The sequence below is a fragment of the Plantactinospora siamensis genome (genome assembly GCF_042434095.1).
Classification (GTDB): Bacteria; Actinomycetota; Actinomycetes; order Mycobacteriales; family Micromonosporaceae; genus KBS50.
In genome coordinates this window covers 1-55,577 of record NZ_JBHLUE010000020.1, presented here as the reverse complement: position 1 = coordinate 55,577, position 55,577 = coordinate 1, and the positions used below count along the sequence as shown (strand labels likewise).

Genomic DNA, 55,577 nt, shown 5'->3' with positions numbered 1-55,577 from the left:
GCACCGGCAGGCCCGGAATCACGTGCAGGGCAGCCCCGGCGAGCACCACGGAAAGGCAGGCCACGCCGCCCACCATGGCCCGGTGCCAGCCGTTCCCGAGCCGCGTCCGGGACCGTCCCGGCGTCCCCTCGGCCCCGCGCGACAGCGCCGGCTCCGCCCGCGACAGCGCCGGCTCCGCGCCCGAGAGCGCCGGCTCCGCCCGCGACAGCGCCGGCTCCGCCCGCGACAGCGCCAGCTCCGCGCCCGACAGCGCGGGCTCCGCGGCGGCCCGGGCGCTCCGGCCCGGTCGGGGGAGCAGCGCCGCCCAACGGGCCACCGCCGTCCGGAGCGACCACCCGGGCACCGTCGCCGCCGGCCGGGTCCAGGGGAGGGCGCTCGGCGGCAGGATCGCCGGCCGCCGCCGGGCCGCCACGTCCTCGACCCATCCGAAGAGCCCCACCGGTACGGCGAGCAGCGCCCAGACGACGGTGATCCGGATCGCCACGTTGGCCCAGTAGTTGTGGGTGTCCACGGGGGTCAGCAGCAGCGCCGCCACCATCCCCACGGGCAGGTGCCAGAGGTACACGGTCACCGCGCGCGCGTTGAGCAGCTCGACCGCGCGGCTCAGCGGCCGGACCCGGGCCAACCAGGCCAGCGTGGGCCGGAACCGCAGGACCGTGGCCACGAAGGCCATCGACCACAGCGTGTTGCCGCCCTCGATGCGGTTGAGGTCGTACACGCCGGCGTGCACGCCGTCCAGGATGATCCAGGCGGCGCCGGCGACGGCCAGCCCGGCCACCGCGGCGGCGTACCGGCGGGCCGGGATCCGGCGCAGCAGGCCGTCGTGGTGCGCGAAGCCCAGCAGCCAGCAGGCCAGGTAGCTGGAGACGTTCGTGGCCTGCTCCGCGAAGTAGCCGTCCAGCCGGGCGATGTCGAACCGGGCCAGCACCGGCAGCAGCGCGGCCACCGCCACCGTGGGCCACGGCCACCGCCGGAACAGGGCCAGCAGCATGGGGGACAGCAGGACGAGCCAGAGGTACGTGACGATGTACCAGAGCACCACGTTGAACGCCCACGCCCAGGCCTGGTCGCCCACCGGCGGGGTCCGGACGGGCAGCACCCACCACAGCAGCTCGCCCCAGCCGAGCCCGCCGGCCGGCCGGGCCCGCCACCCGGTGAGCAGCAGCAGCGGTACGGCGATCGCCCCGAACGCCCACAGCGGCGGCAGCAGCCGGCGCATCCGGCGGCCCACCGCGGCCGGACCGGTGCGGTCCAGCGAGCTGGCCATGAGCGACCCGGCGAGCGCGAACATCAGCCCCATGGCGGGGAACAGGACGGTCAGCCAGAGCCAGCCGAAGACGTGGTAGATCACCACCCGGCCGAGCGCGGCGGCGCGCCACAGGTCGAGGTAGCGGTCCCGGCCCGCGGCACGGGCCGGCGCCGGACTGTCGCGGTCGGGCACCGGCGTGGCGGTGACCGCGTCCGGTGTCATGAGAGCCTCCCGTCCGAGCGTGAGAAGCATTGCCCGGCCGGACGAGCGGGAAAACCCACCCGGTCCGGCCGCCCGCCCGCGCCGCGCCCGGCGGCACCGGACGACCGGCCGACCGGCGCGGCGGCGCCGCGCCGGTCCCGGTGCTGGCGTGGCCCTTGTGGCGTAGTCGGCATGAGCGCTCCCGGTACGGGGTACATCCAGTCGCCCCATGTAAGCCGGCGAACCTGGAGAAACGATATGAAGATGCTGATGAAGCGGTTTGCGATCACCGCCGTCGCCCTGCCGCTGGCCGCGGCCGGGGCCCGGGGGCTCAGCCGGGCGATCGAGAAGCGCCGCGGCCCCTCGCGGACCAGCGGCCTGCTCAACCAGGCCGCCGACATGATCCGCCCGGCAAAGAAGTCCCGGTCGCGGCGCTGGCGCTGAGCCCCGGCCCGGACCGCCACCCCGGGGGTGGTCCGCCGGCGCTGATCGCATCCTCCGGTGCTGGTCGCCGGCCGAATCCCCGGCCGGCGATCAGCTGGTGTTGATCAACCGGCCGATGGCCCCTCCGGGGAACTTCCGGATCCGGTCGAGCGGCCGGCCGAGCCGGCCGGCTGTGCGGCGGACCCGCTCGGAGCGGCGGATCCGGTCGGCCCGGTGGCCGACTCGCCCGGGCGGGCCGCCGCGACCGGTACGGTTCCGGTCCCGTCGTGGCCCGTTCGGTCGTCCGGGGGCACAACATGCCCGGCCGGCCCGACATTCCCGGCATCACGGGCATCCTGGGCCGGCCGGTGGCCCGCCGGGCCGGCCCGACCGGCCCGGTGCCGAAGCCAGAGGGTGCTGCCCACGCCGGCCAGGATCGCCACCCCGAGCGCGACCCAGGACAGGTCCTTGAGCCACCGCTCGGCCACCCGGCCCACCGAATAGATCAGATAGGTGGTGCCGCCCGCCCAGATCACCCCGCCGGCCGCGTTGGCCAGCAGGAAGCGCCGGTACGGCACCCGCAGCGCGCCGGCCAGCGGCCCGGCGAGGATGCGCAGCAGCGCCACGAACCGGCCGAGGAACACCGCCCAGACGCCCCACCGGGCGAACAGCCGCTCGGCCCGGTCGATCTGCTCCGGCCCCAGGTGCCGGGGGAAGCGCCGGCCCAGCCGGTCGAGCAGTGGACGTCCGCCGCGCCGGCCCGCGGCGTACCCGACGGAATCCCCGACGATGGCGCCGGCCGCCGCGGCGATGGCCACCCCCTCCGGGCCGACCACCCCGGCCGCGGCCAGCAGCGCGGCGCTGACCAGGACGATCTCCCCGGGCAGCGGTACGCCCATGCTCTCGACGCCGATCACCAGCCCGACGAGCAGATAGACGCCGATTGCAGGCAGCGTCCCGAGCCAAGCCTCCACGTGGTGCACCGCGTCTCCCTCCGCTGAGGGCACCCTACCGAACCGCTTCCCGGGGTCGACCGGGCGCGGAGGCGCATATCACCCGTTCGCTGGGGTACCGCCCGCACATGCGCATCGCGATCACGGGAGCCACCGGCAACGTCGGGACCGCCCTGCTGCGGCGGCTGGCGGCAGAGACCGACCTGGAGGTGGTCGGCCTGGCCCGCCGTCCGCCGGTGCCCGGCGCGGGACAGCCGTACGACCTGGCCCGCTGGCATGCCGTGGACCTGGGCGATCCGGCGGCGCCGGACCGGCTCGCCGGCTGGCTGGCCGGGGTGGATGCCGTGGTGCACCTGGCCTGGCAGATCCAGCCGAGCCACGACCGGGAGCGGCTGCGGCGGACGAACGTGACCGGCACTGCCCACCTGCTGGCCGCCATGCGCGCGGCCGGCGTGCACCGGCTGGTGTACGCCTCGTCGGTCGGCACCTACGCCCCCGGCCCGAAGGACCGGCTCGTCGACGAGAGCTGGCCGCACACCGGCGTGCGGCGGTCCGGCTACAGCGTCGACAAGGCCGCCGTGGAGGACCTGCTCGACGGCGCCGAGCGGGACGATCCGGACCTGAAGGTGGCCCGGCTACGGATGGGCCTGGTCTTCCAGCGGGACGCGGGCGCGGAGATCGCCCGCTATTTCCTCGGCCCGCTGGTGCCGGTCTCGCTGCTGCGCCGTGGCCGGATCCCGGTGGTGCCGGCCAGCCGCCGGCTGCGGGCCCAGTGCGTGCATGCCGACGACGCCGCCGAGGCGTACCTGCGGGCGCTGCGGACCGGCGCCACCGGCGCGTTCAACATCGCCACCGAGCCGGTGCTGGACGGGCCGACGCTGGCCGACGAGTTCGGTGGCCGGCCGGTGCCGGTTCCCGTGTCGGCGCTGCGGCTGCTGGCCGGCGCCGCGTGGCGGGCCCGGCTGCAGCCCACCGAGCCGGGCTGGGTCGACCTGGCCGCCGCGGTTCCGCTGATGGACTGCGGCCGCGCCGCCGAGGTGCTGGGCTGGCGCCCGGCCCGGGACGCCCGGCAGGCCGTCCGGGAGGTCATCGCCGGCATGGCCACCGGGACCGGCACGGCCAGCGCGCCGATGCGGCCGGCCGGCGCGGTCCGCCGCCGCCTGCTCGGCGGGCTGCCCGGCCATCGCGACCCCGCCTGAGCGGACGATTGGGACGGTTCACCGGATATTGCTTGCCGTCGCTCAATTAGTTACGCCCGGTACGCATGGACCGCGCCGCGGTGGGCAGGGATAGGGACGTTGCGGCACGACCGGTGCCTCGCCCCCTTTGAAATTGACGCGGCAGTGGAGGAACCCTCGATGACTGATCCGACGACCCCCGTTTCCCGACAGGGCTACCCGCCGACCTCGGCGACCTACGGCCAGCCCGTGGACCCCGGCTACCCGGCGGACACCACAGTGGACACCGGCGCCGGTGTCGACGGTTCCACCCGTGAGCAGGTGACCGAGCAGGGCAAGCAGGTGGGCCAGCACGCGGCTCAGGCCGGTGGCGAGGTGGCGCAGACGGCCAAGCAGGAGGGCCGCGAGGTCGCGCACGAGGCCAAGGCCCAGGCGCGGGACCTGCTGGGCGAGGCGAAGGGCCAGCTGCACGGCCAGGCACGGCAGCAGCAGCAGCGGGCCGCCTCCGGCCTGCGCGGCATCGGCGCCGAGCTGCGCTCGATGACCGACCGGTCCGAGTCGGCCGGTCCCGCCACGGAGCTGGTCCGCCAGGCGAGCGGCCGGATCGACGGCGTGGCCGACTGGCTGGAGAACCGCGAGCCGGGCCACCTGGTGGAGGACGTCCGCGGCTATGCCCGGCAGCACCCGCTTGCCTTCCTGGCCGGCGCGGCCGTGCTGGGCGTGCTGGCCGGCCGGCTGACCAAGAACGTGGCAGCCGCCTCGAACGGTGGCTCCGGCTCGGCCGGCCAGGGCGGCGGCTACAACGCCGCGGGCGCCGGCTACAACGGCTCGGGCGCCGGCTACACCGCCGGTTCGGGCGCCGGCTACACCGCCGGTTCGGGCGCTGGCTACACCGCCGGTTCGGGCGCCGGCTACGGCGGCGCGGGCTACTCCGAGGCGGCCCGGCCGGCCGGCATGCCCACGCCCACCTTCGAGGAGCCGGTGCCGGGCGGCGGGGTCTACTCCTCGAACGCCGCGGGCGCCAGCTACGCGCCGGGGACCGCCGCGGGCTACGCCGGCGCTCCCGAGACCGGGGCCGGCTACGCCGACGCCGGCGGCACGGTGGGCGGCACCGGCTACGAGCCGACCGTCCCGACCGGCTACGAGAACCCGCCCGCCGGCGGGCAGGCCGGGTACGGCGCCGAGCCCACCGGCTACGGACCGGCCGACGAGGGCCGGTACGGCGACGGCACCGACGCACAGGGCCGGCGCGCATGACCGCCCCGGGCGCTCCGGGCGGCTACACCGAGCCCGCCGGCTACGCCGGGTCGACCGACCACGTGGCCGGCGCCGGCTTCGACTCCGGGCCGCCGGACGTGCACGGCCGGTCCTTCGGCGACCTGATGGGCGAGGTCACCCGGGACCTGTCCACGCTGGTCCGCCAGGAGGTCGAGCTGGCCAAGGCCGAGCTGCGCGAGGAGGGGAGCAAGGCCGGCAAGGCGGCCGGCATGTTCGGCGCGGCCGGCGTGGCCGGGTTCCTCGTCCTGCTGTTCCTGTCGCACGCGCTGTGGTGGGGCCTGTCCAACGTGATGGACCAGGGCTGGGCCGCGCTGATCGTCGCGATTATCTGGGCCGTCATCGGCGCGGTGCTGTACAGCCGGGCGCGTACTCAGATGAAGAACGTCCGCGGGCTGCCCCGGACCACCGAGACGGTGAAGCAGGTTCCCGACGCCCTCAAGCCCGACCGAGGAGGTATCTGATGACGGACCCGGAGCAGATCCGGCGGGAGATCGAGGCCACCCGCCAGAGCCTGAGCAACGACGTGGACGCGCTGGCCTACAAGGCGAGCCCGCAGCGGATCGTCGAGGACCGTAAGCAGCGGGCGCGCGGCGCCCTGTACAACGTGAAGGACAAGATCATGGGAAGCGCGCACCAGGTGGGCGACACCGGTCACTCCGCGGCCGGCACGCTGCAGGACAAGGCCTCCTCGGCGGCGTCGAGTGTGGGCGACGCCGCGTCCCAGGTCGGCGACGCCGCGCAGCGGGCGCCGCAGGCGGTACGCCGGCAGGCCCAGGGCAACCCGCTCGCGGCCGGGCTGATCGCCTTCGGCGTCGGCTGGCTGGTCTCCTCGCTGCTGCCGGCGAGCGAGCGGGAGCAGCAGGCCGCGCAGCGGCTCAAGGAGGGCGTGCAGGAGCACTCCGACACCCTCAAGGAGAAGGCGAGCGAGGTGGCGCACGAGCTCAAGGACAACCTGTCCCAGCCCGCGCAGCAGGCGGCGCAGTCGGTGAAGGACCGCGCCAGCGAGGCCGTCGACAACGTCAAGGACGAGGGCCGCAACCAGGCCGGCGAGGTCCGCGACCACGCCCAGGACGCCCGGGACGAGATCCGGTCCTGACCCAGGCGACACCCCGGATGGGCGGTACGGCCTCGGCCGTACCGCCCATCCGTGCCGGTGGCCGGGCGCTCAGCTGCCGGTCATGGCGTGCGGCGCGGTGACCGGCTTGGACTCCGGCGAGCCGTGCTGGCGCAGCACGATGCTCAGCAGCACGAGGACGCCGACGGCCAGGAACTCGCTCTGCCAGTTCTGCATCGACTGGAACCAGAAGTCGCTGGTGCCCAGGAACTGCCAGGCGCTGATGGGCGCGGCCCCCGACTCCAGCAGCTGCTGCTCGTTGTAGTCGGCCACGCCGCCCAACAGGTGGCCCAGGAACGAGCCGAGGAAAATCAGCAGCAGGGCGATGGAGAGGCTGTTGCGGTAGACCACCAGCGGCAGGCCACCGACCCGCACCGGCCAGGGCGCGTCGGGGCCGGCGTGCGAGCGCCGGTCGTCCGGGCGGTCGGTCTGGTCCAGCGGCTTCGACTCTCCCGAGCCGCGCTGCACCAGATGGGCGGTGAGCAGGACGTACCCGCCCATCTGCAGGAACTCCGACTCCCAGTTCTCGAAGATGGCCTCGGCGAAGTGGCCGGTGCCCAGGTATTGCAGCAGCGTCTGGGCGTGCCGCCCGTACTGCACCAACTCCTCGTTGTGCACCTGCCAGCCGAAGATGGCCTGCAGGGTGGCGAATATGACGAACGCGCCGAGCATCGCGATGGTCAGCCCGTGATCGCGCAGCCGTTCGGGCATGGCGTACCTCCTCTCGCCGGTCGTTCCGCACGCCGGCGCCGGACGAGTATGCCCCCGCCGGCCTTACCGCATTCTTGCCCCGGCGCGTCGCGGCGCCACCGACCGGCCACGGTCGGCGTGCCGCGGCGACCCGACGCCGGTCCAGGGACCGACGGATAACGACCTGGTCACGACTGGGTCAGATCTCCAGATAGGAGTTTGTTGGGGTGCAATCAGTGGTAGTTGCCCGAGTCGGTCCCCACGACATGGAGGTAACGGGTGAGAGGCACGAGGCGTTACGCGGCTTTGGCGCTGACGGTGGCCCTGGCCGGTACGGCCGCGGGGTGCGGCGGGGTCGGTGGCGGCGGGGACAGCGGCGGCGGCAAGAGCGGCTCGGGCGCGTTGACCACGATGGGCTTCGGTCTCTCCGACGAGATCGCCAAGACCCGGGTCGACACCTTCAAGCAGGCCAACCCCGACGTCAAGCTGACCATCACCGAGGGTAGCTTCGACGAGCAGCAGTTCCTCTCGGCCGTGGCCGGCGGCAACCCGCCGGACCTGGTCTACCTGGACCGCAAGCTGATCGGGACGTACGCGAAGCGAGGGTCGATCCAGCCGCTGACCGACTGCGTCGGCAAGCAGGGCATCGACATGAACCAGTACCGGCCGGACGCCAAGGCGCAGGTCACCATCGACGGAACGGTGTACGGCATCCCGGAGTTCTCCATCTCCCGGGTGTTCTACCTCAACGAGACGGCGCTCAAGTCCGCCGGTATCTCGGACGACCAGGTCAACCTGGCCGACTGGAACGCGCTGGCGCAGCTCAACACCAAGCTGGCCAAGAAGTCCGGCGCCAAGCTCAGCCGGATCGGCGTCGACCCGAAGATCCCCGAGTTCCTGCCCATGTGGGTGAAGGCCAACGGCGCCGAGATGCTGTCCGCGGACGGCAAGACGCCGAACCTCACCGACCCGAAGGTGGTCGAGGCGGTGCAGTACGGCGCCTCGCTGATCCAGGCGCAGGGCGGCTGGGGCGCGTTCAAGGGCTTCCGGGACACCTTCGACTTGTTCGGCGCCAAGAACCCGCTGGCGCTGGACCAGGTCGGCATCTGGCCGATGGAGGACTGGTTCCTCAACCAGATCGCCCAGAACACCCCGAAGGCCCAGTTCGCGGTCAAGCCGTTCGTCGACCGCCAGGGCAAGCCGCTGACCATGGCCAACGGCCAGGCGTGGGCCATCCCGAAGGGCGCGAAGAACGCCGACGCCGCCTGCGCCTTTGCCAAGACCATGACGGCCACCGACACCTGGCTGGCCGCCGCGAAGGCCCGGGTGGCCGCCCGGCAGGCCAAGAACCTGCCCTTCACCGGCCTGTACACGGCCAACGTCAACGCCGACAAGCGCATCTTCGACGAGCTGTACAAGCCCAGCGGTGACAAGCGGTTCGACGACGCCGTGGCCACCATCCGGTCCGCCCAGGAGAACGCGTTCACGATCCCGGCCTCCCCGGCCGGCGCCGAGTTCGACAAGGCCTGGACCGACGCGGTGAACCGGGTGCTGTCCGGGCAGGCCCAGCCGGCCGCCTCGCTCAACCGGGCCCAGCAGGAAGCCACCGCGGCGCTGAGCCGGGCGGCGAAGTAGCCGCGATGGCCACCGCCACCGCCACCAGCGCCGCCCCGGCGGCCGGCGGCGCCACCGTGCCGCGCCGTCGGCGTCGGATGACGCCGACGGCGCGCCGGGAGGCGCGCTGGGCGCTCGTGTTCCTGGCGCCCTGGATCATCGGCTTCCTGATCTTCTATGCCGGTCCCATGCTGGCCAGCCTGTGGCTGAGCTTCACCGACTACGACGTGATCAACGCGCCGCGGTACACCGGGCTGGACAACTACCGCCGGCTGGCCTCCGACCCGGCGGTGCTGCGCAGCCTCACCAACACCATTTACTACACCCTGCTGCACGTGCCGCTGGCCATGGCGATCTCGCTGGGCCTCGCCCTGCTGCTCAAGCGGGTGGGCCGGCTGCAGGGCTTCTTCCGTACCGTCTTCTACCTGCCGGTGATGACCCCCGCGGTGGCCGTCGGTGTGCTGTTCCTGCTGCTGCTCAACAGCCAGGTCGGGCTGGTCAACCGGGCGCTCGGGTTCATCGGCGTCGACGGCCCGAACTGGACCACCGACCCGCACTGGGTGATGCCCGGCATCGTGCTGATGAGCCTGTGGAGCCTCGGCTCCAGCGTGATCATCTACCTCGCCGCGCTGCAGAACGTGCCGAAGGACCTGTACGAGGCCGCCGACCTGGACGGCGCGGGGGCGTGGGCGCGGTTCTGGCACGTCACGCTGCCGATGATCTCCGGGGCGCTGTTCTTCACCCTGGTCGTGAACACCATCGCGGCGCTGCAGATGTTCACCGAGGTCTACACCATGTACTTCGGCAACCGGCAGAACGCCGACTCCTTCAACAGCGACGCGGCCAGCTTTTACGTCATCCGGCTGTTCCAGGAGGCCTTCCAGTTCCTGCACATGGGCTTCGCCTCGGCGATGGCCTGGGTGCTGTTCGTGGTCATCGGCATCATCACGCTGATCCAGGTCCGGTTGTCCCGCCGGTTCGTCTTCTACGAGGGCGCGGAGTGACGGGCGGCGGGCCGGGTTCCGTACCGGGAAGGGAGCGCCGATGAGCGCGGCGGTCGAGCAGGCGGTGGCGGTCGGCGCGGCGGGGGAGGCCCAGCCGGTACGCCCCGAACGGGCGCCGGCGCCGGCGGGCGCCGACCGGCCCTGGTGGCGACGGTTGCCGTACGTGGTGGCGCTGGTGGCCGCGTCGGTGGTCTTCCTGGTGCCGTTCGTCTGGCTGGTCTCGGCGTCCCTGCGGCCCCGGGCGTACGTCTTCGGCACCAGCCTGCTGCCGGTGCCGTTCGCCCCGGAGAACTACCAGACGGTCTGGCAGGCCGCGCCGCTGCTCACCTGGCTGGGCAACAGCCTCGTGGTCGCGGTGGCGGCGGCCACCGCGGTGACGCTGTCCAGCGCCTGGGTGGCGTTCGGCTTCGCCTACTTCCGGTTCCCCGGCCGGAACATCCTGTTCGGGCTGGTGCTGGCCACCATGATGCTGCCGTTCGCGGTCACCATGATCCCCACGTACCTGATCTGGTCGAAGCTCGGCCTGGTCGACACCCAGGTGCCGCTGTGGGCCGGCAACCTGTTCGGCTCGGCGTTCTACATCTTCCTGCTCCGGCAGTTCCTGCTGTCGCTGCCCCGGGAGTACTTCGAGGCGGCCCTCGTGGACGGCGCCAGCTACCCGAAGCTGTTCTGGCGGATGGCGTTCCCGCTGATCCGGCCCGCGCTGCTGGTCACCTTCATCTTCGAGTTCAAGGCCAGCTGGACCGACCTGATGAAGCCGCTGATCTACCTGCGCAACGAACACCTCTACACGCTTCCGCGCGGGCTCAAGGTGATCCTCGACCGGTTCGGGTACGGCGGCGACCACCAGCAGTGGGAGGTCGTCCTCGCCGGCAGCGTGATCGCCACCGTACCGATGATCATCCTGTTCTTCCTGGCCCAGAGGCACTTCGTGGAGGGCATCGCCACCGGCGGCCGCAAGGGGTGAGGCCCACCCCTTGACCTTCCCGGCCGGGGAGGCCGCAGGCTGGTCGGGACCGGGCGGTCCCGCCCGGAGCGAGGAGCCGGCCGTGGATCTGGTCAGCATCGGCGAGTTCGGCCGGATGGCGCGGCTGTCGCCGAAGGCGCTGCGCCGGTACGACGATCTCGGACCGCTGGTGCCGGAGCTCGCGGCCGAGGCGCTGGTGGCCGGGTCGTCCGGTGACCCCACCCGGGCGGAGCTCGCGGCCGAGGCGCTGGCGGCCTGGGCCATTCAGCGGGGCCGGCAGCCGGCCGGGGCGATCCGGCTGCTGCTCATTCCCAACCGGGCCGGCGACGGGACCGGTCCGGACCGGGAGTTGGCGCTGCCGCTCCGGTGAGCCCGTCGGCCCGCCAGCCGCGGCGTGGGTGCCGAGCGGGCGATCCCGGCGGCGCCGTGCCGGTTTCGGCGTCCGGGCCGGGTCGCCCGGGTGCGTTTGTTGTCACCGGGCGCGGGAAGGGTCCCGGCATCGATGCAGCCGACGACGGGACGGAACGACCATGCAGCTCGGGTACAAGCTCGCGGCCGAGGGGTTCGGCCCGGCCGACCTCATCCGCCAGGCCGTCCGCGCCGAGGAGGTGGGCTTCGACTTCGTGGAGATCAGCGACCACTACCACCCCTGGCTCGACGTACAGGGTCACTCGCCGTTCGCCTGGACGGTGCTGGGCGCCATCGCCGCGAAGACCAGCCGGATCGGCCTGGCCACCGGCGTGACCTGCCCGACGGTGCGGTACCACCCGGCGATCATCGCGCAGGCGGCGGCCACCCTGGCGCTGGTCTCGGACGGCCGGTTCACCCTCGGCATCGGGGCCGGCGAACGCCTCAACGAGCACGTGGTCGGGCAGGGCTTCCCCAGCGTACGCGGCCGCCACGAGCGGCTGCGGGAAGCGCTGGAGATCATTCGCCGGCTCTGGTCCGGCGGGTACCAGTCGTACGAGGGCCGGCACCTGCGGCTGGAGGACGCGAGAGTGTTCGACCTGCCCGAGCAGTTGCCGGTGATCGCCGTCGCGGCCAGCGGCGACGCCTCGGCGCGGATCGCGGCCGAACTGGGCACCGGGCTGTTCGCCACCGAGCCCAAGGCCGAGCTGGTCGAGGCGTACCGGCGGTTCGGCGGCGCCGGACCGCGCTACGCCGAGGCGCCGATGGCCTGGGCGACCGACGAGAAGCAGGCGGTCCAGGCGGCGCTGAAGACCAGCCGGTGGGCCGTGACCGGTTGGAAGGTGATGAGCGAGCTGCCCAACCCGGTCAACTTCGAGGCCGCCAGCGCGACGGTCACCGAGGAGGACATCCGGCAGCAGTTCGCGGTGGGCCCCGACCCGGAGCCGTTCGTGGCGAAGGTGAAGACGTACCTCGACGCCGGCTTCGACCACATCGTGCTGCAGAACGCCGGCCCGGACCCGGACGGCTTCCTCGACTTCTTCGCCTCCGACCTCGCCGGCCCGCTGCGCGGACTGGCCTGATCAGCGGTCGTCGCCGCTGCCGCCCAGCACGCCGCGGCGCTGGCGACTGGCCAGCTTGGCCAGGTTGCCCGTGGCGATGTCGTCCAGCGACAGGTCGAGGTGGTCGGCGAGCACCGCCAGGTACCAGAGGACGTCGCCGAGTTCCTTGGCGATGTCGGCCCGGTCGATCCGCGACTCGTCACTGTCCAGATCGCGGACCCACTTCTTGAACTTCTCGGCGACCTCTCCCGACTCGCCGACCAGACCGAGCACCAGGTGGAGCAGCTCGTTCCGCTTGTCACGGGGGGCGGCGGTGCGCAGCGCGCCGCGCTGGTATTCGTCCAGGTCCACGGCGGACCAGTATGGCCGACCGGCGCCGCCACCCGTGGGCACCCGCGGGGTCAGCGGGGGCGCGGCCCGTCAGCGACAGGGACCCGCGGCGCTCTGCCCACAGCCGAACGGGCTGGCGGATCCAGCCGTGCATCCGCACGCTGGAGCCATGACCACTACCCGGGACCAGGCCGACCGGGAACGGCGGCTGTCGGACCTCTACCTGGCGTTCAATCGGCGTGACGTGCCGGCCCTGCTGGCGGCGGTGACCCGGGATGTCCGCTGGCCGAACGGCTGGGAGGGCGGTGTCGTCGACGGCCGGGAAGACCTGGCCGCCTACTGGCGTCGGCAGTGGGCGCAGATCGAGCCCTCCGTGGAGCCCACGGCATTCACCGCCGAGGCGGACGGCCGCATCGCCGTGACGGTGCGCCAACTGGTCCGGGACAAGCGCGGGACGCAGCTCGCCGACAATGTGGTGACACACGTGTACCGATTCGTGGGGGAGCTGATCGCGGAGATGGAGATTCGCGACCAGCGGCCGTGACCCGGGAATCCCGCGGTGCCGGGTCGGGCACCCGCGCGAAGGCGTGTCTGGGCGCCGGGCCGTGGCGGGTGGCTGAGGGCCGCCCCGGAGGGGGAGTGGGGCCGGCCGGCTTCGGCAAGCCGCGTCCCGGCCGGCGCCGAAGGGCGGTCAGGTCCTGGGCCGGCGCCCGACCAGGGATGCTCACGAACGTCATCGCTGACCGGAGCCGGTCGTTTCCCGAAGGGTTTCCGCATGCCACGCTTGCGCCGCGCGCCGGGCGTCCGGGATTGACCTCGGTGGCAATCTTTCCGCCCGGCCGCATGGCGTCACCATCGACCGCACCGGTGCCGACTTTGCCGCTGGCCTTGGGACCTGTGCCGGCTTTAGTCCTGTCGCCGGCAGGCGTGCCGGCCTTGACTGTGGTGCCGGCATCCGTGCCGGTCCTGATTGCGGTGCCGGCATCCGTGCCGGCCTTGATTGCGGCGCCGGTGCCGGCTCGAATCGTGCCGGCTTGGCGGCTTGGGCAAACCCGCCGGCGGTGGCATTGGCACGGCTGGTGCCCACGAGCGGGCAGGGCGCGCCGACGCGCCGGGTCCGGTGGTGATGCTCGGTCTCGGCCGCGAACTGGGCCGGTGCCACCGGCGCGATCGGTCCAGCCTCGGCTGAAGCAGCGGACGGTCCCGTGGCGCGATGGCGGCGAAGCTTTTACGCGTGCCGCTTCGCGAGGCCCCACGAGCGGCGCCGCGCCTGTTCGCGGCGGAACTTGTCCTTCTCCGGACAATAACCGCGGGACCGGCTCCGATCCCGCATCGTCGCCATTTCCGCCCGACCGAACAAACTGAGCTACCGTCCCATCTCCCGATTATCCCCGATATCAGCATGGTCGCGTCGGGCGTCATTTCACATGGCGCATGCCACAGGTCGGGAGCGGGCCTCTGTTGCGCTTATCTCCCAGCAATTCGCCAGGCGCGGTCTCACCCCGGTGTACCGGTAAAAAAAGCCAGCGTAATTGCTGCGCGCGGCGACGTTGCGGGATGGCTTCCCATCGGTCAAGCGCCATTCTCCTGGCGCTCGACGAGGTTGTTCCGGTCATTGCGGCGCTGCCGCCGCGGGACGGAGCCGCCTGTGGAGGAAAGCATTCCGAGCGGCCCGCGGGCGCGGTCGCCCTCATGCGGCGCCCGACCCCGCTACCGGCGCCGCGTTCTCAGCCGGCGAGGGCGGCGAGAGCGGCGACCGTCTCCTCGGCGACGGCCAGCTCCTCCCGGGGCTCGATGACCAGCACCGGCACCGGGTCGTCCGGCGCGGACACCGGTCCGTCGTCGGCGCGGTTCTCCAGCCGGGCCGGCGGCCGCACGCCGAGCAGGGAGAGCCCGGCGCAGACGTCACGCCGCACCTCCGGCTGGTCCCAGCCGATCTCGCCGGTGAAGACCAGCGCGTCGAGCCGGTCCAGGCTGGTCGCGGCGGCCGCGATCTCCCGGCGTACCCGATGGTTGAATACGGCCAGGGCGAGCGCGGCGGCCGGGTCGTCGGCCGCGGCGGCGACCAGCTCCCGGGTGTCGTCCGAGCGGCCGTCGGAGAGCCCGAGCAGGCCCGATCGCCGGTTCAGGCCGTCGGCCAGCTCGTCCCGACCGAGCCGGGCGTCGTCGAGCAGCCAGAGCAGCATCCCCGGGTCCACCGCGCCGGACCGCTTGGCCATCGGTACGCCGTCCAGCGGCGTGAAGCCCATCGAGGTGTCCACGCTGCGCCCGTCCCGGACCGCGCACACCGACGCGCCCCCGCCGAGATGGGTCAGCACCAGCTGGAGCCGCTCGACCGGCCGGTCGAGCAGCCGGGCCGCGCGGCGCAGCGCGTACGAGTAGGACAGCCCGTGGAAGCCGTAGCGGCGCAGCCCCCAGCGGCGCCGCCACGCCGCGGGCAGCGGGTAGGTGGCCGCGTGCGCCGGCAGCCCGGCGTGGAAGCCGCTGTCCGGGCAGAGCACGTGCGGCACGTCCGGCAGCCGGGTCCGGAGCTGGTCCAGCAGCCGCAGCGCCGGGGGCAGGTGCAGCGGCGCGAGCTCGACCAGGCCGTCCAGCTCGGCGCGCAGGGCGTCGTCGACGATCCGGGGCGCGGTGACGAGCTCGCCGCCGTGCACCAGCCGGTGGCCGACCGCGGCCGGCCGCCGCTGCCGGCTCAGGAACTCGTCGGCGTCCCGGGCGGCCTCCGCCGAACCGGGCGGGTCGGACCGGTCCAGCCGGTGCCCGACCGCGCCGTCCCGCACGTACGCCAGGTGCAGGCTGGACGAGCCGGCCACCACCGTGAGCACGGTCGGCGACATACCCACCCCCGTTTCATGGCAGGGATCACCGCGCGGCTTACCCTGGTGCCGGCGGACCAAGCCCGACCCGGGCCGGTTTGTCCCGCCCCCACGCGGGGCAGGAAAACCGTAAGCCGATCCGAGGAGGTTGCGATGCCCGCCCGAGAGGACATGCCCAGCACCCTGCGGCGGTCGCCGAAGAAGGCCCAGGACACCTATGCCGAGACGCACGACTCGGCCGTGCAGACGTACGGCGAGGGCGAGCGGGCGCACCGGACCGCGTTCGCGGCCGTGAAGCACTCGTTCGAGAAGGTGGGTGACCACTGGGAGCCCAAGGATCACAAGGGTCCGAGCGACGCGCAGGCCGCCCGCGGCGGCGGCGCCCGGCGCGGGAAGACCGCCGGCGGGGTGGATGCCAACGCCACAAGGAGCACCTGCTGGACGTGGCGAAGCGGCTGGAGATCCGGGGGCGTTCCCGGATGACGAAGGCCGAGCTGGTCGACGCCATCGGCAGGGCGAACGACCGGGACACCCGCAAGGCGCGGGATTAGTTTGCCGGTCGGTTTGCTGGCCGCCGGGGAGCCGACCGGTGAGCTGACCACCTTCGGTGTCGTGCTGGGGGCCGTGGCGCTGGCCGCCATGGCCGCCGTGCTGTCCAACCGGCTGAGCGACCTCATCCGGGTGCCGGCGCCGGCCCTCTTCCTGTTCGCCGCCGCGGCGGCATCTGATCTGTTTCCCCGGCTGGGGACGCTGGCGATCGGCACGGTACGCGAGATCGTCACGGTGGCGCTGATCCTGGTGCTGTTCTCCGGCGGAATGGAGATCGGCTGGCGCCGGCTGCGTCCGGCGCTGGTGCCGGTGCTCTCCATCGGCGTCCTCGGCACGGTGTTCACGGCCGTGGCCCTGGCCGCCGCGGCCCACCTGCTCTTCGACTTCGCCTGGCTGCCGGCGCTGCTGCTCGGCACGGCCCTCGCGCCCACCGACCCGGCCGCGGTCTTCTCGGTGCTGGGCCGCCGCGAGGTGGTGGGCCGGGCCGGCACGATTCTCGAGGGCGAGTCCGGCGCCAACGATCCGGTCGGCATCGCGCTGATGCTGAGCCTGCTCGCGGCCGGCACGGCCAGCGGTTGGTCGGCCGTCGGCACCGGGCTGCGCGAGTTCGTGCTGCAACTGGGCATCGGCGGCGTGGTCGGGCTGCTCGGGGGCCGGGTGCTGCTGCTGCTCATGCGCCGGGTCTCGCTGCCCAGCGAGGGGCTCTACCCGCTGCAGGTGCTGTTCGGCGGCGCGGCCGTCTACGGCCTGGCCACCCTGGCGCACGGGTCCGGGTTCCTGGCGGTGTTCCTTGCCGGCATCCTGATCGGGGACGCGCGGGCGCCCTTCAAGCTGGAGATCGAACGGTTCCACGGCGCGCTCGCCAGCCTCGGCGAGATCGTCGCGTTCACGGTGCTCGGCCTGGGCGTCTCGCTGCGCGGCCTGCACGAGCAGCGGGCCCTGCTGGTCGGCCTGGTGCTGGCGGTCCTGCTGGCCCTGCTGATCCGGCCGCTGCTGGTCGGCGGCCTGCTGACCGTGGTCCGGCTGCGCTGGGGGGAGCGGATCTTCATCGCCTGGTCGGGCCTCAAGGGCGCCGTGCCGATCCTGCTGGCCACCTTCATCCTGACCGCCGACGTGCCCGAGCAGGTGCGGCTGTTCGACGTGGTGTTCGTGGTGGTGGCCTTCTCCGTGGTGGTCCAGGGCGGTCTCGTCCCGACGGTGGCCCGGCTGTGCGGGGTGCGGATGCGGTCCCACCCGCTGCAGCCGTTCGCGGTCGGGCTGCGGGTCAGCGACGAGCCGCGGGCCGTCCGCCGGCTGCGGGTGGCCGACGGCTCCGCGGTGGTCGGGCGGACCGTCCGGGAGCTGAGCCGGGACGAGGGCATCTGGGTCAACCTGGTGTCCCGGGGCGGCCAGCAACTCGGCGTGCAGGCCGACACGACGCTGGCGGCCGGCGACGAGGTGCTGGTCACCACGCACAACGCGGAGGACCACGACCGGACCACGGCGCTGTTCGATGCGCCGCCCGACTGACCCGATCCCAGCCGCCCGACGCGGGCCGCCGGTCAGCCGGCGGGTCGCGGCCGGTCCGGCGACTCAGCCGGCGGGTCGCGGCCGGTCCGGCGGCTCAGCCGGCGGGTCGCGGTTCCGGCACGTCGTCGATGAGGGCCTCCAGCACCGGCAGCGCGGCGCGCAGCGTCGCCCGCTGGGCCGCGTCCAGCCGGGCCAGCCGGGCGTCGAGCAGGGCGGTCCGCCGGCCGCGTACCTGAGCGAGGGCGTGCGCCCCGGCGGCCGAGAGCGCCACCCGGACCGACCGGGCGTCGGCGGTGTCCGGGGTACGCGCGATCAGCCCCCGCTCGTCGAGGGCCGCCAGCACCCGGCTCATGGTCGGCGGGCTGACCGCCTCGCGCTGGGCCAGCTCGCCCAGCCGGACCGGTCCGTGCCGCTCGATCGAGACCAGCGTGGACAGCTGTAGTGGTGGGATGTCGTTGCTGGCCAGCCGGATCCGCCGGTGCAGCCGGCCGACCGCCAGCCGCAGCCGGCTGGCCAGATGGTCCGCCTCGATCTCGGGCCCGGTCACCGTCTTCCATCCCCCGTGCTGTCCGCGGGGGTCACGATCCCGCCCCCGACTGCTTGACCTAGGCTAACAAAACGGCCGGCTCGGGCCGGGACCAGACCGACGGAAGGAAACTGCGGTGCGGGACGCGATGCGGGCCGGGACGGTCCAGATCACCGGCGCGGACGGCGATGAGATCGAGGCGTACGTCGCCCTGCCGGATTCCCCGGGCAGCTTCGGCGGGGTGGTGGTGATCCACCACCTGCCGGGCTACGACGAGGCCACCAAGGAGATCACCCGGCGGCTGGCCAGCTACGGCTACCAGGCGATCTGCCCCAATCTCTACAGCCGGGAGGCGCGCGGCGCCGACCCCGACGACGCCGCGGCGATCGCCCGGGCCAACGGCGGCATCCCGGACGACCGGCTGGTCGGCGACGTCGAGGGCGCGGCCGCGTACCTGAAGGGCATTCCCGGCAGCAACGGCCGGATCGGGGTGATCGGCTTCTGCTCCGGCGGCCGGCAGGCCTTCCTGGCGGCGGTACGGCTGCCCCTGCAGGCCGCGGTCGACTGCTACGGCGCGTTCGTGGTGGGGAACCCGCCGGACGAGTTCCCGCTGGCCGTCACCCCGCTGCTGGACCAGGCCGACCGGCTGTCCTGCCCGCTGCTGGGCCTGTTCGGCGCCGACGACCGGTACCCGTCGACCGATCAGGTGCAGGAGCTGGACCGGGAGCTGGACCGGCTGGGCAAGCAGCACGAGTTCCACACCTATCCCGACGCCGGGCACGCCTTCCTCGCGGTGGACCGGCCGACCTACCGGCCGGCGGCCGCCGTGGACGCCTGGCGGCGGATCCGGGACTTCTTCGACCGCACGCTGACCGCCTGAGGAGATCGTCATGTGCACGTACGTCACCGAGCAGCGGGACATCGAGGGCAGCGCGAAGGGCGCCCGGGGCTGGTTCCCGGCGAGCCGGGCGATGGTGTACGTCGACCATCCGCAGCACGCCCCGTACGCTCACACGCTCAACATCGACTTTCTCGACCCGACGGCCGGGCCGGGCGCCCGGGTGGCGGTCGAGCTGACCGAGGAGTCGGCGCGGGCGCTGGCCGAGGCCATCGGGGCGGCGCTGGCCGCCGCGCCGCCCGGACTGGCCAGCCGGGACCAGACGGTCTGAGCTCCCCGGAGGGCGGGCGTCGGCCCGGCCGGGCCCCGCGAGAGCCCGGCCGGGACCGGCGGGGTCTGATCGCCGCGAGGGGCGTCGCGTCAGCCCAGCCGGTCGATCGCCCGCAGCACCGGCTCGACGCCGTCCTCGCCGGCCAGCCGGGCGGCCACCGACCGGGCCCGCCGGGCGTACGCCGGGTCGCCCGTCGCGGCCACCAGGGCCGCGGCGAGCCGGGGCACGCCGAGCCGGCGCGCCGGCAGCACCCCGGGGCTCACGCCCGACCGGACCAGCCGGGCCGCCCAGAACGGCTGGTCGCCGAGCATCGGCACCGGCACGGCCGGCGTCCCGGCGCGCAGTCCGGCCGCGGTCGTGCCGCCGCCGGCGTGGTGCACCAGGGCCGCCATCCGGGGGAACAGCCACTCGTGCGGCACCTCCCCGACGGTCAGGATGTCGTCGCGCCCGGCCGGCCGCGGGTCGAGTCCCGCCCAGCCGCGCTGGACGACGGCCCGCAGGCCGGCCCGGCGCAGCGCGGGGGCGATCAGCCCGCCGAGCAGGTCGGCGTGCCCGACCATGCTGCCGAAGCCGACATAGACCGGCGGTGGGCCGGCCGCCAGGAACGCGGCCAGCTCGGCGGGCGGTCGCCAGTCGGGCAGCGGCGGGGGCCACCAGTAGCCGGCGACGTCCAGCCCCGGCCGCCAGTCCGGCGGCCGCGGCACCACGGTGGGGCTGAAGCCGTGCAGCACCGGCCAGCCGCCGGCCGTCGCCGCCCGTTGCAACCGGCCGACGGACGCGGGCGGCAGCCCCAGCTCGGCCCGCAGCCGCCGGGAGGCGTCGGCGTACACGAGTTGGCCGAGGCGTTCGCCGAGCGCCCCGGCCGCCCGGTTGCCCCACCGGGTCAGGCCCGGCGCGCCGAGGACCACCGGCGGGAACTCGGCGGTCGGCGCCACCGGCTGGAGGAACACGCCGAGGCTCGGGATGCCGCGGGACTGGGCCACCGAGTAGCCCAGCGGCGCCGTGACCGGCGTCAGCAGCAGCAGGTCCGCGTCGACCGCGGCCCGAGCGAGGTCCGGGCCGAGTGACCGGACGAAGCCGGCGCCCAGCCGGAGGAAGTCCGGCACGCCGCGCACGCCGGGGCCGGCCCGCTGCAGCCGGCGGCCGGCCCCGGATGCCAGCAGGGCGTGCGGATCGCCCGACAGCGGGCGGAACTCCAGCCCGGGCCCGGTCACCAGCCCGGCGAGCCGGTCGTGGGTGGCGATGGCGACCCGGTGGCCCGCCGCCCGCAACCGGACGCCGAGCCCGGTGTACGGGACGACGTCCCCCCGCGACCCGGCGGTGGCGATGAGGATCCGCACCCACGACCTCCGCACCGACCGGCCGGACCGGCCGATCAAGATCCACAGAACCCCTCCAGGGTACGACGGCGCGCGGGCGGGACCGGAACCGGATCAGGAATCATCCTCGGCTGCGCGGGTAGAAGGGCGGATGCGGACATTCGGCTGCGGTGAGCCGCCGGGGCGAGTTGTGATCATTTCTGCCAGCGCCGGCGCCGGCCACGACGGCGCCAGCCGGGAGCTGGCCCGGCGGCTGCGCGGGTACGGGCTCGCCACCGACCAACTCGATCTGGCCGACCTGTTCCCGCTGGGCATCGGGCGGTTGTTGCAGGGCACGTACCAGGGCATGGTGAGCCGGCTGCCCTGGTGCTACGGCTTCCTGTTCGCCCTCGGCGGCGCGTTCCCGGGCGCCGGCGCGAGCACCCGGGCCCTGCTGCGACCGGTGCGGCCCCGGACCCTGCGGGCCCTGCCCGCCGACACCCGGGCGGTGGTCTCCACCTACCCGGTGGTGAGCCAGGTGCTCGGCCCGCTCCGCCGGTCCGGGGCGCTGCCGGTGCCGGTGATCACCTACCTGACCGACTTCGCGGTGAACCCCATCTGGATCTCCCCGGGCGTCGACGTGCACTGCGCCGCCCACCGGGCCACCGCCGAGCAGGCGCGCGCCCTGGGCGCCGGCGGCATCCAGGTGGCCGGCCGGTTGGTCGGGCCGGGGTTCCGGCCGGGCGGCCCGGACGAGCGCCGCCGGGCCCGGGAACGCTTCGGGCTGCCGGCGTCCGGCCGGCTGGCCCTGCTGGTTGCCGGCTCCTGGGGGGTGGGCGCGGTGTCCCGCACGGCCGTCGAGATCGCCCGGACCGGCCTCGCCACGCCGGTGGTGGTCTGCGGCCGGAACGCCGTGCTGGCCGGCCGGTTGCGCCGGGCCGGCCTCCGGCACGTGCTCGACTGGGTCGACGACATGCCGGAGCTGCTGCGCGCCGCGGACGTGCTGGTCGAGAACGCCGGCGGGCTGACCTCGCTGGAGGCGATGGCCAGCGGTGTGCCGATCGCGACGTACCGACCCATCCCCGGGCACGGCCGGGCGAACGCGGCGGTGATGGACCGGGTCGGGGTGGTCACCTGGGTCCGGCGGCGTGGCGACCTGGGCCGGGTGCTGACGGACCTGGCCGACGGCCCACGCGGCTGCCGGCAGCGCGCGGCCGGGCTGGCGCTGTTCCGGTCCGACCCGGCCGCGGCGATCGCCTCGGCCTCGGTTGGCCCGGCGCGGGCCGGTGGCGACGCCGTGCCGGGCGGGGGCCGGGCGCGGGGTGGGAGCGTGGCGGCCGGTGGCGAGGCTGAGCCGGGCGGGGGACCGGCACGGGGTGGGAGCGCGCCCGCCGGTGCGGGCGGGCCGGTCCGGGTCGCCGGCGCGCTGGCCGCCGGCGTCCCGTCGCCGGCGGGGCCGGCGGGACGGCGCGGCCGAGGCTCGTCCGCCGGTCGGGTGGAGCGGCGGCACGGCGTGGGCCGGCGCCGGCGGCGCACCGGCGCCGCCCTGGTGGCCGCGGCCGTCTGCCTGCTGGCCTGGCGGGGGTACGCCCGGAACCAACCGGCCGGTGCCGGGACGGTCGCCGCCGCAACGCGCTGATCCATGAACTCACTCGCCGTCGTGCTGGGGCTCCTCTCGGCCGCCAATTTCGCGCTGGGCGCCTCGCTCGAGCAGCACGCGGCCAAGCAGGAGCGGCAGACCCGCACGCTGGATCCGCGGCTGATCCTGCGCCTGCTGCGCCGCCCGCTGTGGCTGTTCGGCTGGGTGCCGGACGCGGCCGGCACCGTCCTGCAGGCCGTGGCGCTCAACCTCGGCGCGCTCGCCCTGGTGGAGCCGTTGCTGTTGAGCGGCGTGTTCATGGCTATCCCCGTCGAGGCCGCGCTGGAGCGGCGCCGGCCGCATCCCCGGGACGCCGTGGTGGTGGCCTTCGGCGTGGTGGGGCTGGCGGCGTTCCTGGCCGCGGCCGACCCGCGGCCGGGCATCGCCGAGCCGGTCTTCGCCGACTGGCTGCGGGTCGGCGCCGCGGTGGCCGTGCTGGTGGCCGTCTGCCTCGTGCTGGCCTGGCGGGTGCACGACGCGGCCCGCGGCGTCCTGCTGGGGGTCGCCACCGGAGCGATGTACGGGATCGCGGCCGCGTTGCTGAAGTCGGTCACCGCGATCCTCTCCGAGCATCCGGTCCAGGTCTTCGTCCACTGGGAGGGGTACGCGCTGGTGCTGCTCGGCGGCGCGGCCCTGACGTTGAACCAGAACGCCTTCCAGGGCGGCCCGATCGCCGCGCCGCTCACCGCGATCGCCCTGCTCGACCCGCTGGTCGGCGTCGCCGTCGGGGTGACCGCCTTCCACGAGTCGCTGTCCACGGCGCCGGCCCGGATCGCCGTCCAGGTGCTGGGCGTGCTGGCCATGAGCGTCTGCATCTGGCTGGCCAGCACCACCCGGTCCCGGTAGGGACCGCGCCGGCCGCCCGGGCGGTGGCGGCGGAGAATCGCGGACCCGGACCGGACGCCCGGTCGATTGGGTACGCTCACCGCGATTACCCAGAGCAATCGTCTGAATACACAGTGACACCGCCGACCCGGCACGGACGGCGCGGACTCGGCGAAAGGCAGCAGACCGGTGCCCGACCTGACGAACAGCGGAATCGGCCGACCGCCGGCGGTGTCCGTCCCGGCCCGCCGGGCCCCCGCGGGCCCGGCCACCGGCGAGAATCTCCCGGCCGCCCTCCGGCTGCTGCCCGCGGAGCCGCGCCGGCACCTCGTCGCGCTGCACCGGTACGTGCGGCACGTCGATCAGCTGGGCGGGATCGATCTCGGGTGGACCGATCCCGGTGGCCGCCCCGCGGCGCCGGCCGCCCGGGTGGCCGCGCTCGACGCGTTCGAGGCGCAGCTGCTCGACCTGTTCGCCGTCATCGAGCGGGGGGCGCTCGACCCCCGCCGGCTCGACGGTCTGCCGCCGGCGCTCGCGGGCCTGGCCGGCACGGTGGCCCGCTGCCGGCTGCCGGTCGAACCGCTCCGCCGGTTGATCGAGGCCAACCGGCGGGACCAGCTGCCCGTCCGCTACCCGAGCTGGGATCGGCTGCTGGAATACTGCCACCTCTCCGCCGACCCGGTGGGCGAGCTGGTGCTGCACGTCTTCGGAGCGGCCACCGCCGAGCGGATCGAGCTGTCCGACTGCATCTGTACGGCGCTGCGCATCGTCCAGCACCTCCAGGACGTCCCGGACGACCACCGCCGCGGTCGGGTGTACCTGCCGGCGGAGGATCTGGCCCGGTTCGGCGTCTGCGACAACGAGCTGGCCGCCCGGCACGCCAGCGGTCCGCTGCGGTGCGTCCTGCGGCTGCACGCCGGCCGCGCCGAGGCGCTCCTGGACGCCGGCGCGCCGCTGCTGACCGAGCTGCGGGGCTGGGCTCGGGCGGCCGTGGCCGGTTACCTGGCGGGCGGCCGCGCCGCCCTGGCCGCCCTGCACCGGTCCGGCTACGACCCCATGTCCGGTCCGCCCCGGCCGCGCCGCACCGGCATCGCGGGCCGGTGGGTACGGGCCATGGTGGTGACGCCGCGCTGACGCCGGCCTCCCCGGCGGGTCGGCGCGCGCCACGGACAGGCGCCGACGACCAGCGGCGCAAGCTCCGCATGGGGGAGGGGCTGGGCGGGCGCGGGCCGGGCGTGGCAGGCTTCGGGCCAGCCGAGGCGGAGGAGGAGCGGTGGGGCGGAGCGAGCCAGGGCCGGCGGAGCTGGAACCGATCGAGCGGGCGTCCGTCGACGAGCTGCGCGCGGTGCAGCTCGAGCGGCTGCGCTGGTCGCTGCGGCACGCGTACGAGAATGTGCCGCACTACCGGTCCGCCTTCGCCGCGGCCGGGGTGCGCCCGGACGACCTGCGGGAGGCGGCCGACCTGGACCGGTTCCCGTTCACCCGCAAGAGCGACCTGCGGGACAGCTACCCGTTCGGGATGTTCGCCGTTCCCCGCGACCGGGTGGCGCGGCTGCACGCCTCGTCCGGCACCACCGGCCGGCCCACCGTGGTGGGCTACACGACCGACGACGTGCGCACCTGGGCCCGGCTGATGGCCCGGTCCATCCGCGCGGCCGGTGGCCGCCCGGGCGACCGGGTGCACGTGGCGTACGGGTATGGCCTGTTCACCGGCGGGTTGGGCGCGCACTACGGCGCCGAGGAGCTCGGCTGCACGGTCATCCCGGTCTCCGGAGGCATGACCGAGCGCCAGGTGATGCTCATCCGCGACTTCGAGCCCGACGTGATCATGGTGACGCCCACGTACTTCCTCGCCATCGTGGACGAGCTGGTCCGGCAGGGGATCGACCCCCGGTCCACCTCGCTGCGGGTGGGCATCTTCGGCGCCGAGCCGTGGACCGAGCAGATGCGCGCCGAGATCGAGCAGCGGGTCGGAATGGACGCCCTGGACATCTACGGGTTGTCCGAGGTGATGGGCCCCGGCGTGGCGGTGGAGTGCGCGGAGGCCAAGGACGGGCTGCACGTCTGGGAGGACCACTTCTACCCGGAGATCATCGACCCGCAGACCGGGGTGGTGCTGCCGGACGGTGAGCGGGGGGAGCTCGTGTTCACCTCGCTGACCAAGCAGGCCATGCCGGTGGTGCGGTACCGGACCGGCGACCTGACCCGGCTGCTGCCCGGAACGGCCCGCCCGATGCGGCGGATCGAGAAGATCACCGGCCGGACCGACGACATGATCATCCTGCGCGGGGTGAACCTGTTCCCCACCCAGATCGAGGAGCTGATCCTGCGCACCCCGGCGCTGTCGCCGCACTTCCAGTGCGTGCTGACCCGCGCTGGCCGGCTCGACGCGCTGACCGTGCGGGTCGAGCGGCGGCCCGACGCCGAGCCGGCGGCGGGGACTCGGGCCGGCGCCGAGCTGGCCGAGGCGGTCAAGAACACCATCGGGGTGAGCATCGCGGTCGAGGTCATCGAGCCGGACGGGGTGGAACGGTCGCTGGGCAAGATGCGCCGCATCATCGACCAGCGCCGCGCCGCCGACTGATCGCGAGATACCGGGTGCCCCCGAGCCGGGTGAGCCACGGGCCGAGCGCCGGCGGCGACGGCCGGGCGAGCGACCGGAAAGCGCACAGCGACCCCCAATGGGGGATATCCGGGCGAAACAGAAAGTTACTCACGGAACGCGGATAACGTCCCGATGACGGCGCGATCGAGGCGTCACGACCGGGAAGGAGCCCGCGCGATGCGTACCCCCGAGAACGGAACCGGCGGGAAGCCGGCGGCCGCCGGACCGGCCGGCGCCGGCACCGCCCTCGCGGCCGGCGCCGACCTGGCGCGGTACCGGGAGGCCGTGGCCGACCTGCTGGTCGAGGTGGCCGGCGTGGCCGGCACCGGGCGCCGCCGGCTGACCTCGACGGTGGTGGCCAATCGCGCCGGCGACCCGGACCTGCGCGCCGTCTGGCGCGGCACGCCGGACGGCGCCGACGGCACGGTGGAGCGGCTGCTCCAGGAGATCGCCGGCTACCTGCCCAGCGCCCGCAGCTCGGCGATCGACCTGCTCGCGATGGTCCGCATCTTCCTGCTCTCCCGGGTGGACGTGCTGTGGTGGGGCGACACCGAGGAGTTCCGCACGGACCTCGACGTACGCCGGTCGGCGGAGCTGGTGGACCTCGAGCCGTTGCGCCGCGCCGGCCGCCTGCGGTTCCGCTACCTGCGGCAGGCGGAGAGCCTGCCGGCGCGGGCCGCCCGGGCGGCCCGCCGCCGCCTCGTGCCGGACCTGCTGCCGCGCACCGCGGGGCTGCGCTTCCCGCGCACCCGGCCCGCCGTGCTGGCCATGCTCGACCGGCTGGCGGTCCAGTTCGCGGCCATCTCGCCGGGCGCGGCCGGCCCGCTCTGGGTGACCAGCCTGGTCCGCAGCCGCGCGCACCAGGACCACCTGCGACAACTCGGCTACACCGCATTGCTGCCCAGCGCGCACTGCACGGGTCACGCCGCCGACATCGAACTCGCCTGGCACCGCCGGCACGGCACCGACACGGCGCTCGGAATGCTGCTGCTCGACCGCCAGCGGGCCGGCGAGGTCAACGTGATCGACGAGGGTCAGGCCTGGCACGTGTGCGTGAGCCCGGCGGCCGTGGCGGCCTGCGCGCCCCGACTCGCGCCGGTGGGCTGACCGGTGTGCGGATTCGCCCTGATCACCGGCGCGGGCGCCGAACCGGAGCTGTTCCGGGCGATGCTCGCCACCCTCGCCCCGCGCGGCGAGGTGGAGGAGATCCGGGCCACCAACGAGCTGATGGCCGGGGTGTGGCGGCTGCGGATCGTCGACCCGGCCCGCGCCGAACAGCCGTGGGTCTCCCCGGACGGCCGCCTGCTGCTCTGCTTCAACGGCGAGATCTTCAACCACCGCCAGCTGCGCTCCGAGCTGCTGGCCCGGGGGCACCGGCTGCGCACAACCGGAGACACCGAGGTGCTGCTGACCGCGTTCCTCGAGTGGCGCGAGGAGGCGGTGGAGCACCTGCAGGGCGAGTACGCGTTCGCGGTGGTCGAGCGGGCCACCGGCCGGGTCTACCTGGCCCGGGATCCGCTCGGCGTCAAGCCGCTCTACTGGTCCCGGCGGGCCGGCCGGCTGCACCTCGCCTCGGAGATCAAGGCGCTGGTGCCGGTGGGGGAGCCGATCACCGAGGTGCCGCCCGGGCACCACGGCTGGGCCGAGGGCGGCTGGCCGCACCTGTCGTCATACCTGGACCTGGGGCGGCTCGGCCTCGACCAGCCGCCGGTCACCGACCCGGACGAGGCGGTGAAGCTGCTCCGCGCGGCGTTCGCGGAGAGCGTCCGGCTGCGGGTGGACACCGACCTGCCGGTCGGGGTGGTGCTCTCCGGCGGCCTGGACAGCTCGCTGGTCCTCGCGCACGTACGGCAGACCCGCCCCGACTGCGTCGCGTTCACCATCGGCGCGCCCGGCAGCCCCGACCTGGAGTACGCCCGCCGGATCACCGCCGATCTCGGCGTCCGGCACGAGGTGGTCGAGCTACGGCCGCGGGACATCCGGCTCGCCGATGTGCGCGAGGCCGTCCGGCTCGGCGAGCTGACCGAGTACGGCGACATCATCAACGCGGTCGTCTCGGTGCCGCTGTTCCGCCGGGTACGCGACTGCGGCATCCGGGTGGTGCTCACCGGTGACGGGTCCGACGAGCTGTTCGGCGGCTACCCGATGTACCAGGAGGTGCCCGCGGAGCAGTCCCGGGCGCTGTTCCTGCACCGGCTGCGCAACCTCGGTCGTACCGAGTTGCAGCGGGTGGACCGGGTCAGCATGGGGCACGGCGTCGAGGCCCGGGTGCCGTTCCTGGACCTGGCGCTGGTCGAGCTGGCGATGCGGATGCCCGCGGAGCTCAAGGTGCGCGACGGCCGCGAGAAGTGGATCCTGCGGGAGGCGTTCGCGGACCTGCTGCCCGCGTACGTGCGAGACCGGCCCAAGTACGGGCTGTCGTACTCGTCCGGCCTGCACGACCGGGCCCGGCTGTACAAGCCGACGTTCCCCCGGCTGCACCGCGGCTTCGGGTACGACCTGGCCGAGGCGGTGCGGCGCGACTTCGACAGCGTCCTGGCGGCCTGCGACAACGACCTGGACCGAGCCATCGCCGAGGGCATCGCCCGGCAGGACTACACGCTCCGGGAGCGGGCCCGGGACGTGGCCGGGGCGCTGCGGCACAACCTTCCGCGGATACGGCGCGGCTGAGTCGACGCCGTCCGCCGGGCGGGCCGGGTGAGTCGGCGCCGTCCGCCGGGCGGGCCCGGGTGAGTCGGCGCCGTCCCCCGGGTGGGCCGGGTGGGCCGGCGGCGGCCGCCGGATGGGCGGGTGGGCCGGCGGCGGCCGCCGGTGGAGGGCCGGGGGGCGGCGCCCGTTCAGGGGCGGGTCTGCTCGACCACCCGGCTGCGACCGCGGAACTCGGCCACCACCTCGGCGTCCCGTCGTACCGTCACGTCATAGACGCCGCTGCGGCCGTACCGGGTGCGTTCGGCGGCCGTCGCCTCGAGCAGGTCGCCCTCGCGCGCCGGCCGGACGAAGGTGATGTCCGCGCCGGCCGCCACCGTCACCGGACCCCGGCTGTTGCACGCGCACGCGAACGCGGTGTCGGCGAGCAGGAAGACATAGCCGCCGTGCGCGATGCCGTGCCCGTTCACCATGGCGCCGGTCACCCGCATCCGGACCACGGCGGCGCCGTCACCGGCGCTCACCAGGTCGATCCCGAGGGCCTGCGAGGCGTCGTCGGCCGCGAACATGTCCTGCGCGGGGCCGCGTCCGTTCCCCGTACCCGTGGGCGCCGGGCCCCTTGCGGTCATCGCGCTCCGCCTCCTCGTCGCCGTTGCGCCGCGAGCATAGCGGCCGGACCGCCGGGGCGGGTGAGCACGGCGGCCGGACCGCCGGGCGCGGCCGGCGCCGGGGCGCGGTGGCGACGAGCAGCGCCGCCGGACCGTGGGGCGGTCCGGCGGCGGCGCGGGGCGACGGCGGCTACTTCGACGGTTGCGGAACGTCGCACTTGACCTTCGGGTTCACGCCCAGGTAGTTCAGCGGGCCGGCGACCACCGTCACCAGAGTGGTGCTCGCGGTGGCGCAGCTGTCGTTGTCCTGCTTGAAATATCCGCGCTGCCCGGCCGCGATGGCGCCGATGATCAGCCAGATCAGCACGATGACCCCGCCAATGCGCATGGGTATCCCTTCACCTACTTCAGATCCGACGCTCGAGTCCGGCCGATGGCGGCCGGCCGTGGCCCCGGAGGCCGACGACCGGCCAGGTACCCATTACGCCGTTCCGCCGAAACGTCCATCCTGGACGCCTCCCGAGGGTTGGCCCGGCGCCCGCCCGGGTCAGGCCGCCCGCCGGACGTCCGCCTGGCCGTCCACCGGCGGCCCGACCAGCCGCAGGGCGGGGCGGGCCGGCGCCGCCTCGTCGAACCGGACCCGCCACCGCGATCCGTCCCCGTGGCTGCGGACCGGCGGCTGGCCCGGGTCGGCCGGCTCGCGCCGGTGCAGGACCACCAGCACCAGGTACCCGAGCACCAGCATCCCGTGGCTGAGCAGCCGGGACAGTCCCACCATGCCGGTCACCAGGTCGTTGAGCGAGAGCAGCGTGAGCACCCCCACGAAGGCGGTGAGCAGCGGCATCAGCCCGGTCGGCCGGGACCGCCGCAGCGCCACCCAGCCGAAGCCGGCGCCGACGCCCACGTTCCAGGCGGCCGACTCGTGCCACAGGTGGTACGGATCGGCGCCGTGCTGCGCGGCGGTCATCGTGAAGCCGGTGACCTGCGCGAGGCCGAGGAAGATCTGCACCACCCCCAGAGCGCCGAGCGCCACCCGCAGCGCCACGTCGAGCCGCCGGCGCCGCGGCCGCCCGGCCGCCTCGAACACCCGCTCGCTCACCCCGCCGGGCACGCCGACCAGGCTGGTACGCGCCAGCCGCGTCACGGCCACCGCCCGGTCCTGCCAGCGCCGGCACGCCGCACAGCCGGCAAGGTGCTCGTCGACCCGCGCCCGCTCGCCGGGCTCGTCCTCGCCGTCGAGCCGCGCCGACACCTCTTCCCTGCACTGTTCGCACCGCATGCTCCGGTAGTCGGTCGACCGGCCCGCGAAGTTCCCGCCGGCCCCGCTCCCCGTGCCGGCGCCCGTGCCGGCGCCGGCGCCGGTCAGAGGCGTTCCACCTGCGGGCCGGAGCAGCGGCTGCGGGTGTCGAAAACGTACCGGGCGGCCCGCTCGATCAGGCCGTAGTCCACCCGGTCGTGGTCGGTGATCACCACCACGGCGTCCGCCCGGCCCACCTCCCGCTCGGTGAGCTCCACCAGTGACGCGCCGCGCGGCAGCGGGGAGAGCCCCGCGTGCGGCTCGACGATCCGCACCTCGGCGCCCAGCCGGCTCAGCCGGTCGGCCACCTCCACCGCGGGGGAGTCGCGAAGGTCGCCGACGTTCTTCTTGTAGGCCAGGCCGATCTGCAGGATCCGCGAGCCGGTCACCGGGCGGCCGCGCTGGTTGAGCCCGTGCATCACCCGCCGGACGACCTGCTCCGGCATGGCGTGGTTGACGTCGCTGGCCAGCTCGACGAAGCGGAACTGGCGGCCCAGCCGCCGCTTCACCTGCCAGCTGAGATAGCACGGATCGATCGGCAGGCAGTGCCCGCCGACGCCCGGACCGGGCCGGAAGGGCATGAACCCGAACGGCTTGGTGGCGGCCGCCTCGATCGTCTCCCAGATGTCGATGTCCAGCTCCCGGGCCAGCACCGCCAGCTCGTTGATGAGCGCGATGTTGACCTGCCGGAAGGTGTTCTCGAGCAGCTTGGTCAGCTCCGCCACCCGGGGCGAGCCGACCGGCACGGTGCGCTGCACGATCCGGCCGTAGAACTCCTCGATCCGGCGCAGCGCCGCGGCGTCGAGACCGGCGACCACCTTGGGAGTGTTCTCCAGCGTCCAGTCCGGGTTGCCCGGATCGATCCGTTCGGGGCTGTAGCCCAGGTGGAAATCGCCGGGGCTCTGCAGCCCGGAGCCCTGCTCGAGCAGGGGCCGCAGCACCTCCTCGGTGGTGCCCGGATAGGTGGTGGACTCGAGGATGACCGTGCAGCCGGGCCGCACGTACGGCGCGATGGACTCGCCCGCCTGCCGCACGTAGCCGAGTTCGGGGGTCCCGTCGTGCAGCGGCGTGGGCACGCTGATCACGCAGACATCGAAGTCGTGCGCGTCCGCGTAGCTGGTGCTCGGCACGTACCGGCCGCTGCCCAGGGCGGCCGCCAGCCGCTCCCGGGGGATGTCCTCGACGTACGAGTCGCCGACCGCGAGTCGCTTGACCCGTTCCGCGTCCCGGTCCAGGCCGACCACGGTCATCCCGGCCTCGACGGCGCGGACCGCGAGCGGCAGCCCGACGTACCCCTGACCCACCACGACGAGCTTGGCCACCTGCATCCACGGCTCCTACCGGAGAAACGACAACTCGTCCGGGGACACTAGGCAGGTCTGCCGGCCGACCGGGGCGGAATCCCCCAGATCGGCACGGGGCGGCACATAGCACCGCTTTTCGACGGACTTTCTGTCCGTCAAAAGCGGTGCTATCCGTCAAGAAGTGGATCCGCGAGGTTCAGGAGGCGCCCGGCGAGGGGCCGTCGGTCGCCGCGGCGGTGGGGGTGGCGGGCCCGCCGCCGTCCGGCGACGGCGACGAGGTGGCCGGGCCGCCGGTGGCCGCCGGCGGCGTCGGCTTGGTGGTCGCGGTCCCGCCGGTCGGCTTGGCCGTCGGCCCGGAACTCGGCCGGCTGCTCGGCTCGGTGCTGACCCGGGTGCTCGGCAGGTGACTCGGGCCGGTCCGGGTGATCGAGCCGCCGACCGGTTCGCTGGGGTCGCTGACCAGGTCGCCGGGCTGGTTGGCCGGGGCGCTGCTCGCGGTGTCCCCGCCGGCGGGCCCCCCGCCGCCACCAACGCCGCCGTCCTTGTCGCCCGGCGCGAAGGCCAGCGCGGCGGTCAGCCCGATCACCCCGAGCGCCACCGCGGCCGCCGCCCCGAGCAGCGTCCGGCGCCGGGACCGGCCCGGCCGGGCCGCGCCGGCGCCCACTGCGGCCGGCGGCAGCTGGGACCGGACCGGCGCGCCGGGGGCCGTGGCCGCCGCGACGCCGCCGGCCGGCCGGAGGGCCATGGTGGTCCCGGCGGCGGCCGCCGCGCCCGCCGGAGCGGGGGCGAACTCGCCCCGGCCCGCCGCCCGGGCGGCCGCGGCCAGCGCGGCCGCGTCCGGGAACCGGTCGTCGGGCGCCTTCGCGAGCGCCCGGTCGATCAGGGCGGCGACCGGGGCCGGGATGTCCTCGGGCAACGGCGGCGGTGCGTCGGTCAGGTGCTTGATCGCGACCTCGAGCGGGTTCTCCCCGGTGAACGGCGGCTGCCCGGTCAGGCAGCAGAAGGCGACGGCGCCCAGGGCGTACACGTCGGTGGCCGGGGAGACCGGCTTGCCGGAGGCCTGCTCCGGGGCCATGTAGAGGGCGGTGCCGGGCACCGCGTTGGTGCTTGTGACACTGGTCACTGAGGTCGACCGGGCCACCCCGAAATCGACCAGTACGACCGTGCCGTCCGGCTGCACGAGCAGGTTGCTCGGCTTCACGTCCCGGTGCACGATCCCGGCCGCATGCGCCCCGTGCAGGGCCCGGGCCGCCTGCTCGACGATCGAGAGGGTCTCGGCCACCGACAGGGTGCCGGCCTCGTCGATCCGTCGGGACAGCGGCTCGCCGTCCACGTACTCCATCACCAGGAAGTCGGCCCGGCCGCCCGCCGTGGACTCGTCCACGCCGGAGTCGAACACCTGGACGATGCCCGGGTGCCGCAGCGCGGCCATCATCCGCGCCTCGGCGCGGAACCGGGAGATGAAGCTGGGGTCGCTCAACAGGCTGGGCAGGAGAACCTTGACCGCCACCTGGCGCCCGAGCACGAGGTCGGTGGCCTGCCAGACGTCGCCCATGCCGCCGGTGGCGACGCGGTCGTCCAGCCGGTAGCGGCCGCTGAGGATCGATCCGGAACCCAACACGTCTCCAACCGTACCCACCCGGCTCGCGACCCACGCGTCCCGGACCCCACCATTCGTTGCCGGACGGCAATATTCTTCGCAGCCGGTCGGTGACCGGGCGCGAAGAATTCCGGCAACGGACGGTGAACGCCCGGATCGGCTCGGCGCTCGGCGGACGGATGTCGGTCCCGGGTGATAGGAAGGTTGCCAAGATCCCGTCGAGAAAGCCCGGCGGGTGGGGCGGAAGGCCGCCCTCCTCCGGGCCGGGCGGGGCAGCCCCACCCAGGAGGGAGGCGCAGATGGCGACGACGCCGGAGCTCGACCGTCCCGCGGTGCTGGTCGATCTGTCGACCGCCGAGGCACACCTCAACCGCATCTGTTTCAAGACCGGCCCACCCGAGCTGTTCGGCACCGAGCTGGAATGGACCGTGCACGACGCGGCCGACCCGGCGCGACCGGTCGACAGCCGGCGGCTGCGCGACGCGCTCGGCGGGCACGCCCCGCCCACCCTGGCGCCCGATGGCCCGCACCTCCCGCTGACCCGGTCCGGGACCGTCACGGCGGAGCCGGGTGGCCAGCTGGAGATCTCCAGCGCGCCACATCCCTCGCTGCGGACGCTGATCGAGGCCACCTCGGCCGACATCGCCCAGCTGACCGACCTGCTGGCCGGCGCCGGCCTGGTGCTCGGGCACAGCGGAATCGATCCCTACCGGCCGCCCAGGCCCGCGGTCCAGACCCCCCGATACCGCGCCATGTGCGGCTACTTCGACCGCGACGGCCCCGCCGGGCGCACCATGATGTACAGCACCGCCGGCCTCCAGGTGTGCCTGGACGCCGGCCAGCCGGGGCAGCTGGCGGCCCGCTGGGCCGCGCTGCACGCGCTGGGGCCGGTCCTGCTGGCCCTCTTCGCCACCGCCCGCCGGCACGCCGGCCGGGACACCGGCCTGGCCTCCGCCCGGATGGCGGCCTGGCAGCGCATCGACCCCGCCCGGACCCGCCCGGTCTGGCGCGGTGACGACGACACCGATCCGGTGACGGCCTGGACCCGCTACGCGCTCGCGGCCCCGCTGCTCTGCGTACGCCGCCCCGGCGACGACTGGATGGTTCCGGCCGGGCTGACCCTCGCCGACTGGATCGACGGGGCCCTTCCCGAGCCGCCCACCGTGCAGGACCTGGAATACCACCTCAGCACCCTGTTCCCGCCGGTCCGCCCCCGCGGCTACCTGGAGGTCCGTTACCTGGACGCCCAGCCGCCGGGGGAGTGGATCGCGCCGGTCGCCCTGGCGACCGCGCTGCTGGCCGACGACCGGACGGTCGACGCGGTCCGGTCGACCTGCGCGCCGGTCGCCGACCGCTGGTCGGTGGCGGCCCGCCGGGGCCTCGGCGATCCGGCGCTGGCCCGGGCCGCGCGGGCCGTGCGCGACCTCGCGCTGCCGGCGCTGGACCGGACGGACCTGCCGGCGGCCACCCGGGAACAGATCGACCGCATCGTACGGCGGCGGCTGACCGCCGCGGAGAGGAGCACGCCATGACCGCCACCGCTGGCCGGGACGGCCACCCCGGCACGTCCGGATCGCCCGCCGGCTCCGACCCGGACCGGGGCGCCGAGGACAACCTGCGCCGCCGCATCGCCGCCGAGCTGATCCGCACCCGCGAGCGCAGCGCGCTGCTGACCGACGTGGTCGACGACGACGACCTCATGCGGCAGCACTCGACGATCATGTCGCCCCTGGTGTGGGATCTCGCCCACGTCGGCAACCAGGAGGAGCTGTGGCTGGTGCGGGACGTCGGGCGCCGGGAGCCGGTGCGCCGGGACATCGACGAGCTGTACGACGCGTTCAAGCAGCCGCGCAAGGACCGACCGGCGCTGCCGCTGCTGCGGCCCGGGGAGGCGCGGGCCTACCTCGGGACGGTCCGGAACAAGGTGCTGGACCTGCTCGACCAGGTGCGGTTCGACGAGCGCCGGCTGCTGGCCAACGGCTTCGCCTTCGGCATGATCGTGCAGCACGAGCAGCAGCACGACGAGACCATGCTGGCCACCCACCAGCTCCGGCAGGGTCCACCCGTGCTGGCGGCGCCGCCCCCGCCGGAGCCGGCGGTAGCGGTGCCGGGCGAGGTGCTGGTGCCGGGCGGTCCGTTCGTGCTGGGCACCAGCACCGAGCCGTGGGCGCTGGACAACGAGCGCCCCGCGCACGAGGTCGACCTCCCGCCGTTCGTCATCGACGCCGCGCCGGTCACCAACGAGCGCTACCTCGCGTTCGTCGCCGACGGTGGTTACGACGAGCCGCGCTGGTGGAGCGAGGCCGGCTGGCAGCACCGGTGCGCGGCGGGCCTGCGCGCGCCGATGCACTGGGAGCCGGACGGGTCGGGCTGGGCCTGCCGGCGGTTCGGCCGGTACGCCCCACTGCGGCCGGACGAGCCGGTGGTGCACGTCTGCTTCTACGAGGCGGAGGCCTTCGCGGCCTGGGCGGGGCGGCGACTGCCCACCGAGGCCGAGTGGGAGAAGGCGGCCCGGTGGGATCCGGCCAGCGGCAGGTCCCGGCGGTATCCCTGGGGCGACGAGGATCCGACGCCCGACCGGGCCAACCTCGGCCAGCGGCACCTGGCCCCGGCGCCGGTGGGCGCCTACCCGGCCGGCGCGTCGGCGCTCGGAGTGCACCAGCTCATCGGGGACGTCTGGGAGTGGACCTCCAGCACCTTCCACGGCTACCCGGGCTTCGTCGCCTTTCCCTACCGGGAGTATTCCGAGGTGTTTTTCGGCGACGGCTACCGGGTGCTGCGCGGCGGTTCGTTCGGCACGGACCGCTCGGCCTGCCGCGGCACGTTCCGCAACTGGGACCTGCCGATCCGCCGGCAGATCTTCAGCGGCTTCCGCTGCGCCCGCGACGTCCGGCCGGGTGAGCTGGGCTGATGTGCCGGCACCTGTGTTACCTCGGCCCGCCGGCCCCGCTGGCGGCCTGGCTGTTCGATCCGCCGTACTCGCTGTCCCGGCAGTCCTGGGCGCCCCGCGACATGCGCGGCGGCGGCACGATCAACGCCGACGGCTTCGGGGTGGGCTGGTTCCCAGAGCCGGCCGGCGCCCCGGTGCGGTACCGGCGGGCCACGCCGCTGTGGAGCGACACCACGCTGCCCGAGCTGGCCCGGGCAACCCGGTCCGGCGCGGTGCTGGCCGCCGTGCGGTCGGCCACCACCACGATGCCGGTGGTCGAGACCGCCGCGGCGCCCTTCGCCGACGACGGCTGGCTGTTCAGCCACAACGGGGTGGTACGCGGCTGGCCGGATTCGGTGCTGGCGCTTGCCGCCGAGCTGCCGACGAGGGATCTGGTGACGCTGCCCGCGCCGACCGACTCCGCGCTGCTCTGGGCGTTGGTGCGGCACCGGCTGCGGTCCGGGGCGCCGCCGGCCGCCGCGGCCGCCGACACGGTCCGGGCGGTGCTGCGGGCCGCCCCGGGCTCGCGGCTCAACCTGTTGCTCACCGACGGGCGTACGGCGGTGGCCACGGTCGCCGACCACGCCCTCTCGGTCCGCGCCGACGGCCGGTCGGTGCTGATCGCCTCGGAACCGCTGGACGACGACCCGGCCTGGAAGCCCGTCCCCGACAACCACCTGCTGATCGCCACGACCGACGGCCTGCGGGTCGAACCGATGGGAGCGCACGCATGACGGCTGAGCCGCTGGAGATCTACCTGGAGGAGCGCGACCTGGCCGAGGGGTTGCGACACGACGTCCGCCGCGGCCTCACCGACCGGCCCCGCTGGCTGCCGCCGAAATGGTTCTACGACGCCCGCGGCAGTGAGCTCTTCGAGGAGATCACCCGGCTGCCCGAGTACTACCCGACCCGGGCCGAGCGGTCGGTGCTGGCCGCGCGGGCCGACGAGATCGCCGCGGTCACCGGCGCCAAGACGCTCATCGAGCTCGGCTCCGGTTCCTCGGCGAAAACCCGACTGCTGCTGGACGCCCTCGGCCGGCACGGTGACCTGGGCACCTTCGTCCCGCTGGACGTGTCGGTCAGCGCCCTGCGCCAGTCCACCGCGCGGCTCGCCGCCGACTATCCCGGCCTGCGGGTCCGCGGCATCGTCGGCGACTTCACCCGGCACCTGGACCGGCTGCCTGCCGGCGGCCGCCGCCTGGTGGCGTTCCTCGGCGGCACCATCGGCAACCTGGGGCCGGACGAGCGGGACGCGTTCCTGCGGGCGATGCGGGCCGCCCTCGAGCCGGGGGACTGGTTTCTGATCGGCACGGATCTGGTCAAGGATCCGGCGGTGCTCGTGCCGGCGTACGACGACGCGGCCGGGGTGACCGCGGAGTTCAACCGCAACGTGCTCCGGGTGCTCAACCGGGAACTCGGCGCCGACTTCGACCCGGACGGCTTCGACCACGTCGCCTGCTGGGACGCCGACCGGGAATGGATCGAGATGCGGCTGCGGGCCCGGCGGCCGATGCGGGTGACGGTGCTGGATCTCACCGTGGACTTCGCCCAGGGCGAGGACCTGCGGACGGAGATCTCGGCGAAGTTCCGGCGCTCGGGCATCGAGGCCGAGCTGCGCGCCGCCGGATTCGCCGCCCGGCGCTACTGGACCGACGAGGGCGACCGCTTCGCGGTGACGCTGGCGCAGGCCGTCTGACCCCCGATCGTCCCCTCGCGGCGCGCTACGATGGGCGCCGCGAGGGGGAGTAGCTCCCAACGTCGTGGTCGACATACTGGCACGCCGCGTCCGGATTCCGGGCGAACGTGCCCGGCCACGCGGCCACGTTCCGACGTGGCGGGCGAGACCTTCGACTCAGGCTGTTGGACAGCCGGGTCGAGGCCGCCCATGCCCCGGCCCAGCTCATTGCGGGAGGGGATACGTGGACGGTTTTCTTGCGGCGCTCGCGGTCAGCTTCGGAGTGATCTTCGTGGCCGAGTTGGGCGACAAGTCCCAACTGATGGCACTGACCTTCGCCACCCGGTTTCGGCCGCTGCCGGTGCTGATCGGGATCACCGTCGCCACGGCCCTGGTGCACCTGGTCTCGGTCGCCGTGGGCGCCGGCATCGGCACGGCACTGCCCACCGCCTGGATCGCCCTGCTCGCCGGGATCGCCTTCCTCGGCTTCGGCGCCTGGACCCTGCGCGGCGACAAGCTGACCGAGGAGGAGCGCGGCAAGGCCGAGCGCAGCAACCGGTCCGCGATCGTGGCCGTCTCGGTGGCGTTCTTCCTGGCCGAGCTCGGCGACAAGACGATGCTGGCCACGATCACCCTGGCCACCCGGTACGGCTGGTTCGGCACCTGGCTCGGCTCGACCGTCGGCATGGTGGCCGCCGACGCGCTGGCGATCATCGTGGGCCGGATCCTCGGCCGACGGCTGCCGGAACGGACGATCAAGTACGGCGCGGCCATCCTGTTCGCGATCGGCGGTCTGTGGCTGATCCTGGACGCCGTACGCGAGCTGACCTGAGCTCGGCGGCCGGCCGCCGGCGGTCGTTCGCCGGCCGGATTGATCGGCCCATCGAGCGGGTAGAGCACCCGGACTGCCGGATTCGTCCCGCGTCGCGTCAGGGTGGCCCGGCCGTACGGCGGTCGCGGTCCGGACGCCGGGCCGTCCGGACGCCGGTCAGCGGCGCCGCGGCGGCCCGGTCGCGGCCGGATCGCCGCGGGCGTCCGGTCCGGGCGTCCGGTGGCGTCGTTGGGGCGTGCGAGATCAAGGAGCGACGGATGGCCAGGCACGATGAGCCGAACGAGTACGGGTTCGCGGGCGAGACGACCGCGCCGGAGCCGCCGGCCCGGGGCCGGCCGGACGCGCGGGACGAGGCCGAGCGGGTGGCGGTGCCCGGCGACGATTTGACCGCGGAGTTCAGCGAGGCGCTGCCGGACGGCCTCGATGAGGACCGGGCGGACGCCGCCGGGTCGGCCGGCCGGGACCGGCCGGACCACCGGTCCGCCCGGCACTGACCCGGCCGCGCGTCCGGCGCGCGTACCCGCGCCGCGCGTCCGGTCAGCGCGCGTACGCGCGCCGCGCTCGTGGTCAGCGCGCGTACGCCGCGCTCGCGGTCAGCGCCCGCCCGGTGTCACGTCGCGTGGTCCGGGACGACCCGTCCGCCGTGCCGGGCGCCCTCGGCGCCGGCGTCCCGGCCGAGCCCACCGGACCCTCGACGGTACGTGGCGTTGCGGCGGCGTAGCACCGCGGCGGCCAGCCCGGCCGAGAGCGCGGAGCCGAGCAGCACGGCGGCCTTGGCGTGTTCGTCCTGTTCCGTGCCGACGCCGAAGGCCAGGCCGCCGAGCAGAAGCGCGACGGTGAAGCCGATCCCGCCGAGCAGCGCCACGCCGAACAGGTCGGCCCAGCTGAGGTCCTCGTCCAGTTCCGCGCGGGTCCACCGGGCCACCAGGTAGGTCGAGCCGAACAGCCCGGCCGCCTTGCCGAGCACGAGGCCGGCCACGATCCCGAGCGTCACCGGGTCGCCGAGCAGCCGTCCGGGATCGACCCCGCGCAGCGACACGCCGGCGGCGAAGAACGCGAACACCGGCACGGCCACGCCCGCCGAGATCGGCCGCCACCGGTGCTCCAACCGCTCGGCCGGCCCCGGCTGGCCTCCGGCGCGTCCCCGCACCGGAACCACGAACCCGAGCAGCACTCCGGCCACGGTCGCGTGCACGCCGGAGGCGTGCACGAACGCCCAGGCCAGCAGGCCCAGCGGCAGCAGGGCCCACCAGTGGGTCCGGCCGGCGCGCAGCAGCAGCGCGAACGCGGCGATCGGTACGACGGCGGCCAGCAGCGGCAGCGGGCTCAGGTGCTCGGTGTAGAACACGGCGATGATGACGATGGCGAACAGGTCGTCCATCACCGCCATGGTGAGCAGGAAGGCCCGCAGCCCCTGCGGCAGGTGCGAGTTCACCAGGGCCAGCACCGCCAGCGCGAAGGCGATGTCGGTGGCGGTCGGCACGGCCCAGCCCTGCGGAGCGCCCCGCGCGGTGGACAGGTTGATCCCGGTGTAGATCAGCGCCGGGACGAGCATTCCGCCGACGGCGGCGACCATGGGCAGCACCGCCTGGCGCGGGTTGCGCAGGTCGCCGGCGACCAGCTCCCGCTTGAGTTCGAGCCCCACCACGAAGAAGAAGATCGCCAGCAGCCCGTCGGCCGCCCAGGCCGACAGCGTCAGGTCGAGGTGCAGGGCGTGGCCGCCGGGCCACGGGACGTGCCGGGCCAGCCGGAGGTACGAGTCGGACCAGGGCGTGTTGGCCCAGCCGAGCGCGATGGCGGCACCGGCCAGCAGGAGCGCGCCGCCAACCGTCTCGGTGCGCAGCACGGCGGCCAGGTACCGGGCCTCCGGCCAGGACGATGACGCGAAGAGGCGGCGCGCGCGGGTGCGGCGCGGGGGTGGTGTCACCAGGTGGCTCCAGGGATCGCGGGTCGGTCGTTTCGTCTCGCCGACCAGGCTTCCCGGCACACCAGTGACCAGGCTACCAGGGCCGGAGCGGGCATCCTCCCTTGATCAAGTTAGGTGCCACGCCCGGATCGCGGCGAATGCGGTAACTGCCCGCATCTGATCCTCTACATTCGGTTAAAGCTCCGTCCGGCCCACCGGCTCCGGTTCCGGCTGCACCAATTCGGGCCGATCGAGCGACCTTTTGGCGCCCGCCGGAGTTAGTCGGCTACAGAGGGGAGGACTAGGCTTCATGAACTTGCAGAGCCAGCTGCGCCTGGTGCGCCGGCGGTGGTGGATCGTTCTCATCTCGATCATCATCGCGCTCGGTCTCGCCGGCCTCGTGACGGTGCGGACCGCACCGAAGTACGCCGCGACCACGACCTACTTCGTGCTGTCTCCGAACGAGCAGGGAATCGTTGGCGCCTACCAGGGCAGCCTCTTCCTGCAACAGCGCGTGAAGTCGTACTCGGACCTGCTCACCAGCGACCGCCTGGCCCAGTCGGTCGCCGCGGAGGGCGACCTCGGGCTCACGGCCCGGGAGATCCAGGCCCGGATCACGGCGAAGCCGCGTACCGACACGGTGCTGCTGGACTCCACCATCACGGACACCGACCAGGCGCGGTGCCTCCGGCTCGCCGAGGCCGTCTCGACGGAGTTCCGCAAGCTCGTGACGGACATCGAGACCCGGCCGGGCGACAAGGATCCGCTGGTCAAGCTGGAAGTGGTGAACGGTCCTCGGGTCAGCCCCGGTCCGGTGTCGCCGCGGCCGGCGCGCAACCTCGGCCTCGGTGGCCTGCTGGGCCTGATCGTCGGTGTCGGGATCGCGCTGCTGCGCGGCATGTCCGACTCCGCGGTCCGGGACGGTGGCACGCTCGCGCGGCTCACCGGCGCCCCGCTGCTGGCACAGATCCCGTACGACCGGGAGATCCGCCGGTCGCGGCTGATCACCGGCGGCGCCGGCCGCTCACCGCGGGCCGAGTCGATGCGCAATCTGCGGACCAACCTGCGCTTCGTGGACCTGCAGGAGCCGGCCCGGGTGATCGCGGTGACCAGCGCCGTGAAGGGTGAGGGCAAGTCCACCACCGCGTGCAACCTGGCCATCGCGCTCGTCGAGGCGGGCTGGCGAGTGCTGCTCGTGGACGCCGACCTGCGCCGCCCCCAGGTCGCCGACTATCTCGGCCTGGATGGCGGGACGGGGCTGACCAACGTGCTGCTCGGCGAGGCCGAGCTGGGCGCCACGCTCCAGTCCTGGCGCGACACGTCCCTGCTCGTCCTGCCGGCCGGGACGATCCCGCCCAACCCCAGCGAACTGCTCGGGTCCAAGGCCATGGCCGACCTGCTCGGGGTCGTGCGGGATCTCGCCGACATCGTTGTGATCGACACGGCGCCGCTGCTCGCGGTCACCGACGGGGTCGTGGTGTCGGTGCAGGTCGACGGGGCGTTGCTGGTCACCCGGCAGGGCCGTACGCAGGCGGACCAGCTCACCGCCGCGGTCGAGGCGCTGCGCCGGGTCGATGCCCGGCTGCTGGGCTGTGCGCTCAACATGACCAAGATGAGCCGGGACACCACCGCGGAGTACTACGCCTACCGCAGCGGCGGCTCCGGCAGCCGGCACGGACTGCGCGACGGATCAAGGACGGCCGCGCTGACCCAGGCCGCGCCGGCCCAGGCCGCGCCGGCGCAGGCGGGGCCGAGCGAGGCCGCGGCCGCGCCGTCGGCCGGCGACGCCACCGCGGAGATCGACCGGATTCCGCGATGAAGATCGGCATCCTGAGCTACGTCTATCCGCCGGAACCGGCGTTCATCCCCGGCAGCCTGGCCGAGGAGCTGGCCGAGCGCGGCCACGAGGTGCGGGTGCTCACCGGCTTTCCGGTCGATCCCACCGGCCGGCTCTACCCCGGCTACCACCAGCGCTGGGGGGAGGAGAGCACCAGCGGCGGCCTCACCGTCCGGCGCGTACCACGACTGCCGAGCCACGACGGCTCCTCCATCCGGCGGATGGCCAGCTACCTCAGCTTCGCCGCCGCCACCTCGATGACCGCGCCGCGATACCTGGCCGGCATCGACGCGCTGTACGTCTACGACGCGCCGGCCACGGCGATGGCGGCCGGCGCCCTGCTGCGGCTGATCCGTCGGGTGCCCACGGTGCTGCACGTGCAGGACGTATGGCCGCGCGTCGCGCCCACCCCACCGGTGAGTGTCGGCGGGGCCAGCGGGCGGCTGCTGTTCGGCGGTCTGGCCGGCGCCCTGCGCCGGGTCTACGAGACCGTGCACGGCATCGCGGTGAGCGCGCCGTCCATGCGCGACCTGCTGGTGTGCCGGGGCGCCCATCCGGACCGGGTGCGGCTGGTCCTCAACTGGACCGACGAGCGCATCTTCGCGCCGGCTCTGCCGAGCCGGGAGGCGCGGGCGGCGATCGGGCACCGGGACCGGTGCACCGTCATGCACGCCGGGACGATCGGGCCGAACCAGCGGGTGGAGACCGCCATCAGGGCGGCCGCCGACGCGCGGTCCATGCTGGATCTCGTGCTGGTCGGCTCCGGTCCGGGGGAGAAACAGGCCCGCCGGCTCGTCGCGGACCTGGGGGCCACCAACGTCCGGTTCATCGGTCAGCGTCCGGCCGGGGAAATGGCCGCGCTCTATCACGCCGCCGACTATCAGCTGGTGCTCATGCGGGACGCCCCGGTGCTGCGCGGGATGGTGCCCGCCAAGCTTCAGGCGGCCCTGTCGAGCGGTTCGCCGGTGGTGGCCTCCGCCAACGGGGACACGGCGGACTTCGTGGAAACGGCGCGGGCTGGGCTGTCCTGCGCGCCGGAGGACTGGCGTGCGTTGGCCGATCGGTTCGCCCTGGCCGCCGCCATCCCCTCCGGGGCCCGGACCCAGATGGGTCAACGCGCCCGGGAGAGCTACCTACGGCGGATGTCGCTGCGGGCCGGGGTGGATCAGATCGAGCAGATGTTGGCCGAGGCGGCCGCGGTCCGATAGCGGTTTGGGCACTTTAGGCCCTTTCGCGTGTCAACATGCTCCTAGTCGGCATCAGACAACTAATCGGCGTGCTATACAGATTCGGAGGTAATAGCACGTAAGACCGAATTAGTTGATCTGGGGGTTATTCGCCGGTGATTGCCGTGAGGAGCCTGGTCCGACCGGTCAGGGGATGGCGACGCCGGGCATCGTTCCGGCGGACCCTCCTGACGGCGCTGGTGGTGGGCGCGCTTCTCCTGCTCACGGCCGGTTGGGTGGGCGGCCGGGTGTGGCAGACCCGCGGTCACCTGACCAACGCCGTCGGACTGGCCCGCGCCCTCGCCGAGCAGATCGCCGCGGAGAACGTTCCCCAGGCCCGGCGCACCCTCGACGCGTTGCAGCAGCAGGCAGCGGCGGCACGGACAAGCTCCACCGACCCGGTGTGGTGGGCGGCGGCCCATACCCCGTACGCCGGCAACAACCTGGCCGCCACCCACGAGATTGCCGCGGCGGTCGACGACATCGCCCGGCAGGTGTTTCCCCGGTTGCTGGCCGTGGACGTGGCCTCGCTGGCCCCCCGGAACGGCCGGATCGACCCGTCGGCGCTGCGCCGGGCGAGCGCCCCGCTGGGCGAGGCCGACGTGGCCGCGCAGCGCGTCCGGGCCGCCTTCAACCCGCCGACCGCCCACCTGGTGCGGCCGGTCGGCGACGCCGTCGGCCAGCTGCGGAGCACGCTCGACCAGCTGGCCCGGCTCACCTCCGCGGCCCATCGCGCCGGCACGCTGCTGCCGCGGCTGCTCGGCGGCGCGGGGCAGCGCAGCTACCTGCTGGCCTTCCAGAACCCCGCCGAGCTGCGGGCCACCGGCGGGATGATTGGCGCGTACGCGGTGATCCGGGTGGCGAACGGCCGGATCCGGATCACGGACCAGGGCAGCGCGACCGGAATGGGGCTGTTCGCCCTTCCGGTGGACCGGGACCTGCGCAACCTGTACGGCGACCTGCCCGGCATCTATGCGGCCGACGTGAACCTCAGCCCCGACTTCTCCGCAGCGGCCGCGCGCTACCGCGAGATGTACCGGCTGCGCACCGGGGAGTCGGTGGACGGCGTGCTGGCCACCGACCCGGTGGCGCTGGCCTATCTTCTCCGCGCCGTCGGCCCGGTGACCGTGCCGGGCGGCGGGACGCTGACCAGCGCCACCGCCGTGCGGACGCTGCTCGCCGACGTCTACCGCCGGGCCACCCCGGTCCAGCAGGACGAGTACTACGCCCGCTCCGCCAAGGCCGTGTTCGACGCGCTGCTCACCCGTCCGGTGAATCTGCCGGCGGTGGCCACGGCGCTCGGCAGCGTCCTGGCCGAGCGGCGGCTGCTGTTCTGGAGCGCACATCCGGACGAGCAGGCCGAGGTGGTGGACACCCGGCTGGGCGGCGTCCTGCCCGACCAGGAGACCCGGCCGACCGTCGGCGTCTTCCTCAACGACGGCACCGGCGCCAAGCTCGGCTACTACCTGGTGGGCACGGCGAAGCTGACGGCCGGCGCCTGCGAGCCGGGCGGCCGGCGGGAGTACGCCGTACGGGTCACCCTCGCCTCGACCGCGCCGCACACCGGATTGTCCGAGTCGGTCCTCGGCTTCGGATTCACGAAGGCCTCGGCCATCCCCGGCTACACCGCCCGCACCCTGGTGGCCGTCTACAGCCCGGCGGGCGGCAGCGTGCTCTCGGCCGCGCTGGACGGCCGACGCGTCGCGATCGGCAGCGGGCGGGAACGTCGCCGCCAAGTCGGCATCGCCGCCGTGGACCTGCGGCCCGGCCAGTCCCGGACCCTGGAGGTCACCGTCTCCGCCCCACCCACCGCCACCGGTAGGCCCGACCTCTGGCTCACCCCGGGCGTCACGCCGTGGACCACCTCGATCAGTTCCGCGCCACCATGCAACCAGTGAAGAAAGGATCTGCCATGCGGCTTTCCCGCATCATGATCGCGATCACCGCCGGGGTCGCCCTCTGGGGTGTCCCGACCGCGGCGGGGGCTGCTCAGCCTTTCACGCCGCAGCCCAGCGAGCCGACGCCGACGACGCCGCCGGCCACCGTCACGCCGCAGCCGCCGGCGTACCCGCCCACCGAGCCGTCGCTGACCAGCCCGGACCCGACCGTCCTCGCCGGTGACCCGGTGACCATCGTGGGCAACAACTTCGGCGCCAACGAGCTGGTGCGGCTGACCTTCTCGGTGCTGCCCACCGCGGCCGGTCCGGCCGGTCCGGCCGCTCCGGCCGTGGCGCCGGCCCCGCCGGCCAACGGCGGCGTGGGCGCGATGGCGCCGCTGGCAGACGGGCCCGGCGACGGGCGCCACTCGCCGTGGCCCTGGCCGACGCGGACGCACCACTCGCCGTCCCCGTCGCCGACCAACACCGGCGACGGTGGCTACTGCCGGGGCTCCCACCGGCTGCCGCGGCCCATCACCGTGCGGGCCGACGGCGACGGTCACTTCACCACGGTGGTCCGGATCTGCCGGACCGGCAGCATCCAGGTCACCGCGACCGGGCTGCGGACCGGTGACACCGCCAGCCTGGTGCTGACCATCTTCCCGCGCGGCGCCGGCTCCGGCTCCCCGTTGCCGGTCACCGGCGGCAGCATCGTGCCGCAGCTCACCTTCGGGGTCGCGGCGGTGGTGCTCGGCGCGCTGTTGATTCTGCTGACCGTCGTGCTGCGACGCCGGCGGGGCCGGACGGGCGCCCGGGTCGGCTGACGCCTTCCCTGCGCCGACATCCAGACGCCGGGCCCGGCCCACCGACAATGGTGGGTCGGGCCGGGCGTCGGCGCGCCCGCGGCCGGACGCTCAAGGGCAGGCCGGGAAGAGCCGCCGGGTGCCGCCGCCCGCGGCGTACGCGGCGGGATCGCTGAACCGGCAGCCGTACCCGGCGGACGCCACCACCCGCGGGTCGGACACGTCGTCGCCGGCGGGCCGGATGCCGTCCCGTACCCATCGGGCCAGGTCGTCCCACGCGGCGCCCACCTCGGCGGGGCTGAACTCGCAGTGCTGCGCGGCCCGGACGGCGCGTTGCACCAGGAACCGGCCCTGCCGGTTGCGGATGACGTCGGCGCGGTAGTCCTGCTCCATCCCGAACGGCACGAACAGGTCGCCCAGGTCGTGCAGGGACAGCACGGGAGCGCCCGGCCGGCCGGAGATCCGCGGCACCTGGGTGAGCCCCGGGGACAGCCGCTGCCACAGGTTCTCCGGGAGCACCCGGCGCACCGTGGCGTTCACCGGCGCCGGGGCGTCCGGGCGATACCGGGTGAGCACGTTGGTGGCCAACTGCCCCGGCCGCTGCGCGGGTGAGTCGCCGCCGTCGGTGGTGGCGATCGAGAACAGGAAGTCCTTCCACACCGCGAACGCCGCCTCCGCGCCGGGGCGCGGTCCGCCGGACCGGTTGATGGTGATTGCCCGCAGCTGCCGGCCGCGGTCGGTGGTGGTGTCCGGGCCGCCCGGCGTCAGGCCGGCGAGCCCGAGCGTGCGCTCGATCCCTGGTACGACCGCGGTCATGTAGTCGGCCGGCAGGGGATAGGCGGACACGCCCGCGAGGTCCTGCGCCACCAGGTTGTAGTCGAGGTAGAAGTCGAGCAGGCGCTGGTCGCCGAGGACCCCGCACATCGGCAGGGCGCCGGCGTAGAAGCCGGGGTACTCCTCCAGCGACCGGCCGATGACGTACCCGCCCATCGAGACGCCCGCGAGCAGGACCCGGTGCGGCCGGCCCACCGCGCGGCCGAAGACGCCGGCGAGGTCTTGGGTGCCGAGCACTCCGGCCCGGATGTCGAAGCCGTTGTCGTAGTACGACGAGGACGCCCAGGCGTACCCCTGGTTGAGCAGTCGCTGGCGCAGGTCGAAGCCCGGCGCCTCCGGGGAGAGGACCGTGCCCAGGCCGCGGTAGCCGTGCGCCCACAGCACCAGGTCGCCGTTCCAGCGCGGCGGGACCTCGATGAGGTAGCCGGCGTGCGCGTGCACCCCGCTGCGCACGCTGCTCGGCCGGCCGTCCACGACGGCCGGCGCCAGCGGCGGAATGCTGACGGTGTAGCCGGGCAGCGGCTGGTCGCCGGCGTCACCGGGGTCGGCCGCCGCCGGCATCGGCAGCCCGAGTGCGAGGATCAGGCCGGTTCCGGCCGCGACCAGGCGCGACCGGCGCACGGCCGCGGCGACGAGCCGGCGGAGCGGGTGGCTGGGCTGGTTGCGCATCGGTACGTCCCCTCCGCCGCCGGGATGGGGTCGGCCCGACGCCTACCTACCGGCCGGTAGCTGATCGCAACGTAGGACCGGCCGCCGACGCGTGTCAATGGGCTGACTGACCGCTCAACCACCCGGTGCCCGGCGGCCGGGGATCGCCCGGCCGGTCCCCGCGACCCGGATCGCCGGCGGATCCCCGCGCGTATCGCCCGGCCGGTCCCCGCGACCCGGATCGCCGGGCGATACCGGCGGGCGCTCCCGGGACCCAGGTGTACGCCGACCGGAACCGGGGTATGGGTCGCCCCGACATAGGGGAGGGCGGATGGACGATCCGGCGTACCACCGGGCCGGCTGGTCGATGATTGCCGGCGGTGACGTGCGGACCAGGGATCTGGTCCGAGGCGCGTTGCGGGACGGGCGCACCACGGACGCGCGCGTCGACGTCCTGCTCCGGGAGTGGCTGCACCGGTGGCGGTTGCGCCGCTGGCTGCTGCTGGTCTCGGCCGCGGTGGCCGTGGGAGTGGCGGTCTGGACCGACGACCCGGGGCTGGGCGCGGTGCTGGCCGCCGGCGGCGCCTGCATGCTGTTGGCCGCGCTGGTCGCCGAGCGGACCGCCCGCCGGTTGCGCGGCTACCGCGGCATGGTGGCCGAGGAGTCGCCCGCCTGACCGGCGTTAGGAAGGGCCCCTTGTTATACAAAAAGCGATAACAAGGGGCCCTTCCTTTCATCTCAGGCGAAGACCGGGACGCCCTCCCGGACGAGCCGCCAGTTGGGCTCGAAGAAGTCCTTCGGGTCGATGACGCCCTTGGCCTGCGCCCAGTCGATCAGCAGCTGGCGGATCTCCTGCTGCTGGTTGTAGATCTGGGTCTTTACGATGCCCGGGAAGTTGCCGCCGCCGCTGCGCCGGTAGTTGTTCACCGCCACCACGAACTGCTCGTCGGCCCCGACCGGCGTGTCGGTGCCCGGGTGGGTCAGCCTGGTGATCCGCTGGCCCACCGGCTTGCTGATGTCGATGTCGTAGTCGACCCCGGACATGGTGTCGTAGTTGTAGTCCGGAACGTTCTCGTCCTTGATGTGCTGCGGGTCGACCGGCACACCGGGGGCGAAGGTCAGGTAGAACTTGGCCGAGTACTCCAGGTACGCCTTCACCTCGGCGCCGCTGAGCACGACCGCCTCGAGGGTGTTGTCGTAGATGTAGAGCCCGGCCACGTCCTTGATCTTCACCTGGCCGGCCGGGAACACGGCGTCCCGGCTGAACGGCGCGGCGATCGACAGCACCGGCAGGTTGCCGTACTGGCCGCCGGCCAGGGCCGCGCTGACCGTGTCGGTCTGCACCTTGTTGATGTAGTCGAGGATCGGGGTGTCCTTGTAGAAGGACTCCGCGGCGGCCAGCTCGGTCACCGAGGTGGCCACCACCTGGTTGACGTACGCGACGGTCTTGTTGTGCTGAGCGCGCACCGCGGCCACCACCCGCGGGTCCTCGACCACGGTGTTGGTGTTCAGCATCGTGGCGTGCTTGTCGGTGACCTTCCACCGGCCGCCCTCGCGGCTCAGCGTGAAGTCCATCCTGGTCAGCCGCTCGCCCCACTTGGACGGCTCCGAGGTGAGCACCTGCTCGCCGGTCTCGGTGTTGACGACGAACTTCTCCGCGATCTCCAGGTGCGCGTGCCCGAACAGGATCGCGTCGATGCCCGGCACCTGCTGGGCGATCAGCGCCGTCGGGTTCTCGATCGGCAGCTCCGAGCCGTAGCTGGAGGTGCCGCTGTCGCCGCCGTGCGCCGACAGCACCACGATGTCGGCGCCGCGGGCGCGCATGATCGGCACGTACTTGGCCGCCGTGGCGATCATGTCGTCGAACCGCAGCTTGCCCTCGACGTTGCCCTTGTCCCAGATGGCCACGCCCGGGTTGGTCAGGCCGAGGATGCCGACCCGCAGGCGGGGGGCGCCGAAGCCCAGGTCGACATCCTTGATGACGTACGGCAGGAAGGCCGGCTTGCCGGTGGCCGCGTTGATGGCGTTCGCGGCCAGCGCCGGGAAGCCGAGCTGACGGATCCACAGGTCCAGCAGCGGCAGGCCGTAGTTGAACTCGTGGTTGCCCAGCGTGACGGCGTCGTAGTCGATGACGTTCATGGCCCGGGCCATCGGGTGCCGCTCGCCGGTCTGGGTGATCGGCTCCTGCTTGGCGTAGTACGTCGTCAGCGGCGTGCCCTGGATGGTGTCGCCGGCGTCCAGCACCAGCGTGCCCTTGTGGTGCCGCTCGGCGCGGATCTGCTTGATCAGCGTGGCCACCTTGGCCAGGCCGACGTCGTTGTGCTTGGCGTCGTCGAACTCGGCGTCCTTGTAGTAGTCCCAGTTGTAGACGTTGCCGTGGGTGTCCGAGGTGCCGAGCACCGTGAGGGTCCAGGTGCGCGGTCCGGACGGCCGGTGCGCCTCGGCCGGGCCGGCGGCCATCAGCGGGGCGGTCGCGGCGGCGGCCGCGACGGCGAGCATCTGGCGGCGGGAGGTGCCGGAGGGTGTGGTCATGAGGAGCCTTTCGGGACGGGTCACGGCGCCTCGTGGGCACCGCACGGCACCCTAACCAGCAACGCCGGGGGAGGGAAGACCACCCCGGCGCGGTTGGCCGCCCGTTGGGCCGGCGGCCATCCGCCGGTTACGGGATGCTGGCGTACGACCGGCCGCCCGGGCTCGCGGTCCGCCGCCGGGCGGCGCCGCGCCGTCCACCGGAGGTACGACCGTTGTCCCACACCTGGTCCCGACTTCTCGTCGAACAGTTGGACTTCTACTGGCAGGCTCACCTGTGGCCGCGACTGACCGGCCTCACCGACTCCGAGTACGCCTGGGAACCGGCCCCCCGCTCCGCCTCCGTACGACGCGGCCCGGACGGGACGCACGCGCTGGAGGAGGCGCCGCCGGGCGGAGTCCCCACCATCGCCTGGCGGCTGGCTCACATCGGCGCGCACAATCTCGCCACCCGGGCCGCTACCTTCTTCGGGGAAAACCCGTCCGGCGCCGACATGTTCGACCCCCGACACGTGCCGGTTCTCCCGGGCGGCGCTGCCGGAGCGCTGGACCTGCTGGAGTCGTCATTCCGGCGTTGGCAGGGGGGCGTGGCCGGCCTCGACGACGCCCGGCTCGCCGCGCCGGTCGGACCGCTGGGCGGCCCGTACGCCGACGAGCCGATGGCCGCGCTGGTGCTGCACGTCGCCCGGGAGACCATGCACCACGGCGGCGAGATCTGCCTACTCCGCGACCTCTACGCCGCGCGCTGACGACACCGGCGCGGTCCTCGCTGCGGCCGTCCGTCAGATGTTCATCCGGCGGTCACCCGCGATCCGGTGTCCGGGCCGCGGCGCCGGGAGACCTTCGGGACCTGACCCCTCACGCTCAGGAGGAGACGATGGACCTCATCGTCATCGCGGTCATCGTGACCGCGCTGGCCTTCGACTTCACCAACGGCTTCCACGACACCGCGAACGCCATGGCGACCTCGATCGCTACTGGCGCCCTGCGGCCCCGGGTGGCGGTGGCCATCTCGGCCGTGCTCAACCTGGTCGGCGCGTTCATCTCGGTTCAGGTGGCCAAGACGATCTCCAGCGGGATCGTCGACGAGAAGGCCATCACGCCGGCGGTCATCTTCGGCGGCCTCGTCGGCGCCATCCTGTGGAACCTGGTGACCTGGCTGCTCGGCCTGCCGTCGAGTTCGTCGCACGCGCTGTTCGGCGGGCTCATCGGGGCCACCTGGATCGCCGCCGGCGCCGACGCCGTGCACTTCACCACCGTGGTGGAGAAGGTGCTCATCCCGGCCGTGGCCTCGCCGCTGATCGCCGGCCTGGTGGCGCTGGTCGGCACCTTCCTGGTCTACCGCATCACCCGCGGGGCCGGGCAGCGCGGCGTCAAGTCCGGCTTCCGGCACGGGCAGACTGTGTCGGCCTCGCTGGTCTCGCTCGCGCACGGCACCAACGACGCGCAGAAGACCATGGGCGTGATCACCCTGACCCTGATCGCCGCCGGCTCGCTGCCGGCCGGGTCCCGTCCGCCGCTGTGGGTCATCCTCACCGCCGGGCTCTCGATCGCGGCCGGGACCTTCATCGGCGGGTGGCGGATCATCCGTACCGTCGGGCACCGGCTGACCAGGGTCGAGCCGCAGCAGGGCTTCGCGGCCGAGGCCAGCGCGGCCACCGTCATCCTCGCCTCGTCGCACCTGGGCTACGCCCTGTCCACCACGCACGTCACCTCCGGCGCCGTGCTCGGCAGCGGGGTGGGCAAGCGGCTGGCCGAGGTGCGCTGGGGCGTGGCCGGTCAGATGGTGCTCGCCTGGCTGGTCACCCTGCCCGCCGCGGCGCTGGTCGGCGCGCTGGCCAGCCGGCTCGCCCTCACCGGCACGCTGGGAACCGTGATCGTGGCCGTGGTCGCCGCGGCCGCCGCGGCGACCATCTATCTGATGAGCCGCCGCAACGCCGTGCACGCCGGCAACGTCAACGACGACGCCGAGTCGCCCGCCACCCACCGCCCGACCCCGGTCCCCGCCTGAGCCGGCCGGCCCACCGAAAGGAGATCGTCATGCACATCGCCTGGGGCGACCTCGGCCTGGTGGCCGTCGTCGGACTGGTGCTCGGCGCGGGCCTGGTGGCGCTGTTCGCCGTCGGTGTCCGGGCCATTGCTCCCGCGGCCCCCGCCGGGGCGGCCGGGATGGACGCCGATGGCGACGGCCGGACCGAGGAGACCGTCGCACCGTCGGCCGCCGCCCGCGGGCTGGCCGGGCTCTGCTTCCTGATCTGCGCCGTCGCCATCGGGTACGGCATCTACACGCTCTTGTGAGATCGACCGGTCGTGGCGGTCGCCGCGTCCCGGGGAGGCATCCCCACCAGGGCATACTTCCCCGGGACGCCGGGCCGGGGTTCCCGCCCGGGCCGTCGGGCGGGTTCTCCCCGGCGCACGATCCGATCAGCGGTAGACGTGCACCGGGTAGCCGACCTTGAGGATCCCCCAGAGGCGGTTCATGGCCGGGATCGGCACCCGGACGCACCCGTGGCTGGCCGGGTAGTTGGGCACCGAGGTGGCGCCGTGTACGGCGTACCCGCCGGTGAAGTAGTTCGGCCGCCACAGCAGGCCGAGCGCGCTCTGCCGCCAGCCGTCGATCCGGCGGGTGACGTGATAGTTGCCGGTCGGGGTGGGGGTGCTGGACTTTCCCGAGGAGGCGTCCAGGATGCGCACCACCGCTCCGTTGCGGGTCAGGTAGAGCACCTGCCGGCTGAGGTTGGCCTCCATTGCGTACCCGGAGTGCTGGTACCGCGGCTTCGGCATGGTCGGATGGTCGAGCGCCGCCCAGGTGCGGGGGCCCACGATGCCGTCCCGGCCGAGGCCGTTGACCTTCTGGAACGCCACCACGGCGTGGAACGTGGACGCTCCGAACGTACCGTCCGCGCCGCCGGTGTCGTAGTGCAGCGCCGCGAGCCGCTGCTGCAGGCTCACCACGGCCGCGCCCTTGGCGCCCTGCCGCAGCGTCGGCCGGGCCGCCGCCGCGTACGCGGCCTTGGCCGTGGTGGGCGCGATCAGGCTGGCGGCCTGCGCGGCCACCGGGTTCGCGGCGCTGACCGGTCCGCCGGCCCAGGCGGGCACGGCGGGCGCCAGCAGGGCGCCGCCGGCCGCGAGCGCGACGGCCCGGTATCGCCACCCGGGTGGGCTCGCGGAGTTTCTGACCTTGGATCCCATCGGTCCTCCCCTCAGGACTACCAGAAACATGAACGGTAGTCCTGTTCGGCAATTCGTGGCCGACTCCCGTGCTCCGGCGCTGTTCGTGCGGCGCGTCCGGTCCGGGCCGCGCGACTACGGCGCGTCCGGTCCGGGCCGCGCGACTACGGCGCGTCCGGTCCGGGCCGCGACTACGGCGCGTCCGGTCCGGCATTCGGGCCGGCCGGCGGTGCTCGGCCCCGCTCCCGCGCCGCCGGGGCGGCCGTATTCGGGGCGGCCGGCCGGGATGTCCGGTCCCCCGGTGACGGGCGGCACCCGGTACGCGGAATGGTCGCGCGCAGCCGGTCGTTACACATCCGTACGGCCGATGGCTTGCCCCTGCTGGGCAGCGAAAACGGCGCACCGCCCGGAATGCGGCGGGGCCCGCGGTCGTTACACACGGTCCCGGCCGGTGCAGCACCCCCGCTCCCGAGGCCGGCCGAATCCCCCGAGCGCCCACGAGCTGGTGCTCACGCCGCGTGCCACCTCCGCGGTCGCGGCGTCCACCCCCGATTGGAGCTTGGACATGAACACGATCATGCGTAAGGGCATCAACCTGAACACGGTCGTCCGCAAGGGCATCAGCCTGGACATGAACACGGTCATGCGCAAGGGCATGCTGGCCGCGATCGGCCTGACCTTCGCCGGTGCGATGGCCGCCGGTGGCCACGGCGCCGCCACGGCCAGCACGACGTCGGCGCCCATCATGAAGCCGGTCGCCGTGGTGCAGAACGTGTCGGCGGACAAGTCGGCGCCCGACACGGCCACGCTGATCCCGCACGGCACCCAGGGTCCGCAGTCGCGGATCGACCTGAGCAACGAGCAGAAGGCCAACGCCAAGGCCATCGTCGAGGCCACCAAGAAGGACGGCCTGGACGAGCGGGCGGCGGTCATCGCGGTGGCCACGTCGATGCAGGAGTCCAAGTTGGAGAACCTGGGCCACCTGGGCGACGCCAACGACCACGACTCGCTGGGCCTGTTCCAGCAGCGTCCGTCCTCGGGCTGGGGCTCGCCGGACCAGATCACCGACCCGCAGTACGCCACCACGGCGTTCCTGAACGGCCTGAAGAACGTGGGCGGCTGGCACGACATGCCGCTGACCGCGGCGGCCCAGGCGGTGCAGGTGTCGGCCTACCCGGACGCCTACGCCCAGTGGGAGTCCCAGGCCGCCGACCTGGTGGCGCAGTACTGGAACAGCTGACCCGAAAGGAAGGGCCCCCTGTTATCGCTTTTTGCATAGCAGGGGGCCCTTCTTAACATCCGGACGAACCGCTGGCCGGGCCCCGCGTACCGATGGGGCCCGGCCAGCGGCGTCCGCGCCTCCGGTCTGCGCCCGCAACGACGCGGCCGAGGCGGACGGCTCACCGCCGGGCTGCTGGCATCCGCCGACCCACCCGACGCGATCGCCGGGATGAGCGACCAGCAGGCCGCCGCCGTCGGACGGCCCGGACGGCCCGGACGGCCTGGACGGCCCGGACGGCCTGGACGGCCCGGACGGCCCGGACGGCCCAGACGGCCCGACCGGGGCCGCGAGTTCGAACTCACCGCCGTGGCGCATTCGCTGCGCGATCAGGGCGCCGCCTGCGCGTACGGCGCGTTCGGTCAGGATCCGGCGTACCCGGGGCGATTCGTGGTCGGTGGTCGGTCGGAGCAGCACCGGGCGCCGAGTCCGAGCCGAGCCGGCCCGCCCGTCCTCGGCCGCAAGCCGACTCTGGGTTGATCGTGGATTTCTGTACCGGCTGTAGGCGGTACAGAAATCCACGATCAACAGGGCGTTCGGGTGCGGGCGGGTCGGGTGTCGGGTTTGGGGTTGGTTGGGTGGTGGCCTGTGGTGGCCGGCACTCGGGGGCTGCCCGGTTTGTCGGGTTGGCTGGAATCGGTGTGGGGGCCCGGACGTTGTATCGGGTCCACGGCCGTAGTACCCGCCGAGCGCCCCGCGCCTCGGGCTTGTCGAACCCCCGCTGAGCCCTCCGCGGTGGCCGGCCCTCCCTCCGCGGTGGCCGGCCCTGACCCCCGGGTTGGGGAATGGTGGCGGGCGGGTCGTGGTTACACCCGGTCCGGATGACCGTAGGAGCGCCCCCCGCTGGGCCCCGGTCATCGTGCGGATCTTGATTTTCCGCCCGCGCCCACCCCCCGTGGTGTGCGGGGCTGGTTCTTCCCCCTCTTGTTCTTTTCGTGTCGTCGCGCGCGGTCCCCCCGTGATGCGTGCGTGACGGCCCAACCCCCTGAGGAGTTCTCATGAAGTCGACGTTGATGCGTAAGACGGTTCTGTCGGTTGCTGGTGTGGCGTTCGCCGGTGGTCTGGTCGCCGGCCCGGTCACGGGCGCGATGGCCGCCGACACTCACAGCGCCAAGCCCGCCGCCGCGGCGGTGCAGACGGTCTCGGCCGACAAGCCCGACGCGGGCAAGT

53 protein-coding genes (1 of these 53 running past the window's edge) are annotated in these 55,577 nt (G+C 74.0%); 37 read left to right on the top strand and 16 right to left on the bottom strand.

The features are described 5' to 3' along the window. On the bottom strand, nucleotides 1-1,471 hold the 5' portion of the coding sequence (locus ACFFHU_RS24520) for an acyltransferase family protein (RefSeq protein WP_377342583.1). 455 nt of this gene lie to the left of the window's left edge; 1,471 of the gene's 1,926 nt are visible here — the first part of the coding sequence; it begins with the start codon at nucleotides 1,469-1,471; the stop codon falls past the left edge of the window. A 249-nt stretch (nucleotides 1,472-1,720) separates the two neighbouring features. Between ACFFHU_RS24520 and ACFFHU_RS24515 the strand changes: the two genes are divergently transcribed. Further along, nucleotides 1,721-1,894: a hypothetical protein gene (locus tag ACFFHU_RS24515; protein WP_377342582.1), complete on the top strand. Its 174-nt coding sequence runs from the start codon at nucleotides 1,721-1,723 to the stop codon at nucleotides 1,892-1,894. Nucleotides 1,895-1,998: 104 nt separating this feature from the next. Here ACFFHU_RS24515 and ACFFHU_RS24510 read toward each other — a convergent pair whose 3' ends face one another. Then, nucleotides 1,999-2,856, bottom strand: a complete 858-nt coding sequence (locus ACFFHU_RS24510; RefSeq protein ID WP_377342581.1) for a DedA family protein — start codon at nucleotides 2,854-2,856, stop codon at nucleotides 1,999-2,001. A gap of 98 nt (nucleotides 2,857-2,954) precedes the next feature. On the opposite strand from ACFFHU_RS24510, the gene ACFFHU_RS24505 reads away from it, so the two are divergent. The 4 genes from ACFFHU_RS24505 to ACFFHU_RS24490 all read left to right on the top strand — a co-directional run bounded on the left by ACFFHU_RS24505 (nucleotide 2,955) and on the right by ACFFHU_RS24490 (nucleotide 6,378). Then, the gene (locus ACFFHU_RS24505; protein ID WP_377342580.1) at nucleotides 2,955-4,025 is read left to right on the top strand and encodes an NAD-dependent epimerase/dehydratase family protein; all 1,071 of its coding nucleotides are present in this window, start codon (nucleotides 2,955-2,957) and stop codon (nucleotides 4,023-4,025) included. 159 nt (nucleotides 4,026-4,184) lie between these two features. Next, entirely contained in the window at nucleotides 4,185-5,261 is a 1,077-nt protein-coding gene (locus ACFFHU_RS24500; protein WP_377342579.1) for a hypothetical protein, read from the top strand. Then, complete coding sequence (locus ACFFHU_RS24495) at nucleotides 5,258-5,743, top strand: phage holin family protein (RefSeq protein WP_377342577.1); 486 nt, start codon at nucleotides 5,258-5,260, stop codon at nucleotides 5,741-5,743. The genes ACFFHU_RS24500 and ACFFHU_RS24495 overlap by 4 nt, the downstream gene beginning before the upstream one ends. Beyond that, a complete protein-coding gene (locus ACFFHU_RS24490) occupies nucleotides 5,743-6,378 on the top strand; it encodes a DUF3618 domain-containing protein (protein WP_377342576.1) in 636 nt (211 codons plus the stop codon). The genes ACFFHU_RS24495 and ACFFHU_RS24490 overlap by 1 nt, the downstream gene beginning before the upstream one ends. Nucleotides 6,379-6,447: 69 nt before the next feature. Here ACFFHU_RS24490 and ACFFHU_RS24485 read toward each other — a convergent pair whose 3' ends face one another. Further along, nucleotides 6,448-7,107 carry a DUF6766 family protein gene (locus tag ACFFHU_RS24485; RefSeq protein WP_377342575.1) on the bottom strand — a complete coding sequence of 220 codons (660 nt, stop codon included), beginning with the start codon at nucleotides 7,105-7,107 and terminating at the stop codon, nucleotides 6,448-6,450. Nucleotides 7,108-7,365: 258 nt separating this feature from the next. Here ACFFHU_RS24485 and ACFFHU_RS24480 point away from each other — a divergent pair, with 258 nt between their 5' ends. From ACFFHU_RS24480 to ACFFHU_RS24460, 5 genes are all read left to right on the top strand, one after another. Continuing rightward, nucleotides 7,366-8,721, top strand: a complete 1,356-nt coding sequence (locus tag ACFFHU_RS24480) for an extracellular solute-binding protein (protein ID WP_377342574.1) — start codon at nucleotides 7,366-7,368, stop codon at nucleotides 8,719-8,721. 5 nt (nucleotides 8,722-8,726) lie between these two features. Further along, complete coding sequence (locus ACFFHU_RS24475) at nucleotides 8,727-9,704, top strand: carbohydrate ABC transporter permease (protein WP_377342573.1); 978 nt, start codon at nucleotides 8,727-8,729, stop codon at nucleotides 9,702-9,704. A 40-nt stretch (nucleotides 9,705-9,744) separates the two neighbouring features. Beyond that, on the top strand, nucleotides 9,745-10,671 hold the full coding sequence (locus ACFFHU_RS24470; RefSeq protein ID WP_377342572.1) for a carbohydrate ABC transporter permease: 927 nt from the start codon (nucleotides 9,745-9,747) through the stop codon (nucleotides 10,669-10,671). A gap of 82 nt (nucleotides 10,672-10,753) precedes the next feature. Beyond that, nucleotides 10,754-11,041 (top strand): MerR family transcriptional regulator, encoded by a 288-nt coding sequence (locus ACFFHU_RS24465; protein WP_377342571.1) that lies wholly within the window; start codon nucleotides 10,754-10,756, stop codon nucleotides 11,039-11,041. A gap of 160 nt (nucleotides 11,042-11,201) precedes the next feature. After that, on the top strand, nucleotides 11,202-12,161 hold the full coding sequence (locus tag ACFFHU_RS24460) for a TIGR03557 family F420-dependent LLM class oxidoreductase (RefSeq protein WP_377342570.1): 960 nt from the start codon (nucleotides 11,202-11,204) through the stop codon (nucleotides 12,159-12,161). Here ACFFHU_RS24460 and ACFFHU_RS24455 read toward each other — a convergent pair whose 3' ends face one another. Further along, nucleotides 12,162-12,491 (bottom strand): nucleoside triphosphate pyrophosphohydrolase family protein, encoded by a 330-nt coding sequence (locus tag ACFFHU_RS24455; protein ID WP_377342569.1) that lies wholly within the window; start codon nucleotides 12,489-12,491, stop codon nucleotides 12,162-12,164. A 148-nt stretch (nucleotides 12,492-12,639) separates the two neighbouring features. Here ACFFHU_RS24455 and ACFFHU_RS24450 point away from each other — a divergent pair, with 148 nt between their 5' ends. Continuing rightward, complete coding sequence (locus ACFFHU_RS24450; protein WP_377342568.1) at nucleotides 12,640-13,014, top strand: nuclear transport factor 2 family protein; 375 nt, start codon at nucleotides 12,640-12,642, stop codon at nucleotides 13,012-13,014. Nucleotides 13,015-14,197: 1,183 nt separating this feature from the next. On the opposite strand, the gene ACFFHU_RS24445 is transcribed toward ACFFHU_RS24450, so the two are convergent. Then, a complete protein-coding gene (locus ACFFHU_RS24445; protein ID WP_377342629.1) occupies nucleotides 14,198-15,307 on the bottom strand; it encodes an acetate/propionate family kinase in 1,110 nt (369 codons plus the stop codon). Between the two features lie 15 nt (nucleotides 15,308-15,322). Between ACFFHU_RS24445 and ACFFHU_RS24440 the strand changes: the two genes are divergently transcribed. From ACFFHU_RS24440 to ACFFHU_RS24435, 3 genes are read left to right on the top strand one after another with little or no spacing between them, the layout of a single operon-like run. Beyond that, nucleotides 15,323-15,769 (top strand): ChaB family protein, encoded by a 447-nt coding sequence (locus tag ACFFHU_RS24440; RefSeq protein ID WP_512699510.1) that lies wholly within the window; start codon nucleotides 15,323-15,325, stop codon nucleotides 15,767-15,769. Next, on the top strand, nucleotides 15,730-15,837 hold the full coding sequence (locus ACFFHU_RS31765) for a hypothetical protein (RefSeq protein ID WP_512699509.1): 108 nt from the start codon (nucleotides 15,730-15,732) through the stop codon (nucleotides 15,835-15,837). The genes ACFFHU_RS24440 and ACFFHU_RS31765 overlap by 40 nt, the downstream gene beginning before the upstream one ends. Before the next feature lies 1 nt (nucleotide 15,838). Then, a complete protein-coding gene (locus ACFFHU_RS24435; protein WP_377342567.1) occupies nucleotides 15,839-17,344 on the top strand; it encodes a cation:proton antiporter domain-containing protein in 1,506 nt (501 codons plus the stop codon). 94 nt (nucleotides 17,345-17,438) lie between these two features. Here the strand turns inward: ACFFHU_RS24435 and ACFFHU_RS24430 are convergent, their stop codons facing one another. Beyond that, on the bottom strand, nucleotides 17,439-17,891 hold the full coding sequence (locus ACFFHU_RS24430; protein ID WP_377342566.1) for a MarR family winged helix-turn-helix transcriptional regulator: 453 nt from the start codon (nucleotides 17,889-17,891) through the stop codon (nucleotides 17,439-17,441). Nucleotides 17,892-18,006: 115 nt separating this feature from the next. Between ACFFHU_RS24430 and ACFFHU_RS24425 the strand changes: the two genes are divergently transcribed. Both ACFFHU_RS24425 and ACFFHU_RS24420 read left to right on the top strand, forming a co-directional pair. Continuing rightward, a complete protein-coding gene (locus tag ACFFHU_RS24425; RefSeq protein WP_377342564.1) occupies nucleotides 18,007-18,750 on the top strand; it encodes a dienelactone hydrolase family protein in 744 nt (247 codons plus the stop codon). Between the two features lie 10 nt (nucleotides 18,751-18,760). Further along, complete coding sequence (locus tag ACFFHU_RS24420) at nucleotides 18,761-19,039, top strand: DUF6295 family protein (RefSeq protein ID WP_377342563.1); 279 nt, start codon at nucleotides 18,761-18,763, stop codon at nucleotides 19,037-19,039. A gap of 89 nt (nucleotides 19,040-19,128) precedes the next feature. Here ACFFHU_RS24420 and ACFFHU_RS24415 read toward each other — a convergent pair whose 3' ends face one another. Further along, entirely contained in the window at nucleotides 19,129-20,379 is a 1,251-nt protein-coding gene (locus ACFFHU_RS24415) for a glycosyltransferase (RefSeq protein WP_377342562.1), read from the bottom strand. 130 nt (nucleotides 20,380-20,509) lie between these two features. Here ACFFHU_RS24415 and ACFFHU_RS24410 point away from each other — a divergent pair, with 130 nt between their 5' ends. The 6 genes from ACFFHU_RS24410 (at nucleotide 20,510) to ACFFHU_RS24385 (ending at nucleotide 28,076) form a co-directional block, all read left to right on the top strand. Further along, nucleotides 20,510-21,976 (top strand): MGDG synthase family glycosyltransferase, encoded by a 1,467-nt coding sequence (locus ACFFHU_RS24410; protein WP_377342561.1) that lies wholly within the window; start codon nucleotides 20,510-20,512, stop codon nucleotides 21,974-21,976. Nucleotides 21,977-21,979: 3 nt separating this feature from the next. Continuing rightward, entirely contained in the window at nucleotides 21,980-22,822 is an 843-nt protein-coding gene (locus ACFFHU_RS24405) for a DMT family transporter (RefSeq protein ID WP_377342560.1), read from the top strand. A gap of 168 nt (nucleotides 22,823-22,990) precedes the next feature. Beyond that, a complete protein-coding gene (locus ACFFHU_RS24400) occupies nucleotides 22,991-23,935 on the top strand; it encodes a squalene/phytoene synthase family protein (protein ID WP_377342559.1) in 945 nt (314 codons plus the stop codon). Nucleotides 23,936-24,074: 139 nt separating this feature from the next. Next, a complete protein-coding gene (gene paaK, locus ACFFHU_RS24395) occupies nucleotides 24,075-25,385 on the top strand; it encodes a phenylacetate--CoA ligase PaaK (RefSeq protein ID WP_377342557.1) in 1,311 nt (436 codons plus the stop codon). A 198-nt stretch (nucleotides 25,386-25,583) separates the two neighbouring features. Then, nucleotides 25,584-26,513: a hypothetical protein gene (locus tag ACFFHU_RS24390; RefSeq protein ID WP_377342556.1), complete on the top strand. Its 930-nt coding sequence runs from the start codon at nucleotides 25,584-25,586 to the stop codon at nucleotides 26,511-26,513. A 3-nt stretch (nucleotides 26,514-26,516) separates the two neighbouring features. Then, nucleotides 26,517-28,076, top strand: coding sequence for an asparagine synthetase B family protein (locus ACFFHU_RS24385; protein WP_377342555.1), 1,560 nt, complete (start codon nucleotides 26,517-26,519; stop codon nucleotides 28,074-28,076). 167 nt (nucleotides 28,077-28,243) lie between these two features. On the opposite strand, the gene paaI is transcribed toward ACFFHU_RS24385, so the two are convergent. The 5 genes from paaI to ACFFHU_RS24360 form a co-directional block, all read right to left on the bottom strand. Then, nucleotides 28,244-28,681, bottom strand: coding sequence for a hydroxyphenylacetyl-CoA thioesterase PaaI (paaI, locus tag ACFFHU_RS24380; protein WP_377342554.1), 438 nt, complete (start codon nucleotides 28,679-28,681; stop codon nucleotides 28,244-28,246). 169 nt (nucleotides 28,682-28,850) lie between these two features. Then, the gene (locus ACFFHU_RS24375; protein WP_377342553.1) at nucleotides 28,851-29,048 is read right to left on the bottom strand and encodes a hypothetical protein; all 198 of its coding nucleotides are present in this window, start codon (nucleotides 29,046-29,048) and stop codon (nucleotides 28,851-28,853) included. Between the two features lie 159 nt (nucleotides 29,049-29,207). Further along, nucleotides 29,208-29,939 (bottom strand): zf-HC2 domain-containing protein, encoded by a 732-nt coding sequence (locus ACFFHU_RS24370; protein WP_377342552.1) that lies wholly within the window; start codon nucleotides 29,937-29,939, stop codon nucleotides 29,208-29,210. A gap of 83 nt (nucleotides 29,940-30,022) precedes the next feature. After that, nucleotides 30,023-31,285, bottom strand: coding sequence for a nucleotide sugar dehydrogenase (locus ACFFHU_RS24365; RefSeq protein ID WP_377342551.1), 1,263 nt, complete (start codon nucleotides 31,283-31,285; stop codon nucleotides 30,023-30,025). A 172-nt stretch (nucleotides 31,286-31,457) separates the two neighbouring features. Further along, nucleotides 31,458-32,882 carry a serine/threonine-protein kinase gene (locus tag ACFFHU_RS24360; RefSeq protein WP_377342550.1) on the bottom strand — a complete coding sequence of 475 codons (1,425 nt, stop codon included), beginning with the start codon at nucleotides 32,880-32,882 and terminating at the stop codon, nucleotides 31,458-31,460. A gap of 278 nt (nucleotides 32,883-33,160) precedes the next feature. Here ACFFHU_RS24360 and ACFFHU_RS24355 point away from each other — a divergent pair, with 278 nt between their 5' ends. The 6 genes from ACFFHU_RS24355 to ACFFHU_RS24330 all read left to right on the top strand — a co-directional run bounded on the left by ACFFHU_RS24355 (nucleotide 33,161) and on the right by ACFFHU_RS24330 (nucleotide 38,791). Then, nucleotides 33,161-34,393 (top strand): glutamate-cysteine ligase family protein, encoded by a 1,233-nt coding sequence (locus tag ACFFHU_RS24355; protein WP_377342549.1) that lies wholly within the window; start codon nucleotides 33,161-33,163, stop codon nucleotides 34,391-34,393. Further along, the gene (egtB, locus tag ACFFHU_RS24350; RefSeq protein WP_377342548.1) at nucleotides 34,390-35,772 is read left to right on the top strand and encodes an ergothioneine biosynthesis protein EgtB; all 1,383 of its coding nucleotides are present in this window, start codon (nucleotides 34,390-34,392) and stop codon (nucleotides 35,770-35,772) included. Before ACFFHU_RS24355 ends, egtB begins: the two co-directional genes overlap by 4 nt. Continuing rightward, complete coding sequence (egtC, locus tag ACFFHU_RS24345; RefSeq protein ID WP_377342547.1) at nucleotides 35,772-36,524, top strand: ergothioneine biosynthesis protein EgtC; 753 nt, start codon at nucleotides 35,772-35,774, stop codon at nucleotides 36,522-36,524. Before egtB ends, egtC begins: the two co-directional genes overlap by 1 nt. Next, nucleotides 36,521-37,486, top strand: a complete 966-nt coding sequence (gene egtD, locus ACFFHU_RS24340) for an L-histidine N(alpha)-methyltransferase (RefSeq protein WP_377342546.1) — start codon at nucleotides 36,521-36,523, stop codon at nucleotides 37,484-37,486. Before egtC ends, egtD begins: the two co-directional genes overlap by 4 nt. 223 nt (nucleotides 37,487-37,709) lie before the next feature. Beyond that, nucleotides 37,710-38,297, top strand: coding sequence for a TMEM165/GDT1 family protein (locus tag ACFFHU_RS24335; protein ID WP_377342545.1), 588 nt, complete (start codon nucleotides 37,710-37,712; stop codon nucleotides 38,295-38,297). A 257-nt stretch (nucleotides 38,298-38,554) separates the two neighbouring features. After that, nucleotides 38,555-38,791, top strand: coding sequence for a hypothetical protein (locus ACFFHU_RS24330; protein WP_377342544.1), 237 nt, complete (start codon nucleotides 38,555-38,557; stop codon nucleotides 38,789-38,791). A gap of 116 nt (nucleotides 38,792-38,907) precedes the next feature. On the opposite strand, the gene nhaA is transcribed toward ACFFHU_RS24330, so the two are convergent. Further along, nucleotides 38,908-40,224 (bottom strand): Na+/H+ antiporter NhaA, encoded by a 1,317-nt coding sequence (gene nhaA / locus ACFFHU_RS24325; protein ID WP_377342543.1) that lies wholly within the window; start codon nucleotides 40,222-40,224, stop codon nucleotides 38,908-38,910. A 289-nt stretch (nucleotides 40,225-40,513) separates the two neighbouring features. Between nhaA and ACFFHU_RS24320 the strand changes: the two genes are divergently transcribed. From ACFFHU_RS24320 to ACFFHU_RS24305, 4 genes are all read left to right on the top strand, one after another. Continuing rightward, nucleotides 40,514-42,022, top strand: coding sequence for a tyrosine-protein kinase domain-containing protein (locus tag ACFFHU_RS24320; protein ID WP_377342542.1), 1,509 nt, complete (start codon nucleotides 40,514-40,516; stop codon nucleotides 42,020-42,022). Then, nucleotides 42,019-43,248, top strand: coding sequence for a glycosyltransferase family 4 protein (locus tag ACFFHU_RS24315; RefSeq protein WP_377342541.1), 1,230 nt, complete (start codon nucleotides 42,019-42,021; stop codon nucleotides 43,246-43,248). The genes ACFFHU_RS24320 and ACFFHU_RS24315 overlap by 4 nt, the downstream gene beginning before the upstream one ends. Nucleotides 43,249-43,469: 221 nt before the next feature. Further along, nucleotides 43,470-45,164, top strand: coding sequence for a DUF4012 domain-containing protein (locus tag ACFFHU_RS24310; RefSeq protein ID WP_377342540.1), 1,695 nt, complete (start codon nucleotides 43,470-43,472; stop codon nucleotides 45,162-45,164). Nucleotides 45,165-45,178: 14 nt separating this feature from the next. After that, on the top strand, nucleotides 45,179-45,967 hold the full coding sequence (locus ACFFHU_RS24305) for a hypothetical protein (protein WP_377342539.1): 789 nt from the start codon (nucleotides 45,179-45,181) through the stop codon (nucleotides 45,965-45,967). Nucleotides 45,968-46,057: 90 nt separating this feature from the next. On the opposite strand, the gene ACFFHU_RS24300 is transcribed toward ACFFHU_RS24305, so the two are convergent. After that, complete coding sequence (locus ACFFHU_RS24300) at nucleotides 46,058-47,449, bottom strand: alpha/beta hydrolase family protein (RefSeq protein ID WP_377342538.1); 1,392 nt, start codon at nucleotides 47,447-47,449, stop codon at nucleotides 46,058-46,060. A 310-nt stretch (nucleotides 47,450-47,759) separates the two neighbouring features. Here ACFFHU_RS24300 and ACFFHU_RS24295 point away from each other — a divergent pair, with 310 nt between their 5' ends. Beyond that, nucleotides 47,760-48,104: a hypothetical protein gene (locus ACFFHU_RS24295; protein WP_377342537.1), complete on the top strand. Its 345-nt coding sequence runs from the start codon at nucleotides 47,760-47,762 to the stop codon at nucleotides 48,102-48,104. A 62-nt stretch (nucleotides 48,105-48,166) separates the two neighbouring features. Here ACFFHU_RS24295 and ACFFHU_RS24290 read toward each other — a convergent pair whose 3' ends face one another. Beyond that, nucleotides 48,167-49,960 carry a bifunctional metallophosphatase/5'-nucleotidase gene (locus ACFFHU_RS24290; RefSeq protein ID WP_377342536.1) on the bottom strand — a complete coding sequence of 598 codons (1,794 nt, stop codon included), beginning with the start codon at nucleotides 49,958-49,960 and terminating at the stop codon, nucleotides 48,167-48,169. 134 nt (nucleotides 49,961-50,094) lie between these two features. On the opposite strand from ACFFHU_RS24290, the gene ACFFHU_RS24285 reads away from it, so the two are divergent. The 3 genes from ACFFHU_RS24285 to ACFFHU_RS24275 all read left to right on the top strand — a co-directional run bounded on the left by ACFFHU_RS24285 (nucleotide 50,095) and on the right by ACFFHU_RS24275 (nucleotide 52,255). Beyond that, nucleotides 50,095-50,706 (top strand): DinB family protein, encoded by a 612-nt coding sequence (locus ACFFHU_RS24285; RefSeq protein ID WP_377342534.1) that lies wholly within the window; start codon nucleotides 50,095-50,097, stop codon nucleotides 50,704-50,706. 128 nt (nucleotides 50,707-50,834) lie between these two features. Further along, entirely contained in the window at nucleotides 50,835-51,968 is a 1,134-nt protein-coding gene (locus ACFFHU_RS24280) for an inorganic phosphate transporter (RefSeq protein WP_377342533.1), read from the top strand. A gap of 29 nt (nucleotides 51,969-51,997) precedes the next feature. Then, nucleotides 51,998-52,255 carry a hypothetical protein gene (locus ACFFHU_RS24275; RefSeq protein WP_377342532.1) on the top strand — a complete coding sequence of 86 codons (258 nt, stop codon included), beginning with the start codon at nucleotides 51,998-52,000 and terminating at the stop codon, nucleotides 52,253-52,255. Between the two features lie 126 nt (nucleotides 52,256-52,381). Here ACFFHU_RS24275 and ACFFHU_RS24270 read toward each other — a convergent pair whose 3' ends face one another. Beyond that, a complete protein-coding gene (locus ACFFHU_RS24270) occupies nucleotides 52,382-53,149 on the bottom strand; it encodes a L,D-transpeptidase family protein (protein WP_377342531.1) in 768 nt (255 codons plus the stop codon). Nucleotides 53,150-53,759: 610 nt separating this feature from the next. On the opposite strand from ACFFHU_RS24270, the gene ACFFHU_RS24265 reads away from it, so the two are divergent. After that, nucleotides 53,760-54,368, top strand: coding sequence for a hypothetical protein (locus tag ACFFHU_RS24265; RefSeq protein ID WP_377342628.1), 609 nt, complete (start codon nucleotides 53,760-53,762; stop codon nucleotides 54,366-54,368). Nucleotides 54,369-55,577 lie beyond the last annotated feature (1,209 nt).

Coding starts and splice junctions, on each gene's coding strand:
- ACFFHU_RS24515 (WP_377342582.1), top strand. CDS start 1,721: ATGAAGCGGTTTGCGATCACCGCCGTCGCCCTGCCGCTGGCCGCGGCC.
- ACFFHU_RS24505 (WP_377342580.1), top strand. CDS start 2,955: ATGCGCATCGCGATCACGGGAGCCACCGGCAACGTCGGGACCGCCCTG.
- ACFFHU_RS24500 (WP_377342579.1), top strand. CDS start 4,185: ATGACTGATCCGACGACCCCCGTTTCCCGACAGGGCTACCCGCCGACC.
- ACFFHU_RS24495 (WP_377342577.1), top strand. CDS start 5,258: ATGACCGCCCCGGGCGCTCCGGGCGGCTACACCGAGCCCGCCGGCTAC.
- ACFFHU_RS24490 (WP_377342576.1), top strand. CDS start 5,743: ATGACGGACCCGGAGCAGATCCGGCGGGAGATCGAGGCCACCCGCCAG.
- ACFFHU_RS24485 (WP_377342575.1), bottom strand. CDS start 7,107: ATGCCCGAACGGCTGCGCGATCACGGGCTGACCATCGCGATGCTCGGC.
- ACFFHU_RS24475 (WP_377342573.1), top strand. CDS start 8,727: ATGGCCACCGCCACCGCCACCAGCGCCGCCCCGGCGGCCGGCGGCGCC.
- ACFFHU_RS24470 (WP_377342572.1), top strand. CDS start 9,745: ATGAGCGCGGCGGTCGAGCAGGCGGTGGCGGTCGGCGCGGCGGGGGAG.
- ACFFHU_RS24460 (WP_377342570.1), top strand. CDS start 11,202: ATGCAGCTCGGGTACAAGCTCGCGGCCGAGGGGTTCGGCCCGGCCGAC.
- ACFFHU_RS24450 (WP_377342568.1), top strand. CDS start 12,640: ATGACCACTACCCGGGACCAGGCCGACCGGGAACGGCGGCTGTCGGAC.
- ACFFHU_RS24445 (WP_377342629.1), bottom strand. CDS start 15,307: ATGTCGCCGACCGTGCTCACGGTGGTGGCCGGCTCGTCCAGCCTGCAC.
- ACFFHU_RS24440 (WP_512699510.1), top strand. CDS start 15,323: ATGGCAGGGATCACCGCGCGGCTTACCCTGGTGCCGGCGGACCAAGCC.
- ACFFHU_RS24420 (WP_377342563.1), top strand. CDS start 18,761: ATGTGCACGTACGTCACCGAGCAGCGGGACATCGAGGGCAGCGCGAAG.
- ACFFHU_RS24410 (WP_377342561.1), top strand. CDS start 20,510: ATGCGGACATTCGGCTGCGGTGAGCCGCCGGGGCGAGTTGTGATCATT.
- ACFFHU_RS24405 (WP_377342560.1), top strand. CDS start 21,980: ATGAACTCACTCGCCGTCGTGCTGGGGCTCCTCTCGGCCGCCAATTTC.
- ACFFHU_RS24390 (WP_377342556.1), top strand. CDS start 25,584: ATGCGTACCCCCGAGAACGGAACCGGCGGGAAGCCGGCGGCCGCCGGA.
- paaI (WP_377342554.1), bottom strand. CDS start 28,681: ATGACCGCAAGGGGCCCGGCGCCCACGGGTACGGGGAACGGACGCGGC.
- ACFFHU_RS24375 (WP_377342553.1), bottom strand. CDS start 29,048: ATGCGCATTGGCGGGGTCATCGTGCTGATCTGGCTGATCATCGGCGCC.
- ACFFHU_RS24370 (WP_377342552.1), bottom strand. CDS start 29,939: ATGCGGTGCGAACAGTGCAGGGAAGAGGTGTCGGCGCGGCTCGACGGC.
- ACFFHU_RS24365 (WP_377342551.1), bottom strand. CDS start 31,285: ATGCAGGTGGCCAAGCTCGTCGTGGTGGGTCAGGGGTACGTCGGGCTG.
- ACFFHU_RS24355 (WP_377342549.1), top strand. CDS start 33,161: ATGGCGACGACGCCGGAGCTCGACCGTCCCGCGGTGCTGGTCGATCTG.
- egtB (WP_377342548.1), top strand. CDS start 34,390: ATGACCGCCACCGCTGGCCGGGACGGCCACCCCGGCACGTCCGGATCG.
- egtC (WP_377342547.1), top strand. CDS start 35,772: ATGTGCCGGCACCTGTGTTACCTCGGCCCGCCGGCCCCGCTGGCGGCC.
- egtD (WP_377342546.1), top strand. CDS start 36,521: ATGACGGCTGAGCCGCTGGAGATCTACCTGGAGGAGCGCGACCTGGCC.
- ACFFHU_RS24330 (WP_377342544.1), top strand. CDS start 38,555: ATGGCCAGGCACGATGAGCCGAACGAGTACGGGTTCGCGGGCGAGACG.
- ACFFHU_RS24320 (WP_377342542.1), top strand. CDS start 40,514: ATGAACTTGCAGAGCCAGCTGCGCCTGGTGCGCCGGCGGTGGTGGATC.
- ACFFHU_RS24315 (WP_377342541.1), top strand. CDS start 42,019: ATGAAGATCGGCATCCTGAGCTACGTCTATCCGCCGGAACCGGCGTTC.
- ACFFHU_RS24305 (WP_377342539.1), top strand. CDS start 45,179: ATGCGGCTTTCCCGCATCATGATCGCGATCACCGCCGGGGTCGCCCTC.
- ACFFHU_RS24300 (WP_377342538.1), bottom strand. CDS start 47,449: ATGCGCAACCAGCCCAGCCACCCGCTCCGCCGGCTCGTCGCCGCGGCC.
- ACFFHU_RS24295 (WP_377342537.1), top strand. CDS start 47,760: ATGGACGATCCGGCGTACCACCGGGCCGGCTGGTCGATGATTGCCGGC.
- ACFFHU_RS24290 (WP_377342536.1), bottom strand. CDS start 49,960: ATGACCACACCCTCCGGCACCTCCCGCCGCCAGATGCTCGCCGTCGCG.
- ACFFHU_RS24285 (WP_377342534.1), top strand. CDS start 50,095: ATGCTGGCGTACGACCGGCCGCCCGGGCTCGCGGTCCGCCGCCGGGCG.
- ACFFHU_RS24280 (WP_377342533.1), top strand. CDS start 50,835: ATGGACCTCATCGTCATCGCGGTCATCGTGACCGCGCTGGCCTTCGAC.
- ACFFHU_RS24275 (WP_377342532.1), top strand. CDS start 51,998: ATGCACATCGCCTGGGGCGACCTCGGCCTGGTGGCCGTCGTCGGACTG.
- ACFFHU_RS24270 (WP_377342531.1), bottom strand. CDS start 53,149: ATGGGATCCAAGGTCAGAAACTCCGCGAGCCCACCCGGGTGGCGATAC.
- ACFFHU_RS24265 (WP_377342628.1), top strand. CDS start 53,760: ATGAACACGGTCATGCGCAAGGGCATGCTGGCCGCGATCGGCCTGACC.